54 protein-coding genes and 2 pseudogenes (2 of these 56 only partly in view) are annotated in these 55,528 nt (G+C 59.8%); 35 read left to right on the forward strand and 21 right to left on the reverse strand.

Features of this window, described 5'->3' with window-relative positions; genetic code table 11:
• From ACW9HX_RS00970 to ACW9HX_RS01000, 7 genes are all read left to right on the forward strand, one after another.
• On the forward strand, positions 1-343 hold the end of the coding sequence (locus tag ACW9HX_RS00970) for a carbohydrate ABC transporter permease (protein WP_457379113.1). Its footprint begins 584 nt before the window's first position; 343 of the gene's 927 nt are visible here — the last part of the coding sequence; its start codon lies off the left edge, out of view; its stop codon occupies positions 341-343.
• A gap of 8 nt (positions 344-351) precedes the next feature.
• Positions 352-1,182 (forward strand): carbohydrate ABC transporter permease, encoded by an 831-nt coding sequence (locus ACW9HX_RS00975; RefSeq protein ID WP_096820359.1) that lies wholly within the window; start codon positions 352-354, stop codon positions 1,180-1,182.
• 23 nt (positions 1,183-1,205) lie between these two features.
• On the forward strand, positions 1,206-2,309 hold the full coding sequence (locus tag ACW9HX_RS00980; RefSeq protein WP_457379114.1) for an ABC transporter ATP-binding protein: 1,104 nt from the start codon (positions 1,206-1,208) through the stop codon (positions 2,307-2,309).
• 16 nt (positions 2,310-2,325) lie between these two features.
• Positions 2,326-3,798, forward strand: a complete 1,473-nt coding sequence (locus tag ACW9HX_RS00985; RefSeq protein WP_457379115.1) for a mannitol dehydrogenase family protein — start codon at positions 2,326-2,328, stop codon at positions 3,796-3,798.
• A 233-nt stretch (positions 3,799-4,031) separates the two neighbouring features.
• On the forward strand, positions 4,032-5,528 hold the full coding sequence (xylB, locus tag ACW9HX_RS00990) for a xylulokinase (protein WP_457379116.1): 1,497 nt from the start codon (positions 4,032-4,034) through the stop codon (positions 5,526-5,528).
• 13 nt (positions 5,529-5,541) lie between these two features.
• On the forward strand, positions 5,542-6,480 hold the full coding sequence (locus ACW9HX_RS00995; RefSeq protein ID WP_457379117.1) for a carbohydrate kinase family protein: 939 nt from the start codon (positions 5,542-5,544) through the stop codon (positions 6,478-6,480).
• Between the two features lie 44 nt (positions 6,481-6,524).
• Complete coding sequence (locus ACW9HX_RS01000; protein WP_457379118.1) at positions 6,525-7,145, forward strand: transglycosylase SLT domain-containing protein; 621 nt, start codon at positions 6,525-6,527, stop codon at positions 7,143-7,145.
• A 144-nt stretch (positions 7,146-7,289) separates the two neighbouring features.
• On the opposite strand, the gene ACW9HX_RS01005 is transcribed toward ACW9HX_RS01000, so the two are convergent.
• Complete coding sequence (locus ACW9HX_RS01005; protein WP_457379119.1) at positions 7,290-8,591, reverse strand: OprD family porin; 1,302 nt, start codon at positions 8,589-8,591, stop codon at positions 7,290-7,292.
• A gap of 360 nt (positions 8,592-8,951) precedes the next feature.
• Here ACW9HX_RS01005 and ACW9HX_RS01010 point away from each other — a divergent pair, with 360 nt between their 5' ends.
• The 4 genes from ACW9HX_RS01010 (at position 8,952) to ACW9HX_RS01025 (ending at position 12,474) form a co-directional block, all read left to right on the forward strand.
• Positions 8,952-10,937 carry a type VI secretion system Vgr family protein gene (locus ACW9HX_RS01010; RefSeq protein ID WP_457379120.1) on the forward strand — a complete coding sequence of 662 codons (1,986 nt, stop codon included), beginning with the start codon at positions 8,952-8,954 and terminating at the stop codon, positions 10,935-10,937.
• A complete protein-coding gene (locus ACW9HX_RS01015) occupies positions 10,937-11,491 on the forward strand; it encodes a hypothetical protein (protein ID WP_457379121.1) in 555 nt (184 codons plus the stop codon). Before ACW9HX_RS01010 ends, ACW9HX_RS01015 begins: the two co-directional genes overlap by 1 nt.
• 226 nt (positions 11,492-11,717) lie before the next feature.
• Entirely contained in the window at positions 11,718-11,984 is a 267-nt protein-coding gene (locus tag ACW9HX_RS01020) for a DUF2790 domain-containing protein (RefSeq protein WP_134826763.1), read from the forward strand.
• A 91-nt stretch (positions 11,985-12,075) separates the two neighbouring features.
• Positions 12,076-12,474, forward strand: a complete 399-nt coding sequence (locus ACW9HX_RS01025) for a hypothetical protein (RefSeq protein ID WP_457379122.1) — start codon at positions 12,076-12,078, stop codon at positions 12,472-12,474.
• On the opposite strand, the gene ACW9HX_RS01030 is transcribed toward ACW9HX_RS01025, so the two are convergent.
• Positions 12,471-12,740, reverse strand: coding sequence for a DUF1652 domain-containing protein (locus ACW9HX_RS01030; RefSeq protein WP_457379123.1), 270 nt, complete (start codon positions 12,738-12,740; stop codon positions 12,471-12,473). The genes ACW9HX_RS01025 and ACW9HX_RS01030 overlap by 4 nt on opposite strands.
• A 371-nt stretch (positions 12,741-13,111) precedes the next feature.
• Here ACW9HX_RS01030 and eco point away from each other — a divergent pair, with 371 nt between their 5' ends.
• Both eco and ACW9HX_RS01040 read left to right on the forward strand, forming a co-directional pair.
• The gene (gene eco / locus ACW9HX_RS01035; RefSeq protein WP_457379124.1) at positions 13,112-13,597 is read left to right on the forward strand and encodes a serine protease inhibitor ecotin; all 486 of its coding nucleotides are present in this window, start codon (positions 13,112-13,114) and stop codon (positions 13,595-13,597) included.
• Positions 13,598-13,617: 20 nt separating this feature from the next.
• Positions 13,618-13,923: an NIPSNAP family protein gene (locus ACW9HX_RS01040; RefSeq protein ID WP_457379125.1), complete on the forward strand. Its 306-nt coding sequence runs from the start codon at positions 13,618-13,620 to the stop codon at positions 13,921-13,923.
• 30 nt (positions 13,924-13,953) lie between these two features.
• Here ACW9HX_RS01040 and ilvA read toward each other — a convergent pair.
• The 3 genes and pseudogenes from ilvA to ACW9HX_RS01055 form a co-directional block, all read right to left on the reverse strand.
• A pseudogene (ilvA, locus tag ACW9HX_RS01045) lies at positions 13,954-14,943 on the reverse strand (threonine ammonia-lyase, biosynthetic); the annotation flags it as partial.
• Positions 14,944-15,144: 201 nt separating this feature from the next.
• Positions 15,145-16,068, reverse strand: coding sequence for a magnesium transporter CorA family protein (locus tag ACW9HX_RS01050; RefSeq protein ID WP_457379126.1), 924 nt, complete (start codon positions 16,066-16,068; stop codon positions 15,145-15,147).
• A gap of 7 nt (positions 16,069-16,075) precedes the next feature.
• Positions 16,076-17,650, reverse strand: a complete 1,575-nt coding sequence (locus tag ACW9HX_RS01055) for a RimK family protein (RefSeq protein WP_457379127.1) — start codon at positions 17,648-17,650, stop codon at positions 16,076-16,078.
• A gap of 92 nt (positions 17,651-17,742) precedes the next feature.
• On the opposite strand from ACW9HX_RS01055, the gene rimI reads away from it, so the two are divergent.
• A complete protein-coding gene (rimI, locus tag ACW9HX_RS01060; protein WP_457379128.1) occupies positions 17,743-18,846 on the forward strand; it encodes a ribosomal protein S18-alanine N-acetyltransferase in 1,104 nt (367 codons plus the stop codon).
• Positions 18,847-18,851: 5 nt separating this feature from the next.
• Here rimI and ACW9HX_RS01065 read toward each other — a convergent pair whose 3' ends face one another.
• Entirely contained in the window at positions 18,852-19,994 is a 1,143-nt protein-coding gene (locus ACW9HX_RS01065) for a PQQ-dependent sugar dehydrogenase (protein WP_457379129.1), read from the reverse strand.
• A gap of 50 nt (positions 19,995-20,044) precedes the next feature.
• Positions 20,045-20,365 (reverse strand): hypothetical protein, encoded by a 321-nt coding sequence (locus ACW9HX_RS01070; RefSeq protein ID WP_457379130.1) that lies wholly within the window; start codon positions 20,363-20,365, stop codon positions 20,045-20,047.
• A gap of 191 nt (positions 20,366-20,556) precedes the next feature.
• Here ACW9HX_RS01070 and ku point away from each other — a divergent pair, with 191 nt between their 5' ends.
• Positions 20,557-21,417, forward strand: a complete 861-nt coding sequence (gene ku / locus ACW9HX_RS01075) for a non-homologous end joining protein Ku (protein WP_457379131.1) — start codon at positions 20,557-20,559, stop codon at positions 21,415-21,417.
• Between the two features lie 54 nt (positions 21,418-21,471).
• Here the strand turns inward: ku and lpxO are convergent, their stop codons facing one another.
• The gene (lpxO, locus tag ACW9HX_RS01080) at positions 21,472-22,371 is read right to left on the reverse strand and encodes a lipid A hydroxylase LpxO (RefSeq protein ID WP_457379132.1); all 900 of its coding nucleotides are present in this window, start codon (positions 22,369-22,371) and stop codon (positions 21,472-21,474) included.
• Positions 22,372-22,761: 390 nt separating this feature from the next.
• Here lpxO and ACW9HX_RS01085 point away from each other — a divergent pair, with 390 nt between their 5' ends.
• Together ACW9HX_RS01085 and ACW9HX_RS01090 are read left to right on the forward strand one after the other, a co-directional pair.
• Positions 22,762-24,348 (forward strand): ABC-F family ATPase, encoded by a 1,587-nt coding sequence (locus tag ACW9HX_RS01085; RefSeq protein WP_457379133.1) that lies wholly within the window; start codon positions 22,762-22,764, stop codon positions 24,346-24,348.
• A gap of 138 nt (positions 24,349-24,486) precedes the next feature.
• Positions 24,487-25,674 (forward strand): MFS transporter, encoded by a 1,188-nt coding sequence (locus tag ACW9HX_RS01090; protein ID WP_457379134.1) that lies wholly within the window; start codon positions 24,487-24,489, stop codon positions 25,672-25,674.
• Between the two features lie 3 nt (positions 25,675-25,677).
• On the opposite strand, the gene ACW9HX_RS01095 is transcribed toward ACW9HX_RS01090, so the two are convergent.
• Both ACW9HX_RS01095 and ACW9HX_RS01100 read right to left on the reverse strand, forming a co-directional pair.
• On the reverse strand, positions 25,678-26,715 hold the full coding sequence (locus tag ACW9HX_RS01095) for an alpha/beta hydrolase family protein (RefSeq protein WP_457379135.1): 1,038 nt from the start codon (positions 26,713-26,715) through the stop codon (positions 25,678-25,680).
• Positions 26,716-26,950: 235 nt separating this feature from the next.
• Positions 26,951-27,562: an FMN-dependent NADH-azoreductase gene (locus tag ACW9HX_RS01100; RefSeq protein ID WP_457379136.1), complete on the reverse strand. Its 612-nt coding sequence runs from the start codon at positions 27,560-27,562 to the stop codon at positions 26,951-26,953.
• A 129-nt stretch (positions 27,563-27,691) separates the two neighbouring features.
• On the opposite strand from ACW9HX_RS01100, the gene ACW9HX_RS01105 reads away from it, so the two are divergent.
• Positions 27,692-28,600, forward strand: coding sequence for a LysR substrate-binding domain-containing protein (locus tag ACW9HX_RS01105; protein ID WP_457379137.1), 909 nt, complete (start codon positions 27,692-27,694; stop codon positions 28,598-28,600).
• Positions 28,597-28,959, forward strand: a complete 363-nt coding sequence (locus tag ACW9HX_RS01110; RefSeq protein ID WP_457379138.1) for an MmcQ/YjbR family DNA-binding protein — start codon at positions 28,597-28,599, stop codon at positions 28,957-28,959. The genes ACW9HX_RS01105 and ACW9HX_RS01110 overlap by 4 nt, the downstream gene beginning before the upstream one ends.
• Here the strand turns inward: ACW9HX_RS01110 and ACW9HX_RS01115 are convergent.
• The gene (locus ACW9HX_RS01115; protein ID WP_457379139.1) at positions 28,956-29,384 is read right to left on the reverse strand and encodes a DUF1294 domain-containing protein; all 429 of its coding nucleotides are present in this window, start codon (positions 29,382-29,384) and stop codon (positions 28,956-28,958) included. The two genes, ACW9HX_RS01110 and ACW9HX_RS01115, sit on opposite strands and share 4 nt — an antisense overlap.
• Entirely contained in the window at positions 29,381-30,211 is an 831-nt protein-coding gene (locus ACW9HX_RS01120; RefSeq protein WP_457379140.1) for an undecaprenyl-diphosphate phosphatase, read from the reverse strand. The genes ACW9HX_RS01115 and ACW9HX_RS01120 overlap by 4 nt, the downstream gene beginning before the upstream one ends.
• Before the next feature lie 304 nt (positions 30,212-30,515).
• On the opposite strand from ACW9HX_RS01120, the gene ACW9HX_RS01125 reads away from it, so the two are divergent.
• From ACW9HX_RS01125 to ACW9HX_RS01165, 9 genes are all read left to right on the forward strand, one after another.
• A complete protein-coding gene (locus ACW9HX_RS01125) occupies positions 30,516-32,150 on the forward strand; it encodes a methyl-accepting chemotaxis protein (protein WP_457379141.1) in 1,635 nt (544 codons plus the stop codon).
• An 82-nt stretch (positions 32,151-32,232) separates the two neighbouring features.
• Positions 32,233-32,796, forward strand: coding sequence for a nicotinamide riboside transporter PnuC (pnuC, locus tag ACW9HX_RS01130; RefSeq protein ID WP_457379142.1), 564 nt, complete (start codon positions 32,233-32,235; stop codon positions 32,794-32,796).
• On the forward strand, positions 32,793-33,317 hold the full coding sequence (locus ACW9HX_RS01135) for an AAA family ATPase (RefSeq protein ID WP_457379143.1): 525 nt from the start codon (positions 32,793-32,795) through the stop codon (positions 33,315-33,317). The genes pnuC and ACW9HX_RS01135 overlap by 4 nt, the downstream gene beginning before the upstream one ends.
• 345 nt (positions 33,318-33,662) lie before the next feature.
• Complete coding sequence (locus ACW9HX_RS01140) at positions 33,663-34,112, forward strand: hypothetical protein (RefSeq protein ID WP_457379144.1); 450 nt, start codon at positions 33,663-33,665, stop codon at positions 34,110-34,112.
• Position 34,113: 1 nt separating this feature from the next.
• Positions 34,114-34,683 (forward strand): adhesin, encoded by a 570-nt coding sequence (locus ACW9HX_RS01145; protein ID WP_085708161.1) that lies wholly within the window; start codon positions 34,114-34,116, stop codon positions 34,681-34,683.
• 71 nt (positions 34,684-34,754) lie between these two features.
• Positions 34,755-35,753: a heme utilization protein gene (locus ACW9HX_RS01150; RefSeq protein ID WP_457379145.1), complete on the forward strand. Its 999-nt coding sequence runs from the start codon at positions 34,755-34,757 to the stop codon at positions 35,751-35,753.
• A gap of 63 nt (positions 35,754-35,816) precedes the next feature.
• Positions 35,817-36,497, forward strand: a complete 681-nt coding sequence (locus tag ACW9HX_RS01155) for a C39 family peptidase (protein WP_457379146.1) — start codon at positions 35,817-35,819, stop codon at positions 36,495-36,497.
• 44 nt (positions 36,498-36,541) lie between these two features.
• Complete coding sequence (locus ACW9HX_RS01160; RefSeq protein WP_457379147.1) at positions 36,542-37,288, forward strand: hypothetical protein; 747 nt, start codon at positions 36,542-36,544, stop codon at positions 37,286-37,288.
• Positions 37,289-37,333: 45 nt separating this feature from the next.
• Positions 37,334-38,641: a hypothetical protein gene (locus tag ACW9HX_RS01165; protein ID WP_457379148.1), complete on the forward strand. Its 1,308-nt coding sequence runs from the start codon at positions 37,334-37,336 to the stop codon at positions 38,639-38,641.
• A gap of 95 nt (positions 38,642-38,736) precedes the next feature.
• Here the strand turns inward: ACW9HX_RS01165 and ACW9HX_RS01170 are convergent, their stop codons facing one another.
• Complete coding sequence (locus tag ACW9HX_RS01170) at positions 38,737-40,062, reverse strand: sigma 54-interacting transcriptional regulator (protein WP_457379149.1); 1,326 nt, start codon at positions 40,060-40,062, stop codon at positions 38,737-38,739.
• A 344-nt stretch (positions 40,063-40,406) separates the two neighbouring features.
• Between ACW9HX_RS01170 and ACW9HX_RS01175 the strand changes: the two genes are divergently transcribed.
• The 3 genes from ACW9HX_RS01175 to nhaB all read left to right on the forward strand — a co-directional run bounded on the left by ACW9HX_RS01175 (position 40,407) and on the right by nhaB (position 43,822).
• Positions 40,407-40,673: a hypothetical protein gene (locus ACW9HX_RS01175; RefSeq protein WP_457379150.1), complete on the forward strand. Its 267-nt coding sequence runs from the start codon at positions 40,407-40,409 to the stop codon at positions 40,671-40,673.
• Positions 40,674-40,955: 282 nt separating this feature from the next.
• Positions 40,956-42,245, forward strand: coding sequence for a hypothetical protein (locus ACW9HX_RS01180; RefSeq protein WP_457379151.1), 1,290 nt, complete (start codon positions 40,956-40,958; stop codon positions 42,243-42,245).
• 74 nt (positions 42,246-42,319) lie between these two features.
• Positions 42,320-43,822, forward strand: a complete 1,503-nt coding sequence (nhaB, locus tag ACW9HX_RS01185; protein WP_457379152.1) for a sodium/proton antiporter NhaB — start codon at positions 42,320-42,322, stop codon at positions 43,820-43,822.
• A gap of 45 nt (positions 43,823-43,867) precedes the next feature.
• Here nhaB and ACW9HX_RS01190 read toward each other — a convergent pair whose 3' ends face one another.
• Genes ACW9HX_RS01190 through gnd form a run of 3 tightly spaced genes read right to left on the reverse strand, consistent with a single transcriptional unit; the run spans position 43,868 to position 47,174 of the window.
• Positions 43,868-44,677 (reverse strand): HAD family hydrolase, encoded by an 810-nt coding sequence (locus tag ACW9HX_RS01190; RefSeq protein WP_457379153.1) that lies wholly within the window; start codon positions 44,675-44,677, stop codon positions 43,868-43,870.
• Positions 44,674-46,197 carry a glucose-6-phosphate dehydrogenase gene (gene zwf, locus ACW9HX_RS01195; RefSeq protein WP_457379154.1) on the reverse strand — a complete coding sequence of 508 codons (1,524 nt, stop codon included), beginning with the start codon at positions 46,195-46,197 and terminating at the stop codon, positions 44,674-44,676. Before zwf ends, ACW9HX_RS01190 begins: the two co-directional genes overlap by 4 nt.
• On the reverse strand, positions 46,194-47,174 hold the full coding sequence (gene gnd, locus ACW9HX_RS01200; protein ID WP_457379155.1) for a phosphogluconate dehydrogenase (NAD(+)-dependent, decarboxylating): 981 nt from the start codon (positions 47,172-47,174) through the stop codon (positions 46,194-46,196). The genes zwf and gnd overlap by 4 nt, the downstream gene beginning before the upstream one ends.
• A 272-nt stretch (positions 47,175-47,446) precedes the next feature.
• Between gnd and ACW9HX_RS01205 the strand changes: the two genes are divergently transcribed.
• From ACW9HX_RS01205 to ACW9HX_RS01220, 4 genes and pseudogenes are all read left to right on the forward strand, one after another.
• Complete coding sequence (locus tag ACW9HX_RS01205) at positions 47,447-47,629, forward strand: DUF6026 family protein (protein ID WP_457379156.1); 183 nt, start codon at positions 47,447-47,449, stop codon at positions 47,627-47,629.
• A gap of 214 nt (positions 47,630-47,843) precedes the next feature.
• Complete coding sequence (locus ACW9HX_RS01210) at positions 47,844-49,592, forward strand: phosphoethanolamine transferase CptA (protein WP_457379157.1); 1,749 nt, start codon at positions 47,844-47,846, stop codon at positions 49,590-49,592.
• A 146-nt stretch (positions 49,593-49,738) separates the two neighbouring features.
• Positions 49,739-51,732, forward strand: a pseudogene (locus ACW9HX_RS01215) (TonB-dependent siderophore receptor).
• 164 nt (positions 51,733-51,896) lie between these two features.
• Positions 51,897-52,103, forward strand: coding sequence for a hypothetical protein (locus ACW9HX_RS01220; RefSeq protein ID WP_085731093.1), 207 nt, complete (start codon positions 51,897-51,899; stop codon positions 52,101-52,103).
• 85 nt (positions 52,104-52,188) lie between these two features.
• Here ACW9HX_RS01220 and ACW9HX_RS01225 read toward each other — a convergent pair whose 3' ends face one another.
• The 5 genes from ACW9HX_RS01225 to ACW9HX_RS01245 all read right to left on the reverse strand — a co-directional run.
• Positions 52,189-52,686 carry a GNAT family N-acetyltransferase gene (locus ACW9HX_RS01225; RefSeq protein WP_457379158.1) on the reverse strand — a complete coding sequence of 166 codons (498 nt, stop codon included), beginning with the start codon at positions 52,684-52,686 and terminating at the stop codon, positions 52,189-52,191.
• A 98-nt stretch (positions 52,687-52,784) separates the two neighbouring features.
• On the reverse strand, positions 52,785-53,366 hold the full coding sequence (locus tag ACW9HX_RS01230; protein WP_457379159.1) for a DinB family protein: 582 nt from the start codon (positions 53,364-53,366) through the stop codon (positions 52,785-52,787).
• A gap of 17 nt (positions 53,367-53,383) precedes the next feature.
• On the reverse strand, positions 53,384-54,502 hold the full coding sequence (gene zapE / locus ACW9HX_RS01235) for a cell division protein ZapE (RefSeq protein WP_457379160.1): 1,119 nt from the start codon (positions 54,500-54,502) through the stop codon (positions 53,384-53,386).
• Between the two features lie 22 nt (positions 54,503-54,524).
• Entirely contained in the window at positions 54,525-54,866 is a 342-nt protein-coding gene (locus ACW9HX_RS01240) for a nuclear transport factor 2 family protein (protein ID WP_457379161.1), read from the reverse strand.
• 52 nt (positions 54,867-54,918) lie between these two features.
• Positions 54,919-55,528: the 3' portion of a helix-turn-helix transcriptional regulator gene (locus tag ACW9HX_RS01245; protein WP_457379162.1), read on the reverse strand. It continues 107 nt past the right edge of the window; 610 of the gene's 717 nt are visible here — the last part of the coding sequence; its start codon lies off the right edge, out of view; its stop codon occupies positions 54,919-54,921.

Here is a 55,528-nt window from a genome sequence, read left to right on the forward strand (position 1 = left end):
GTCCCTCGACCAGGAACAGAAAGAAGCCGCCCGCCTGGACGGCGCCGGCCCCGTCGCGATTTTCTGGCACCTGACCCTGCCGCATCTGGCGCGACCGATTGCCGTGGTGGTGATGATTGAAACCATCTTCCTGCTGTCGGTGTTCGCCGAAATTTTCACCACCACCAACGGCGGTCCCGGCTATGCCTCGACCAACCTCGCCTACCTGATCTACAACCAGGCGCTGGTGCAGTTCGACGTCGGCATGGCCTCGGCCGGCGGCCTGATCGCCGTGGTCATCGCCAACATCGCCGCGATCATTCTGGTGCGGATGATCGGCAAAAACCTGACTGACAAAGCCTGAGGCCTGCCATGACTCTTCAACAATCCCGCCGGCTGCAAAGCCTGCTGCTCGGCACGCTGGCCTGGGCCATCGCGATCATCATTTTCTTCCCGATCTTCTGGATGGTGCTGACCAGTTTCAAGACCGAAATCGATGCCTTCGCCACGCCGCCGCAGTTCATCTTCACGCCGACGCTGGAGAACTACCTGCACATCAACGAGCGCAGTGATTACTTCAGTTTCGCCTGGAACTCGGTGGTGATTTCCTTCAGCGCCACGGCTCTTTGCCTGCTGATCGCGGTGCCGGCGGCCTACTCGATGGCGTTCTACGAAACCCAGCGCACCAAAGGCACGCTGCTGTGGATGCTCTCCACCAAGATGCTGCCGCCGGTGGGCGTGCTGATGCCGATCTACCTGCTGGCCAAGAGTTTCGGCCTGCTCGACACACGCATTGCGCTGATCGTGATCTACACGCTGATCAACCTGCCGATCGTGGTCTGGATGATTTACACCTACTTCAAGGACATCCCCAAAGACATCCTCGAAGCCGCCCGCCTCGACGGCGCCACGCTGATGCAGGAAATGCTCCGGGTGCTCCTGCCGATCGCCAAGGGCGGGCTGGCCTCGACGGTGCTGCTGTCGCTGATCCTGTGCTGGAACGAGGCGTTCTGGTCGCTGAACCTGACCTCGTCCAAAGCCGCACCACTGACCGCGTTGATCGCCTCCTACTCAAGCCCCGAAGGATTGTTCTGGGCCAAGTTGTCGGCCGTCTCGACCCTGGCCTGCGCGCCGATCCTGATCTTCGGCTGGATCAGTCAGAAACAACTGGTTCGCGGCCTGTCGTTCGGCGCCGTCAAATAAGAATTCGCATGAGGAGCGCCACCATGGCCAACCTGAAAATCAAGAATCTGCAGAAAGGCTTCGAAGGTTTTTCCATCATCAAGGGCATCGACCTTGAGGTGAACGACAAGGAATTCGTGGTGTTCGTCGGCCCGTCGGGCTGCGGCAAATCCACTCTGCTGCGACTGATCGCCGGCCTTGAAGAAGTCAGCGGCGGCACCATCGAACTGGACGGACGCGACATCACCGAAGTCAGCCCGGCCAAGCGTGATCTGGCGATGGTGTTCCAGACCTACGCGCTGTATCCGCACATGACCGTGAAAAAGAACATGTCGTTCGCCCTCGACCTGGCCGGTGTACCGAAAGCCGAAGTCGAGAAAAAAGTCGGCGAAGCGGCGCGCATCCTCGAACTGGGCCCGATGCTGGAACGCAAGCCGAAACAACTGTCCGGCGGCCAGCGTCAGCGTGTGGCCATCGGCCGGGCAATCGTGCGCAACCCGAAAATCTTCCTGTTCGACGAACCGCTGTCCAACCTCGACGCCGCCCTGCGCGTGCAGATGCGCCTGGAACTGCTGCGTCTGCACAAGGACCTCAAGGCGACGATGATCTACGTGACCCACGATCAGGTCGAAGCCATGACCATGGCCGACAAGGTCGTGGTGCTCAATGGCGGCAAGATCGAGCAGGTCGGCTCGCCGCTTGACCTGTATCACAACCCCGCCAACCTGTTCGTCGCCGGGTTCCTCGGCACGCCGAAAATGGGCTTCCTCAAGGGCCAGATCGCCCGGGTCGACGGCGCGAGCTGCGAAGTCTCACTGGACGCCGGCACCCGCATCACCCTGCCGTTCAACGCGGCAAACCTGAGCGTCGGCAGTGCCGTGACCCTGGGCATTCGCCCGGAACATCTGGAGCTGGCGCAACCGGGTGACTGCACCCTGCCAGTCACCGCCGACGTCAGCGAACGGCTGGGCAGCGACACCTTCTGCCACGTCAGGACCAACGCCGGCGAAGCCCTGACCATGCGCGTGCGCGGTGATCTGGCGAGCCGTTACGGCGAACAACTGAACCTGCACCTGGATGCTTCCCACTGCCATCTGTTCGATGCCGACGGCGTGGCGCTGACCCGCCCGTTGCGCGCCGCCGCCTGATTTCGAGACTGACCCGATGAAACTCAACAAACAAAACCTCAACCGCCTCGCCGCCGAAGTCGCGCTTCCGGCCTACAGCCTCAGCGACACACGCCAGGGCATCGCTCATATAGGCGTCGGCGGCTTCCATCGCGCGCATCAGGCGTATTACACCGATGCGCTGATGAACACCGGCGAAGCGCTGGACTGGGCCATCTGCGGCGTCGGTCTGCGCGCCGAAGACCGCCGCGCCCGTGACGATCTCAAGGAACAGGACTATCTGTTCACCCTGTTCGAACTCGGCGACAGCGACGACACCGAAGTCCGGGTTATCGGTTCGATCCGCGACATGCTGCTGGCCAGCGACAGCGCCCAGGTGCTGATCGACAAACTTGCCGACCCGCAGATCCGCATCGTCTCGTTGACCATCACCGAGGGCGGCTACTGTATCGACGACAGCAACGGCGAGTTCATGACGCACCTGCCGCAGATTCAGCACGACCTGACTTACCCGCAACAGCCGCAAACCGTGTTCGGTTTCCTCTGTGCGGCGCTGGCCAGGCGGCGTGCGGCGGGCACTCCGGCGTTTACCGTGATGTCCTGCGATAACCTGCCGCACAACGGCGCCGTCACCCGCAAGGCGCTATTGGCGTTTACCGCGCTGCTGGATCCGGATTTGCGTGACTGGATCGACGCCAACGTCAGCTTCCCCAACGCCATGGTCGACCGCATCACGCCGATGACCAGCACCGCGCATCGCCTGCAGCTGGCCGACAAACACGCGGTCGACGACGCCTGGCCGGTGGTCTGCGAGCCCTTCGTGCAATGGGTGCTTGAAGACAAGTTCGTCAACGGCCGCCCGGCCTGGGAAAAGGTCGGCGTACAGTTCACCGACGACGTTTCGCCCTACGAAGAGATGAAGATCAAACTGCTCAACGGCAGTCATCTGGCGCTGACCTATCTGGGCTTTTTGAAGGGTTACCGTTTCGTCCACGACACCATGAATGACCCGCTGTTCGTGCGCTACATGCGCGCCTACATGGACCTGGACGTGACCCCGCAACTGGCGCCGGTGCCGGGGATCGACCTGACCGAGTACAAGGACACGCTGGTGGCGCGGTTTTCCAATCAGGCGATTGCCGATCAACTGGAACGGGTTTGCTCGGATGGTTCGTCGAAGTTTCCCAAGTTCACTATTCCAACAATCAATCGGTTGATTGCTGATGGGCGGGAAACCAAGCGGGCGGCGTTGGTGGTGGCGGCGTGGGCGCTGTACTTGAAGGGCGTCGACGAGAATGGCGACACTTACTCGATTCCGGACCCTAGGGCGGCGTTTTGTCAGGCGTTGGTGGCGGAGGATTCGCTGATTACTGAGCGGTTGTTGGGGGTTGAGGAGATTTTCGGCGTGGCTATACCGCGTTCGCCAGAGTTTGTCGCAGCGTTTGAGTGGTGCCTGAATAGTTTGCGAGAAGATGGCGTGACGCGGACTCTGGAACGGGTTCTCGCCTGAAAGCCTCCCTCATCGGAACGCCGCCCGCCTAGCCCTCTCCCGGAGGGAGAGGGAGCCGACCGAGGTGCTCTTTTGAGCTACACCGACCTGAACGTTTTGAGTCGAACTCAGGATTTGAAACCTACACAAATCTGCTCCCTTTCCCCTCTCCCCTCTGGGGCGGTCCGACGTTTCGGGAGGGTTGGGGTGAGGGGTGGCTTTAGAAGTCGCCAAAAAAACAACAGGTTCACACCATGAACAACCAACAACTATTCCTAGGCATCGACTGCGGCACCCAAGGCACCAAAGCCATCATCCTCGACGCCACCAGCGGTCAGGTCCTCGGCCAGGGCGCCGCAGCGCACACGATGATCAGCGGTGCCAACGGTCGCCGCGAGCAGGACACCGCGCAATGGCTGGAAGCCTTCGCCCTCGCCACGCGCCGTGCCTTGCTGGCGGCGAATATCGACGGGCAGTCAATCCTCGGCATCGGCATCTCAGGCCAGCAACACGGCCTGGTGTTGCTCGACGACCAAGGCCAGGTCCTGCGCCCGGCCAAGCTTTGGTGCGACACCGAAACCACGGCCGAAAACGACCGCCTGCTCACTTATCTGGGCGGCGATAGAGGCTCGCTGGAACGCCTCGGCGTGGTCATCGCGCCGGGTTACACCGTCTCCAAACTGCTATGGACCAAAGAACAACACCCCGCCGTTTTCTCACGAATCGCAAAAATCCTGCTGCCCCACGACTACCTGAACTTCTGGCTAACCGGTCGTAGCTGCAGCGAATATGGCGACGCGTCCGGCACCGGTTACTTCAATGTGCGAACCCGCCAATGGGATCTGCAACTGCTGCGCGACATTGACGCCAGTGGCCGCCTGCAAGCGGCCCTGCCAGAGCTGATCGACGCCCATCAAGCAGTGGGCACGATCCTGCCCGCAATTGCCGAACACCTGGGCCTCAACCCCCATGCACTGGTGTCCAGCGGTGGCGGCGACAACATGATGGGCGCCATCGGCACCGGCAATATTCAGCCGGGGGCGATTACCATGAGCCTCGGTTCTTCCGGCACGGTCTACGCCTACGCCGAGGCGCCGAAGGTCAGCCCGGATGCGTCCGTCGCGACCTTCTGTTCGTCCAGCGGCGGCTGGTTGCCGTTGATCTGCACCATGAACCTGACCAACGCCACCGGCGCGATCCGCGAGTTGTTCGACCTCGATCTCGACACCTTCAACACCTTGGTAGCCCAGGCGCCGATCGGCGCTGAAGGCGTGAGCATGCTGCCGTTCCTCAACGGCGAACGCGTGCCTCCCCTGCCCCAGGCCACCGGCAGCCTGCATGGCCTGACCCTGAGCAACCTGACGCAAGCCAATCTGTGCCGCGCCGCCGTCGAGGGCACCACCTTCGGCTTGCGATTCGGACTGGATCTGCTGCGCCAGAATGGTTTACAAAGCCGCAGCATTTGCCTGATCGGCGGCGGCTCGAAAAGTGCGGTGTGGCGGCAGATCGTCGCCGACATCATGAACACCCCGGTGATCTGCACCGAGCAAAGCGAAGCCGCCGCCCTCGGCGCGGCGATTCAGGCGGCGTGGTGCAAATCATGGTCGAACGGCCACGAAGACACCCTGGCCGACCTGTGCGAGCGTTGCGTGAAGCTCGACCTGAACAGTGAAACCCTGCCGGTTGCCGCGAATGTCGCGGCGTTCCAGCAGGCCTATGAACGCTATCGACTGCATGTCGCAACCTTATAAAGAGCAAACAACTATGTACCTGGTGTGTGGCGAAGCGCTGTTCGATTTCTTCAGCGAAGACGATGCCGGCGGGCAGGCATCGAAAGTCAATTTCAAGGCGATTGCCGGTGGCTCGCCGTTCAACGTGGCGGTGGGTTTGCGCCGTTTGGGTGTGGACTCGGCGCTGTTTGCCGGGTTGTCCACCGACTACCTCGGCCGGCGCTTGCAGCAGGTGCTGCAGGACGAAGGCGTACGCCCGGATTATCTGGTGGATTTCGCTGCGCCGACCACGCTCGCGATGGTCGCCGTGGGCGCCAATGGTTCGCCGCATTACAGCTTCCGTGGCGAAGGCTGCGCCGACCGCCAGTTGAGCCTGGTGCATCTGCCGACGCTGGGTCCTGAAGTGCGCGGCCTGCACTTCGGTTCCTTCTCGCTGGTGGTGCAACCGGTTGCCGATACATTGCTTGCGCTGATACAGCGTGAAAGCGGCAAACGCCTGATCAGCCTCGACCCGAACGTGCGCCTCAATCCCGAGCCGAACATCGAGCTGTGGCGCGAGCGGATCGCCACGCTGGTGGAGCTGGCGGATCTGATCAAGGTCAGCGACGAAGACCTGAGCCTGCTGTACCCCGAGCAGGATCCGCAGCGCGTCATCGAAGGCTGGCTGCAGCATCGCTGCCAGGTGGTGTTCCTGACCCGTGGCGGTGAAGGCGCGACCGTATTCAGCCGTGCTCACGGTTCATGGTCGGTGCCGGCCTCTTCAGTGAAGATCGCCGATACCGTCGGCGCCGGCGATACTTTCCAGGCCGCGTTGATCACCTGGCTGACCGAGCATGAGCTGGATTCGGTGGAAGGCGTTCAGCATCTGCAACGCGAACAGATCGACGCCATGCTCAGGTTCGCCGTACAGGCGGCCGCCCTGACGTGCAGCAAGACAGGTCCGGATTTGCCTTATCGCCACCAGTTGACCTGACCGCGTAGACTGGCGCCCTTTTTTGCACGACGGGATGACGGCTTTTGAATTCGGGGCGCACGGTTGGACTTTTGATTTTGGCGGCACTGTTGAGCGGTTGCGGAACATCGCCGCCGCGTTCGCCGGAAAACCTCTGCGAGATTTTCCGGGAAAAAAGTGATTGGTACGACGCCGCGCAAGTCACGCAAAAGCGTTGGGGCGTACCGATCCAGGTGCCGTTCGCGATCATGTATCAGGAGTCCGGCTACCGCTACGACGCCAAGACCCCGCGCAAATACCTGCTGTGGGTGATCCCGTGGGGCCGCGTCACGACGGCGTCGGGTTATGCGCAGGCCAAGGATGAAGTCTGGTCCGACTACCAGAAAAGCACCGGCCGACACGGCGCCGACCGCGAAGATTTCGACGACGCCATCGACTTTGTCGGCTGGTACATGGACAAGACCACCTCGATCAACGGCGTGTACAAGTACGACGCCTACAACCAGTACCTCAATTACCACGAAGGCTGGGGCGGTTTTCGGCAGAAGACTTATGCCAGCAAGGCGTGGCTGCCGCCGGTGGCGCGCAAGGTGCAAAACCGCTCGGACATGTACGGCCAGCAATATGCAGCGTGCAAGGATGATTTGAATCGCGGGTTCTGGAGCCGGTTCTGGCATTGGCTCTAACCCTCAGTACCCTTTAGGACGCCATCGCGAGCAAGCTCGCTCCCACAGGTTCTACGTCGTTCACTAAATTCGTGGTTACCGTAGAACCCTGTGGGAGCTGGCTTGCCAGCGATGGCGTCAGTTCAGACACCGCCGGCCTATGGGTTACAACACCGAAAAGTTGTAACTCACAATCAACCGGGTCTCATCCACGTCCCGGGCGAACTTTTCGTAGTTCGTCCGATACGTCGCATTACGCAGACGCAGGCTGACGTCCTTGAACGTGCCGCTCTGGATCACGTACTTCAGCTCGCTGTCGCGTTCCCACTCTTTGCCTTCCTGATCGCTGCCCGGCACCTTGATGTGATCGCCGTTCACGTAACGGGTCAGGAAGCTCAGGCCGTTGATGCCGATGGCCTTGAAGTCGTAGTCATAACGCAGCTGCCAGGAACGTTCCTGGGCGGCGGCGAAGTCGTTGACCTGCACGTAGTTCACCAGGTACGGGTTGCTGCCATCGAGGTACGGCATCGAATTGTCGCCGTTCATGCGCTGCCAACCGGCGCTGAAGGTGTGGCCGCTGATGCCATAGGACAGCATGCCGCTCAACGCGCGGTTATCGATGGAGCCGGCTTTCGCATCACCGCTGTCAGCGCTCTTGAGCAGGCGCAGATCGGCTTTCAACACACCATCACCCAACGGCTGATTGCCCAGCAGACCGACGAAGTGCTGGCGATAGATGTCTTCCAGTTCGGCGTAGTGGTACTGCGCGGTCAGGCGATCGTTGATCTTGTAGTCGAAGCCGTACATGTCGAAATGATCGGCGGTGACGTTGCAGGCATATCGCTTGTTCTTGCAGTGCACGCGGATGTCTTGCGAGTCGGTCGAATCCCGGGCGGTGTACTTGTCCAGGCGCGCGGCCATGAAGGTCAGGTCCTTCACTTCTTTGGAGGTCAACATCGCACCGTTGAACATGGTCGGCAGCAGGCGGCCGTCGTTGTATTTGAGCAGGGGCAGATCCGGAAGCAGCGCGCCGTATTTCAGCACCGTGTCCGAGACTTTCACCTTGGCGGTCAGGCCCATTTTCGCGTACTGACCTTTCGAACCGCGCGGGCTCTCACCACTGGACGGCAGCAGGCCGCTGTTGCTGCGATCGGGGCTGGAATCGAGCTGAAAGCCCGCCATGCCCAGCGCATCGATACCAAAACCGACGGTGCCTTCGGTGTAGCCCGATTGCAGATTGAGAATGAAGCCTTGAGCCGACTCTTCGCGCTTGGATGCGCCCTGATCATTGGAGGTGTGCCCATCACGGAAATCACGGTTGAAGTACACCGTGCGCGATTCGATCTTCGCCGTGGTGTCTTCGAAAAAACCGCTGGCCTGGACCTGCGCGGTAAAACCGGCGCACAGCACAAAGGCTCCGAAGCCAAACGACTGGCGCGGGGTGATGAGGGGAAATGGGGGACGCATTGAAAACTCCAACAGAACATCGATTGCGCAGCGCGCAAACAACCAGAAATAGCTTCCGTCCCGGCACAGTGAAGAGCCAGGAGGAAGTGAACACGCGGGGGTGAACGGCAATGATGGCAGATGGCTTTGACGTTCTACAGGCGACTTTAGTCTGAAACTGACTGATTGTTCTTGAACGCCGAATGCGGCGAATGGCTAGACATCGCCAGCCGCAAGTGCCGGTTTTACTAGGTAAAACGATGCTTCTAAGGGTTTTCCCTATGCCGTCAGGCCTGTGCTTCTACGGCATTTGCGCCTTGAACGAGGCCGTTTAATCCTGCACCATCCGCCCACGCTAATCCAAAGGACGGAAATCAAGGCATGCTGGACGCCAACGCTACCCACATTACCCTCACGCTCGAAGGCGCTTCGGCCGACCTGCAAGTCCTCAGTTTCACCGGTCGCGAAGCCCTCAACGAACCGTTCCGTTTCGACATCGAACTGGTCAGCGCCCGCCCCGACCTCAAACTCGAAGAACTGCTGCACAAGCCCGGCTGCCTGACGTTCGGCGCCACCGGCGAGGGCAAGATTCATGGTCTGGTGTATCGCATCGAGCAAGGCGACTCCGGCAAGACCCTGACCCGCTACAGCCTCAGCCTGGTGCCGCAACTGGCCTACCTGCGGCACAACCATGACCAGCAGATTTTCCAGCAACTGACGGTGCCGAAGATCATCGCTCAGGTTCTGGAAGATCGCGGGATCCTGGCCAACGCTTACAGTTTCCAGCTCAGCGCCGAGTACCCGCAACGCGATTACTGCGTGCAGTACGACGAATCCGACCTGCATTTCATCCAGCGCCTGTGCGAAGAGGAAGGCATTCACTTCCACTTCCAGCACAGCAGCAGCGGCCACAAACTGGTGTTCGGCGACGACCAGACCGTGTTCCGCAAACTGAAACCGGTGAATTACCAGCAAGACTCCGGCATGACCGCCGACAAACCGGTGATCAAGCGTTTCAACCTGCGCCTGGAAACCCGCACCAGCCGTGTCAGCCGCCGCGACTACGATTTCGAAAAACCGAAAATCCTGCCCGAAGGTGCCGTCAAATCCGAGTTCATGCCGGACCTGGAAGACTACGACTACCCCGGCCGTTTCACGACGCGCGAGCGCGGCAAGTTCCTCTCGACCCGAGCGCTGGAGCGCCATCGCAGCGACTACAAACTCGCCGAAGGCAAAGGTGACGAACCGACCCTGACCAGCGGCCACTTCATGACCCTGGCCGAACACCCCCGCGCCGAATGGAACGACCTGTGGCTGCTGCTGGAAGTCTTCCACGAAGGCAAACAACCGCAAGTGCTGGGCGAAAACGTCACCAGCGACGTCACCGACAACAAGAGCGATTTCCACCAGGGCTACCGCAACAGCTTCGTGGCCACCCCGTGGGACGCGCACTACCGCCCTGCCCTCGAACACCCGAAACCGAAAGTCCTCGGCAGCCAGACCGCCATCGTCACCGGCCCCGCCGGCGAAGAGATCCACTGCGACCAGTACGGCCGCGTGAAGGTGCAATTCCACTGGGACCGCGAAGGCCAGGCCGACGACAAGACCACCTGCTGGTTGCGCGTCGCCAGCGGCTGGGCCGGCGCGGCCTACGGCGGCATCGCTATCCCGCGCATAGGCATGGAAGTGCTGGTGACCTTCCTTGAAGGTGATCCCGACCAGCCGCTGGTCACCGGTTGCCTGTACCACAAGGAGAACGTCGTCCCCTACGACCTGCCGGCGAACAAGACCCGCAGCACCTTCAAGACCCTCAGCTCCCCGGGCGGCAAGGGCTACAACGAGTTCCGCATCGAAGACAAGAAAGGCGTCGAGCAGATCTACATCCACGCCCAGCGCGACTGGGACGAAAACATCGAGCACGACCAGAAGATCCGCGTCGGCAACGAGCGACATGACACGGTCGAAGCCAATGTTTTAAGTGAATTCAAGGTCGAGGAACACCGCATCACCCACCTGGACCGCAAGAGCGAAATGCGTGCCAATGATCACCTGACCGTGGGCGTGACTCAGCATGTAAAGGTCGGCACCGGGCAGTTTGTCGAGGCAGGGACGGAGATTCACTACCACGCCGGCGACAAGGTCGTGATCGAGGGCGGAATGGAGCTGACGGCCAAGGCTGGCGGCAGTTTCGTCAAGGTTGATGCCGGTGGCGTGACCATCAGCGGCAGTGAGGTCAAGGCCAACACCGGCGGTGCGCCGGGTGCGGGCACCGGGATCGCGATTCTGCCGCCCGTCATTCCGGCCCCGGCCGACAACGACAAACCGGGCACCGTCGTGTCGCCGAAGCAGGTTGTGAAGTCTGCTTGATGCGCAACGCAGTCTTCGCGGCTGGATTCATCGCATCAAGCCTTCACGTCTTTGCCGCTGAGCCACCGTTCATGACGGTGGCTGAGTGTGATCTGGCAGGCTCCGACAGCAAACTATCCTTGCTGCGGGGCCGTCTCCTCTCCGACTCCCACGTTTACAAAATCCGTCAGGGACAAGAAACCCGATTCTTGTATGCGGATGCCGATACTTCTTTCGGCAGTCGTGTTGATTGGCAGTGCGTGCCCACTGGCAAAGGCGTGAGTGTCTTTCTGGTTACTGGCGAGTTCAGCTCCAACTACCTGCAAGGCATTTTGTTCTTTCGGGATACAAATGACAGGCGGGTACACCGTGTGGAATTTGCGGAAAGGAACCGCCCTCGTTGGGTTTTGAGCGGCTCGAAAGGCCCTCGGGTGATATTCGAGAACGTTGGACATGAAAGCGCCCGCAAATACCTGATTTACGGTCCGGCGGACGCCTATCTGGAAACGGATGAGCTGCCGGCTTGGGCTACCGAACAAGGTGAAGCACTCGTTGAGCTAAAACCTTATCCATAGGCTCCGAGAGTCTTTATTCAAAGAGGACCATCAAGTCGCCAACAGGTATCCCCCCAAGAGGCAATCCCCCGCCAGACAGCCGGCATTCAGCCGGGTTAACCCTCGCTTAACGCCGCGGTCAAAAACTCTACTGAACCGCACGCTCTCAGCCCGATGCTGACGCCCAGTGCGGCAGGCCTGGCGTGTCTCATGCCTCGCTTTCATTCCGTCGCACGGGAGTCCCTCCATGAACATTCGTCCGTTCCTGCTCACCACCGTCCTCGCCTGCACTGCGTTTGCCGGGCTGGCCCAGGCCAATGACACCACGACTACCAAAGCGGTGCCGTACACCTATGGCATGCCATTGAATGTGGCCAAAGTGGTGTCAATGACCGAGCAGCCAACCAAGGCTTGCAAAGTGATCGATGCCGACATGAAGTACATCGATACGTCAGGCAAACCCGAGGAAATCACTTACCGGAAAATGTCTGACGCCTGCAGCTTCCAGAACTGACAGAAAGCTCTGATTTGCGGCTTTGCGGTAGGCGAGCAAGGGGCTCGAAGGTTATGCTCGGGGCCCCTCCTCACTGCCGCAAGGATTCGCCATGCAGTTGTCGTTTCGCACGTTGTCGACCCTCACCTTTTGTCTGTGTTTTCTGCTGGCGTTGGCCTGGGGGCTGGTGCCTCAAGTGCTGCTGGCGATCTGGAGCATTGAGTATTCGGAAGCGGCAGGATTCGTCGCACGGCGCACGGCGGTACTGTTTGCGGCGTTGGGAGTGATGTTTTATCTGGTGCGCAATGCGCCGGTGTCGATCGCGCGCAATGCGCTGAGCAACGGCTTTATCGTCGGTTGTTTTGGCTTGGCGGTGCTGGGGTTTGCTGAATGGCTCAACGGCCACGCCGGCCCCGGGATTCTGCTCGCGGTGCTGGTGGAGTTCGCGCTGGGCCTTGGCTTCGTGCAGGCCCGGCGCGTGACGGTCGAACTGGGTGAAACGGTGCGTTAAACGACCCTGGATCGCGAAGTGTAGGGCTGACTGGTCGCGTTTTGCGCCAGATCAGAACGCAGCCCTGCGATCAGACCGTTGATTTCACGACAGCTGTTCAGGTGACTGGCATCGATGCCACTCACCAGCAAATCAACCTGATCGGTCTGGTGATCGCCATACACCTTGACGGTCATCGACAGATCCGGGGACAGCGTGCACTGGCAGCGTTTCGGCAGAAAGCTGCTTTCAATGATGTTGCGGAGTTCCAAGGCAGACAGAAACATGGCGAAACCTCTCCTTACTGTGAGACTGCCAATCAAGTATTCACGTCGACCGTTGCCACGGCTTCCCACGGGTGTATCCCCGCTGAATCCCTGGGTGTGACAAGCGGCAGTACTGCGAAATGCCCATTGGAGTGTAGGCGCCCAAACTCGGTGCGCCGCACCAAATCAACGCATAAAACGTGCCTTTCATCGGGTCGCTTTCACCTCCTTGCAAATCAATGGCTTGGCGAAAAGGCAGGCAACTGGCCAGTTGCAAAATGCAAGATTCGATCGTGCAGGCACTGCATTTTGCAAGCGACTGGCGGTTTGCATTCATTGCCCATGGCAGTGAGAATGCCCGTCAACCAACGTACACCCGCCAGGAGGCTTCAATGGGAAATTTCACTGTTTACGCGACCGCCGGCCTGATGCTCGCGAGCGTCTCCACCCTCACCCACGCCGCCAAACTTGAAGACACCGCGCCTTATCCGAAGGCCGAAGCGGGTTTCACTCGCCAGGTCATCCATTTGCCGCAGCAGGCTCAGGAAGACAACCTCAAAGTCGAAATCCTCGCTGGCAAAACCCTGGAAGTCGACTGCAACCGTCAGCGCCTGGGCGGCACTCTCGAAGAGAAAAATCTCGAAGGCTGGGGCTATCCGTTCTACCGCCTGGAAAAGGTCAGCGGCCCGATGAGCACGCTGATGGCCTGCCCGCCCGGCACCCAGAAAAAACGCGCCTTCGTACCAGTGATCGGTGACGGCTTCACCGTGCGCTACAACAGCAAGCTGCCAATCGTGGTTTACGCACCATCAGATGTCGAAGTGCGCTATCGCATCTGGTCGGCTTCGGACAAAGTCGGCACTGCCATTCCCGAGTAACTCGCCAAGGAGCAGCGGCATTGATTACCTGCCACGTCAGATACGTGATTGATCCCTACCAGCTCGACGCCTTCGAAGCCTATGCCAAAACCTGGCTAGGCATCGTCGAACGGCTGGGCGGTACACATCATGGCTATTTTCTGCCCTCGGAAGGCGCGAGCAACATCGCCTACTGCCTGTTCAGTTTTCCGTCCCTGGCGGATTACGAAAGCTATCGCCATATTGCACTGACCGACCCGGAAAGCACGGCATTGGTGACCGATCTGGTCGAAAAGAAGTTCATCGTCAGCTACGAGCGCACCTTCCTGCGCCCGTTGTTGCCCTGAATCCTTTCACGCGGAAACACCACACGCCGCCGCTCGCTCGGCGACGTGGCGCAAGCTGTCGAAGTTGATATTGGCGCCGGAATCGATGGCGATCAGCGTCTGATTCCGTGCGCCGGTCTGCGCCACGTACTTTTTGATGCCCGCAACCGCCAACGCGCCGGAAGGCTCGGTGATCGAGCGGGTGTCGTCGTAGATGTTCTTGATCGCCGCGCAGAGTTCGTCGTTGCTGACGGTGATGACTTCATCCACGCAGAAGCGACAGATCTCGAACCCATAGGCGCCGATCTGCGCCACTGCCACGCCGTCAGCGAAGGCGCCGACGCTGGGCAACACCACCCGCTCATCCGCTTGCAACGCAGCTTTCAGGCAGGCCGAGTGCTCCGACTCCACGCCGATGATCCGCACCTCCGGCCGCAGGTATTTCACATACGCCGCGATGCCGGCGATCAACCCGCCGCCGCCCACCGGGACAAAGATCGCATCAAGCGCGCCTTGGTGCTCGCGCAGGATTTCCATCGCTACCGTGCCTTGTCCGGCGATCACATCGGGATCGTCGAACGGCGAGACGAAGGTTCGGCCGGTCTGCTCGGCCAATTGCAGCGCGTGAGCCAGGGCAAACGGAAAGCTTTCGCCATGCAGCAATGCCTCGGCGCCGCGACTGCTGACGCCCAGCACTTTCAACTCGGGTGTTGTTGCCGGCATGACGATAGTCGCGGCAATGCCCAATTCGCGCGCCGCCAGCGCTACGCCTTGAGCGTGATTGCCCGCCGATGCCGTGATCACCCCGCGCGCCTTTTGCTCGTCGCTCAATTGCACCAGTTTGTTGTAGGCGCCACGAATCTTGAAGGAAAACGTCGGTTGCAGGTCTTCGCGCTTGAGCAGGATCCGGTTACCCAGCACTTCGGATAAGGCCGGCGCTGGCTGTAGCGGTGTGCGCACTGCCAGTTCATACACCGGCGCGGCGAGGATTTTTTTCACGTACTGCTCGAGCAGGGCTTGCTGGGCGGGGCAGTGGTGCATGGTCGTCTCCTGACGTTTGATTCAGAACCCCGGAGACAGAAAGTAAAAACCCGCCTCTAGGGCGGGTTGGGTGCTGCAGTCGTGAGCTAGCCCGCCAAATGAGGAATGGCGGTAATAATGCTTGGCTGGCAGCGCAGTACGGTGGAAGTCATGGGCTCGAAATTAGCCCGGGTGCTGCTGGCAAGTCAATGGCGAATTTTGTCATTTCGCCAGACGCCTGAGCCCGAACAGCATCCCGCCCGCCCCCAGCAGCATCGCCGCCAGGAACAACGGGTACGACACCCACCACGGCGTCCCGGCGGTCATCATGCTGAATTCCGACATGCCGCCAATGCTTGCAATCAGGTTGAGCGGCAGGAACACCACGTTGATCAGCGTCAGCTTGCGCAGCAGGTTGTTCATGCTGTTGTTCATCAGGTTGCCCCGGGCGTCGATCAGCCCGGAGAACACCGTGGAATAGATTTCCGCCTGCTTGTAGCACTGGTTGTTTTCGATGATCAGGTCGTCGATCAGGCCGATCGCCTCGCTGCCGAAATGTTGCTTTTCCGCGTGGTTGCGCAGCCGCGTGAGCACCGCGCCATTGCTGTGCAGGGCGTTGATGTAATAGATCAGACTTTCGCTGAGGTTGAACATCTGCACCAGATGCTGGTTTTGCATCGAGGCGTTGAATTTCTGCTGCAATTCCCGGGCGACCAGTTTGATCACCTTCAGGTGCCCGAGGTAGTGATGGATGTTGTTGAACAGCAGGTCCAGCAATACATCCAGCGGCGTATTGAGTGGCCGGCGCGTGCCGAGACCGTGCAGCGGTGTGTCGTCGGTGGCGATCACCAGCAACTGGCCCGGCGAAAACAGCAAACCGCAGGACGACACCTCGAACGCCAGGCTGCCGCCGCCGGAATAGTTCTCCGGGCGCTTCCAGATCAGGAACAAGTGATCGGGATGGAACTCGATCCGTGACACCTCATCCGGGTCGAGCGCCGAGGCCAAAGCGTGTTCATCCAGCTTGAAATGACTGTGTAGCAAATCCCGCTCGGCAGCGTCGGGGTTGCTGAACAGCATCACCTCGGCGTCCAGCCGCTCGACCCGCTGCAAGGCGCCGTGGCTCAGTGCAAAGCTGTTGATCATCGGCCGGTCACCAGGCCTGGCCGCGACGTTTGAGTTCCAGACGCCTCACGAACTCCTCCAGTACCAGCGAATACAGATCGTCCTGCAAATAAGCGTCTTCGATGCCGGCGTCGAGGTTCGGGTTGTCGTTGACCTCGATCACCACCACTTTGTCGCCGGCCTGTTTCAGGTCGACGCCGTACAGTCCATCGCCGATCAGGTTGGCGGTCTTCACCGCCAATTCCACCACCGCGCGCGGCGCTTCGTGGATCGCCAGCGTGCGGCATTCGCCGTTGACATCCTGGCCCTTGGCCTTGTGGTTGTAGATCTGCCAGTGCCCCTTGGACATGAAGTACTGGCAGGCGAAGATCGGTTTGCGGTTGAGCACGCCGATCCGCCAGTCGTACTCGGTGTAGAAAAACTCCTGGGCCAGCAACAGCACCGAATGTTCGAACAGCTCGGCGGTGGCCTCCAGCAATGCCTGTTGGCTCTCGACCTTGATTACGCCTCGGGAAAAGCAGCCATCAGGAATCTTCAGCACCAGCGGGAAACCCAGACGTTCGCCGACCCGTTCAAAGTCTTCCGGTCGTTCCTTGTAGAGAATTTCCGTGGCGGGCATGCCCAGTTGATGGCTGTTGAGCAGGTCGGTGAGATAGACCTTGTTGGTGCAGCGCAGGATCGACGTCGGGTCGTCCATCACCACCAGCCCTTCGCTTTCGGCTTTCTTGGCGAAGCGGTAAGTGTGGTTATCGACGCTGGTGGTCTCGCGGATCAGCAGGCCGTCGTATTCGGCCAGCCTTGCGTAGTCCTTGCGTTCGATCAATTCGACATCAATGCCCATGCCCTTGCCGACGCGCACGAAATTCTCCAGCGCCCGGGGGTTGGACGGCGGCAACGCTTCCTGCGGATCGTGCAGGATCGCCAAGTCATAACGTGCCACTTGCGGCGAACGCGGGACGCGCCAGATTTTGCGGCTGAATCCGTCCAGGGCATTGGCGAACTGGTCTTCCTGATCGTCGCGTAACTTGTGCAAGGCACCGGACTTTATGCCTTCGATATGCCAACCGTTAGTTCTACGAAATTCAACTAACAAAATCGGACATGGAAATACTTCAAACAATTGACGGGCCAGGTCCTGCAAAGGCTCGATGTGTGTTCTGCCGAAATAAAGTGTCAGCGTAAACCCTTCGGTATCACTATAGAGGTGATGACTGAGGGCTTTTTCCAGGGTTTTGTCCAGGTCATCCAGCGCCAGGCCGTAGAGGGATTTGCGGGTCAGTTCGCTGATGGTGCGTACCGACGGAATCACCTTGTGCCCCCTGGCCTCGGCCAGCAACGAGCAGTAGTAGCCGTGGCCCAGATACTTGTAGCTGCGGCACAGATTGATCACCTGCACCCGTTTTCCCGGCTCGCTGTCGGGAGGTTGTTCGAGGTACTCCTGCGCCGTCAGGATGTCTTCGCTGGGGAAGTACGAGGCCCAGTCTTCCTTGCGTTCGACGATGATCAACACTTGACTGGAAGTTCTGATTTGCGGTTTTAAAAAAGTTGCCGCCGGCAAACTTTGCTTGGATACTTCGCGCCAATGACCCTGTACCGCTGACATAGAAATTGATCCGTTGGAGAACAAGACCTTTTCTATTAAGCACGAACTTTTTCGAAAGTCCCGTTTCGTTACGCAACTTTTACGGCGGTCATATGAACACTGTTTTTCGCTTGGCGACAGTTGATGATTTAGCGGCGCTGCTGGCACTGGAAATGCACTGTTTCACCACGGACCGGCTCACACGCCGCAGCTTTCAGTGGATGATTACCCGAGCCCACGGCCAGTTGCTGGTGGCCGAACGCGAGGGCCAACTGCTGGGTTATGCGCTGGTGCTGTTCCATCGCGGCACCTCGCTTGCCCGGCTGTACTCCATCGCCATTTCCCCCGAGGCCCGGGGCGGTGGCCTGGGCAAACAATTGCTGCAACGCATCGAAGCATGCGCCCTTGAACACGACTGCGCTTACGTGCGGCTGGAGGTGCGCACTGACAACCCCGCCGCCATCGCGCTGTACGAACGCAGTGGCTACCGGCGCTTTGCGTTGATCCACGACTACTACGAAGACCACGCGGACGCCTTGCGCCTGGAAAAACGCATTCTTCAACACCACGATTCACGCAGCATCAAAGTGCCCTATTACCGGCAGACCACCGATTTCACCTGTGGTCCGGCGTGCCTGCTGATGGCCATGGGGGCGTTACAGGCCGATCGCTTACTGGAGCGCCGCGAAGAGTTGCAGCTCTGGCGTGAAGCGACGACCGTGTTCATGACTGCAGGTCATGGCGGTTGCAGCCCTCAAGGCCTGGCGTTGGCGGCATGGCGCCGAGGGTTTCGCGTGCGTTTGCAGCTGAGTATGACCGGGCCACTGTTTCTCGACGGCGTGCGCGACACGCATAAAAAAGACGTCATGCGCCTGGTGCATGACGAGTTCATGGCACAGCTGAACGACACCGACGTAGATCAAATCATCGGCACGACACTGGATCTACCTCGACTGCTCAGTGCTGGCGGACAGCCGTTGGTGCTGATCAGCAGCTATCGTCTGACCCGCTCCAAATCGCCGCACTGGGTGATCGTCACCGATTGCGACGAAGATTTCGTCTATCTGCATGACCCGGATGTCGACCACAGCCAGCACCGACAACCCATGGACTGCCAGCATGTGCCGGTCAGCCATGGGGAGTTCGAAAAAATGTGCCGGTTCGGGCGCGGCAAGCTGCGCGCGGCAGTGGTGCTCTACGCCCACTCACCCGCATGAAGCGCTCATTTGAGTCCGACCTTGTACAGCGAGCCGTCGGACTCATCCGTCAGCACATAAAGGTAACCATCCGGCCCCTGGCGTACATCGCGAATCCGCTGTTTCAAGTCGCCCAGCAAACGCTCTTCATGCACCACCTTGTCACCGTCGAATTGCAGGCGGATCAGCTCCTGAGTGGCCAGCGCGCCAATGAACACGTTGTGCTGCCAGGGTTTGAAGCGATCGGCATCGTAGAACGCCATGCCAGTGACACCCGGTGATTTTTCCCAGGCATGGTGCGGCGCAACCGTGCCTTCGACGGTTTTACCCTGGGCTTCCGGAATGGGCTGCATCGAGTAGTTGATGCCGTGGGTTGCCAGCGGCCAGCCGTAGTTCTTCCCGCGTTCGATGATGTTCACCTCGTCTCCGCCGCGCGGGCCGTGCTCGTTCTCCCACAAGGTGCCGGTCCATGGGTTGAGCGCTGCCCCTTGCGGGTTGCGATGGCCATAGGACCAGATCTCCGGCCGCACACCGGACTGACCGACAAACGGGTTGTCATCCGGCACCTTGCCGTCGGGGTAGATGCGCACGACTTTGCCCTGCAGCTTGTCCAGATCCTGGGCGGTCGGGCGGTCGTTGTTTTCGCCGAGGGTAATGAACAGGTAGCCGTCACGGTCGAACACCAGCCGCGATCCAAAGTGATTGCCGACCGACAGCTTCGGTTCCTGACGGAAAATAACGTTGAAGTCCTTGAGGGTTTTCAGATCATCCGACAGGCGCCCGCGCCCTACCGCCGTCCCGGCCTTGTCGCCGGCGCCACCTCCCTCGGCATAGGACAGATACACCAGCCGATCCTGTTTAAAGTCAGGCGACAGCACCACATCCAGCAACCCGCCCTGCCCCTTGGCCCAGACCTTGGGAACGCCATCGATCGGTGCCGACAGCTTGCCGTCAGCCCCCACCACTCGCAGCTTGCCCGGGCGCTCGGTCACCAGCATGCCCTGGCGATCCGGCAGGAACGCGAGCGCCCATGGATGTTCAAGCCCCTGGGTGATCGTCGTGACTTCAAGGGTACCCTGCTCGCTTTGCAGCTCTTTGGGGGCGGCGGATACCGGGCCGCAGATCACTGCACCGGCACACAGGCCGGATAAAAGGGTTTTACGCAACATGCACGATTCCTTTTGTTCGATTGAAGGGCTGACAGAAACGGTTCTGCCATTCAACGGTTGCTCTCGCCGTCACGGGCGGGTGGGTTGGGAATGAATTTCGGCGGCGTGCTCGGCACCGAACGTAGCGGCTGGCCATTGCCGATGCCGCCGTTTTCCAGGGTGGGCTGGCGAGGCGCGGGCACCGTACTCGGCCCGCGGATCACCGGATTGGCTGGCTGCGTGCCCTGCATGCTGTTTGGATTGGCCCGGTGAATCGGGCTGTTGTAAGGGTTGTTGCTGTTGCCGGTCGGACTTTGCGCCAGCAACAGGGCATCGGCGTGAACCAGCCCGCTGAGGGCCAGCAATGCGATGCCAGGCAGAATACGGTTCATGGACGGCCTCTCTCGATGCACGTGGAATAGAGCCTTCGAGTCCACGCTACGCCGAGGGTTCGGATTTGTTAACCCGTCATCGATAAACAAGGTGTAACACGGTTTGACCTGCCTCCCGCCTCTCCCGGCAATCAGCGGAAACTTTTACGCCGGGCCACAGGTCACCCGAACATCACTCGGAGAACGTCACCATGGCTCGGGCAATCTGGAAAGGCGCAATCAGTTTCGGTCTGGTGCACATCCCCGTGGCGCTGGTCTCGGCGACCTCATCCCAGGGCGTGGACTTCGACTGGCTGGACAGCCGCAGCATGGACCCGGTCGGCTATAAAAGGGTCAACAAGGTCACGGGTAAAGAGGTCACCAAGGAGCATATCGTCAAAGGCGTGCAGTTCGAGAAAGGCCGGTATGTGGTGCTCAGCGAGGAAGAAATCCGTTCGGCACACCCGGTCTCGACCCAGACCATCGATATCTTCGCTTTCGTCGACAGCGAGCAGATCCCGCTGCAGAACATCGACACGCCCTATTACCTGGCCCCGGACAAGCGTGGCGGCAAGGTCTACGCGTTGCTGCGCGAAACCCTGAGCAAGACGCAAAAAGTCGCACTCGCCCGCGTGGTTTTGCACACGCGTCAGTATCTGGCGGCGTTGATGCCGCTGGAATCGGCGCTCGTGCTGGTGAAGTTGCGCTGGCCGCAAGAGGTGCGCAGCCTCGATGAACTGGAACTGGGCAGCGAAGTGACCAAGCCTCAACTGGCGAAAGCCGAACTGGACATGGCCAAACGGCTTGTTGAAGACATGAGCGCCGACTGGAATCCCGAGGATTACCGCGACGAGTTTGAAGACAAGATCATGGCTCTGGTAGACAAGAAGGCCCATGAAGGCAAGATCGAAGACGTTGAGACCGTTGACGGCGAAGAAGAGCGCAAATCAGCTGATGTGATCGATCTGACAGAACTGCTCAAGCGCAGTCTCGGCGGGAAATCACCGGCCAAACCGGCGAAGAGGACCGCGAGCAAGACTACTGCTGCGAAAAAGACTAAAAAAGCGTCGTGAAAATAAAATCGGGCGACTGTCTTTCAACAGTCGCCCGATTTATCAGATCAGTTATCAGATCAGAATGAAGATCGCCAGCAGGCCGCCGAAGATCGCCCACTTTTCCAGGTAATAGCGCGCGCGATTGCGCTTTTTGAGTTCTTTGCCACGCAGGCGGATCTTGTAGATTTTGGTAAACAGGCGGTTGATACCACCTGTGCGGTCGCCCGCGTCGTTCGGTGCACCGGCAGCCGACATCACGGTCCGGCTGAACCAGCCATTGAACGCGGCCGCCCAGCGATACTTCATCGGACGCTCGATATCGCAGAACAGAATGATGCGGTTCTTGTCGGTGGTGTTTTCCGCGTAGTGGATGTAGGTCTCGTCGAACATCACTGCTTCGCCGTCGCGCCAGTGATAGTTCTCGCCATCGACGTTGATGTAGCAACCGGCGTCGTTCGGCGTTTCCAGCCCCAGGTGATAACGGTAGGAGCCGGCATACGGATCGCGGTGGCGCACCAGTTTCGAGCCGGGCGGCAGTTCAGCGAACATCGCGGCCTTGATCGAGCCGATGCTCTGCACCAGCTCAGTGGTGCGCGGGCACAGCTGCAACGCCGACGGGTGGCTGTCGCCGTACCACTTTAAGTAGAAGCGCTTCCAGCCGGTTTTGAAGAAGGAGTTGAAGCCGACATCGTCGTACTGGTTGGAACGCTTGATCTCGCCGGCACGCAGCAGTTTCTGCCCTTCCTCGCGGATTTCCTCCCAGTGGGCCTGCAACGGGCTCAGATCGGGAAAGTCTTTCGGATCGAGGTAGGGTTTGTTCGGATTCTTCGAGAACAGATAAAGGAAGCAGTTGATCGGGGCCAGGAACGTCGAGTGATCGCTCAACTGGCGGCCCAGTTTGTGGCGCACACGACCACGCAAGTGAACGTATGCAATGGAAATGACATAAATAGCAGCAATGATGAGTTTCACGGAAATCGTCACACGTCAAAAGTGAACAAACTGCGCGCCTTTCTGGCTGTGGCCAAAGGTCTGTGGCAGTGGTCTGAATACAAAACAGCGTCTCGGTGGCACATCCTTGAGCCCATGCCGGGCAAGGGCATTGGGTGAATGGATGGCATTTTAGCCACAGTTTGTAACCAATAGTGAACCTTCATCTGTGAAAAACTGTCCCGCGATTGCGCCAATTGGCATTCCGGGTGACACCGCCCTATCGCTTGAAGAGCCAGACCAGTACAATCGCCGCCAAACTTTAGCGCCCCCCTTGGTTGATGACGGGAAAACCCGCCTCAGCGCACTTCGACTCGGGCCATGCGCTCCGGCCGCACCCTCGCTACTCAGATTGCTTCGCAGGAAAAACCTTTGATTTCTACAGCTAACATCACCATGCAGTTCGGCGCCAAGCCGCTGTTTGAAAACGTTTCGGTCAAATTCAACGGCGGCAACCGCTACGGCCTGATTGGCGCCAACGGTTGCGGCAAGTCGACCTTCATGAAAATCCTCGGTGGCGATCTCGAGCCGTCCGGCGGTCAGGTCATGCTCGAGCCGAACATTCGCCTGGGTAAATTGCGTCAGGACCAGTTCGCCTACGAAGAATTCACCGTGATCGACACCGTGATCATGGGTCACGAAGAGCTGTGGAAGGTCAAGGCCGAGCGCGATCGCATCTATTCGCTGCCGGAAATGAGCGAAGAAGACGGCATGGCCGTGGCCGAGCTGGAAACCGAGTTCGCCGAGATGGACGGCTACACTGCCGAATCCCGTGCCGGTGAGCTGCTGCTGGGCCTTGGTATTCCGCTGGAACAGCATTTCGGTCCGATGTCTGAAGTGGCGCCGGGCTGGAAGCTGCGTGTTCTGTTGGCTCAGGCCCTGTTCTCCGATCCGGAAGTGCTGTTGCTCGACGAACCGACCAACCACCTGGACATCAACACCATTCGCTGGCTGGAATCGATTCTCACCGTGCGTAACAGCACCATGATCATCATTTCCCACGACCGTCACTTCCTGAACAGCGTCTGCACCCACATGGCCGACCTGGACTACGGTGAGCTGCGTCTGTTCCCGGGCAACTACGACGAGTACATGACTGCGGCGACCCAGTCCCGCGAGCAACTGCTGTCGGACAACGCCAAGAAGAAAGCGCAGATCGCCGAACTGCAAACGTTCGTCAGCCGCTTCTCGGCCAACGCCTCGAAAGCCAAGCAGGCCACTTCCCGTGCCAAGCAGATCGACAAGATCCAGCTGGCCGAGGTCAAGCCATCGAGCCGCGTGAGCCCGTTCATCCGTTTTGAACAGACCAAGAAGCTGCACCGCCAGGCCGTGACCATCGAGCAGATGTCCAAGGGCTTCGACGGCAAGACCCTGTTCAAGAACTTCAGCTTCACCGTTGAAGCCGGCGAGCGCGTCGCGATCATCGGTCCGAACGGTATCGGCAAGACAACCCTGCTGCGCACCCTGATGGGTGAACTGACCCCGGACGCCGGTTCCGTGAAGTGGACTGAAAGCGCGGAGCTGGGCTACTACGCTCAGGACCACGCCCACGACTTCGAAGACGACGTCAGCCTGTTCGACTGGATGGGTCAGTGGACTCAGGGCGAGCAAGTGATTCGTGGCACCCTGGGCCGCATGCTGTTCTCCAACGACGAGATCCTCAAGTCGGTGAAGGTCATCTCCGGTGGTGAGCAAGGTCGCATGCTGTTCGGCAAGCTGATCCTGCAAAAGCCGAACGTACTGGTGATGGACGAACCGACCAACCACTTGGACATGGAATCGATCGAGGCGCTGAACCTGGCGCTGGAAAACTACCCGGGCACGCTGATTTTCGTCAGCCACGACCGTGAGTTCGTATCGTCCCTGGCCACGCGCATCATCGAGCTGAGCCCGAACGGCGTGACCGACTTCAGCGGCACTTACGACGACTACCTGCGCAGTCAGGGCGTCGTGTTCTGATAGCGGCCTCGAGTCTAAAGCCCCGCCCCATGGCGGGGCTTTTTATTGCATCCGGGAAAGATAGTTAGCCTGCTTTCTTTTATTTCACCGCCAAGCCATGATGCGGACTCTCCCACCGCCGCCCGCGAACGAGCCCTCATGTCTGTGCAGCAACTGCCACCGCAAAGCTCCATGGCGATCACCCTGCAGATCGTCTCCATCGTTTTCTATACCTTTATTGCCTTCCTCTGCATCGGCCTGCCGATTGCGGTGTTGCCAGGCTATGTGCATGAGCAATTGGGCTTCAGCGCAATCGTGGCGGGGCTGGTCATTGGCTCGCAGTACCTGGCCACTCTGCTCAGCCGGCCGATGGCCGGGCGCATGTCGGATACCGTCGGGACCAAACGGGCGATCGTTTACGGCTTGTCGGGGATCGTGCTCAGCGGCCTGCTGACGTTTGTCTCCACATTGCTGCAGGACTTCCCGCTGACGAGCCTGATCATTCTGATCGCCGGACGTTTATTGCTCGGCATCGCACAGGGCTTGATCGGTGTCGGCACCATCAGTTGGTGCATGGGCCAGGTCGGTGCGGAACATACTGCACGGTCCATTGGCTGGAACGGCATAGCCTCTTACGGCGCCATTGCCATCGGCGCCCCGCTGGGCGTGCTGATGGTGGCTGATTACGGCTTTACCAGTCTCGGCATTGCGTTGTCGGTATTGGCGGCCGGTGCCCTGCTGTTGATTCGCAACAAGCCTTCGGTGCCGGTGGTGCGTGGCGAGCGCTTGCCGTTCTGGAATGTATTCGGACGGATTGCACCGTTCGGTGCCAGTCTGAGCCTGGCGTCGATTGGTTACGGCACACTGACCACCTTCATCACCCTTTATTACCTCAATCGCGGCTGGACCGGCGCGGCGTATTGCCTGACGGTGTTCGGCGTGTGCTTCATACTGTCGCGGCTGCTGTTCATCTCGGCCATCGGTCGTTTTGGCGGTTTTGCATCCGCCATCGCCTGCATGAGCATCGAAACCGTTGGCCTGTTGCTGCTGTGGCTCGCGCCCTCGACCGGCTACGCGCTGATCGGCGCCGGACTGGCCGGGTTTGGTCTGTCGCTGGTGTATCCGGCGCTGGGCGTTGAAGCAATCAAACAAGTGCCAAACTCCAGCCGAGGTGCTGGCCTGAGTGCTTACGCGGTGTTTTTCGATCTGGCGCTGGCGATTGCCGGGCCGTTGATGGGTGCGGTGGCGTTGAATCTGGGATATTCGTGGATTTTCCTGAGCGCAGCGCTGCTGTCCGTGACCGGACTGGCATTGACGGTATGGCTCAAACGTCGAGCGATGACCTGACGCTTACTGATCCGCTGTCTGCATCCCCGCCCGGGAAGGCTTGCCCAGCGCATGGGAGAAGAACCGCCCGGCCTCGGAAATCAGGTTGCGGTGGATGTCTTCACGGTCCACGCCATCGGCATCGGTGCACAGGGCCGGCATCGCACGGATCTGCTCTTCATTGCACGGCGCCATGAACACAAAGTGTCCTGCCCCGGCCAGTAACTTGAAGTCCGGCGCAGTCGGCAGTTTGCGCGCCAGGGCGGCAGCGTTCTTGTCGAAGGCCACCAGTTTGTCGCCATCGCCGCTGTACAGCAGCACCGGCACATGCACGTCGGCCAGAGTGTGACGACCAAACTTGAGGCTCAGCGGCGCCATCAGCAGCAACGCATGCACACGCGGGTCGGCCACCGGCTGCAGGTCATCCCGGTCGACGATCAATTCACCCTGGGTATTGCAGGCATCGCGATCGTCAGGACGCTCCTGGCAGTAACGGCGCAGGCGATCAAGGTCAGGCTGCGCGCCTGAAAGAATCAAGGCAGTCTCGCCCCCCGCCGAATAGCCGATCACGCCGACCTGATCGGCGTTCACAAACGGTGCGAGCATCCGGTCGCCAAGCGTGGCGGTGATGGCTTCGGAAATCTGGATCGGGCGCCCATAGAGGTTGCTCAAGGTGCCGAGGCGACTGTGATCCTTGGAGTTGTCACCGGGATGAATTACCGCCACCACCACGAAACCCTTGCGGGCCAGCGATGTGGCGAGGTCGTGCAGTGCCAGTGGCGTGCCGGTATTGCCGTGAGACAGCATCAGCATCGGAAAGCGACCGAGAGCGACCTTGGTGTCTTCGCCGGCTTCGACCGAGTAGCCTTCGAGCAGGCTCATGTGTTCACGGTCTGTGGAGGGATAGAACGCGATGGCGCGCATCGGTTGCAGGTCGAGCGGATCGAGGAACGTCATCTCGTGATAACCGACGCTCCAGCGCGGGTGCTGGCCGGGGGCTGCGTGCACTGAATTCAGGCTGCCGAGCAGGCAAATCAGTAACGTTGCACAAAGACGCATCATGGGATGCCCCACCCTGTTGTTACTCAATCGAAAGATCCGTTGTGTTCGACGCCCGAAACTCCGTGGTTCGGTGATCCGGCGCGGCGTTGCACTCAGACGTTGATCATCAGACTGCATAACCCGGGCCAGATTATGTAACAGTCGGAAACAAAAAACTCCGTATCTGGCCCTTGTAGAACCAGAATACAGAGTTTTTTGGGTGTTGCCTGAACGAGAGCTGTTCTTTACGAAAGCCTTACGCAGCCGCGAACAGTTGCTCGCTGATGCGGGTGTGCGCCGCGCTCATGGCGTTGTTGCGAACTTCTTCGCCGTAGGCCAGGCCTTCGGCACGGACGATTTCGATGTCGGTGATGCCGAGGAAGCCGAATACCAGTTTCAGGTAGTCTTCGTGAGCAACGCCCGACGCCTGACCGGCGTGGATGCCGCCCGAAGTCGATACGATGATCACTTTCTTGCCACCGCACAGGCCTTCAGGGCCGGCTTCGGTGTAGCGGAAAGTCTGGCCGGCAACGGCGATGCGGTCGATCCAGGCCTTGAGCTGGGTCGGCACGGTGAAGTTGTACATCGGTGCGGCAACCACAATAGCGTCGGCGGCGATGAACTCGGCCAGGGTGGTGGCGCTCAGCTCCGCTTCGTGCTGTTGTGCAGCGTCGCGCAGTTCAGCGGTGGTGCCGGCGGCTACCAGAGTGGTCGACGAGAAGTGGCTGATGGCGTCGGCAGCCAGGTCGCGGTAGGTCACGACAGCGGTTGGCTCGGCGGCTTGCCAGGCTTTGACGACTTCGGTGCTCAGCTGACGGGAAGCGGAGTTGTCGCCCAGAATGCTCGAATCGATGTGCAGCAGTTTCATTGTGGAATCTCCTGGAAAGAATCGCCGGTGGCGACGGAATGGAGACAATCCTACCTACGAAACCAATAGCTGATTAGACCGCAACAATGCGATAGTTTGTCCCACTGATAGAACAGTTGGATTTCCCACATGCAAGACCTCAACGATCTCTACTATTTCGCCAAAGTGATCGAGGCCGGCGGATTCGCCGCTGCCGGCCGTTTGCTGGGCATTCCCAAGTCGCGGTTGTCACGGCGGATTGCCGAACTGGAAGAACGCCTCGGCGCGCGTTTGCTGCAACGCACCACCCGCCAGCTGAAGCTGACTGCGGTTGGCGAACGCTATTTGCGTCACTGTCAGGCGATGCTGCTGGAAGCGGAAATGGCCGACGAGACAGTGGCCAGCATGTCCAGCGAGCCCCGTGGACGCCTGCGGGTATCGAGCCCGACGGGGCTTGCCCATGAAATGCTGCCAGTGGTGATCAGCAACTTCCTGGGCAAATATCCTCAGGTGCAACTGGAAGTCACTCTGATCAATCGCCGGGTCGATCTGATCACCGAAGGCATCGACGTGGCCCTGCGCGTACGCGAACACGGCGACGAAGAGCCGATGCTGGTGACCCGCCGTCTGCGCCAGGCACAGATGGTGGTAGTCGCGAGCCCTTCCTTTATACAGGGCGTGGAAATCAACCATCCGCAGGACTTGAAAACCCTGCCTGTGCTCGGCGCGCTGGAAGCCGATCGCATGGTGCATGTGCGCTTGCTCGATCAGCACGGCAAGAGTTGCGATCTGGCGCTGGAGGCCCGGCTGGGCATCGACGATTTCATCGTGCGCAAGGCTTGCGTGCTCGCGGGCCAGGGCTTCACCCTGCTGCCGATGATGTATTGCGAAACGGAGCTGAACAACGGCACGCTGGTGCAGTTGCTGCCGGATTGGTCATTGCCCGGCGGCTGGTTGCAGGCGGTGTATCCGCACCGGCGCGGGGTGATGCCGGCGGTGCGTGCGTGGATCGATCATCTGGTTGAATCGTTCAATGCCTGTGGAGAACGGCTGTTATGAAACAAGGAAAGATGAGCGAAGCGGACGTCGCGGAATTTTGCCTGGCATTGCCCGGTGCTCAAGAAGACTACAAGTGGGGCGGCGTGCGGGTGTTTTCGATTGCCGGCAACAAGATGTTCGCCTTGCAGGGGCTGCGGGGCGAGTCGCTGGCGTTCAAGGTCGACAAGGATCTGTTTCTCGGTCATTGCGACCGGCCGGGCATTCACCCGGCGCCGTATCTGGCGCGGGCGCAGTGGATCATCATGCACCCGCCCTACCCCTTGGGCGCCGAGGAACTGCGAGGGTTGCTGCAACGTTCTCACCAGTTGGTGGTGAGCAAGCTGCCGAAGAAAACCCAGGTGGGTTTGCTGCTGCCCTAACCCAACGCCAACAGGTTCGAACCGAGGAACAGCTGATCGATCCAGAACACCTGGTGCAGCGCGACGATCACCCAGAACAGAATCTGAAACGAGACCTTGCGCGTCTTGTGACGGAAGACTTGCTGGGCGATCAACGCGCCCGGCCAGCCTCCTGCCAGTTCCACAGCGTGCAGGACGTTCTCCGGAGTGCGCCAGGCCTCGGCGCGGGCCTTGCGCTTGTCGGCCCAGTACAGGAAAAACGCCAGCACGCTGACAACTCCGTAGGCCGCCAACGGCACCCGCGAGATCCCGCGCAGCCACATCGACAGCGAGCCGAACAGCGGCAACGCACAGACGATCAGCAACACGATCAGCTTCAATTTCAAATGCTGGATGCTGCCCCCGGAGTGACCGCGATCCGGGCGGCGTGCACGGGAATCACTCATGCCTTGGCCGCCGCCCAGTCCACCCAGCCAAACTGCCAGGTCGCCAGAATCAAAAGACCGAAAACGATCCGGTACCAGGCGAATGCCGCGTAGCTGTGGCTGGCGATGAACTTCAGCAAGCCGCGCACCGCGATCATGGCGAAAACGAATGCGGTGACAAAACCGATGGCAAACACCGGGAAGTCCGCTGGCACGAACAGAGCACGGTACTTGTAGCCTGAATAGACTGCTGCACCGACCATGGTCGGCATCGCCAGGAAAAACGAAAACTCGGTGGCGGTCTTGCGCGACAGACCGAACAACAGGCCGCCAATGATCGTCGAGCCGGAGCGCGAGGTGCCCGGAATCATCGCCAGACACTGGGCAAAACCGACCTTCAGCGCATCTTTCCAGGTGATTTCATCCACCGTCTCCGCATGCACCTCATGCTGCCGGCGCTCGGCCCACAACATGATGACGCCGCCCACCACCAGCGCCGTCGCCACGGTGATCGGGTTGAACAGGTACTTGTGAATCAGATCGGCAAAGATCACGCCCAGCACTACGGCGGGCAAGAAGGCGATCAGCAGATTGGCGGTAAAGCGTCGCGCACTCGGCTGGGTCGGCAAACCGATGACCACGTCGAGAATCTTGCGGCGAAACTCCCAGACCACCGCGAGGATCGCGCCGAGCTGAATGATGATGTTGAACGCCATGGCGCGTTCGCCGCCGAAATTGAGCAGGTCGGCGACAATGATCTGGTGTCCGGTACTGGAAATGGGCAAAAACTCCGTCAGCCCTTCTACAACTCCAAGAATCAGTGCCTGCAAGGCGGTCCAAAGATCCATCAATCCCCCAGAGAGCGATGCACGGCGGCATGCCCCGATAATATTTTTTTACGTTCACTGCGTTCAGCGTAGCGGGTTGTTGCTGTACCGATTCCGCGCGCAAAGGATCCACACAAAACGGTCAAAATTCCGTGAAATGACAACTTGGGTTCAGGTTTTCACGCGCGGGGCCGAAATCCTATCAGACAAGCCGTAATAGCGCTGCCGCGTTCTACGACTTGGGTCGCGTATGCCCGGCCACTGAAACGTGGTTGGATGCTGGCGGTGATTTATTACAAGAAAAAGAAACCGGAGTGACAGCGTTATGAACAGCTTGCGCAGTGTGTCGATCAGCCGACGCTTGTGGCTCATCTTGATTGTGGCGGTGGTCATGCTGCTGACCTTGGGTCTGTTGATGCTCAAGCAGATCCACGATGACCTGTATCACGCCAAGGCCCAGAAAACCCAGCATGTGGTGCAGACCGCCAGCGGCTTGCTGACCTATTACCAAGGCCTGGAAGCGGCCGGAACCCTGACCCGCGACGCCGCCCAGAAGCAGGCACTGACCGCCATTCGCGGCCTGCGTTACGATCAGAACGATTACTTCTGGATCAACGACCTCACGCCTGTGATGGTCATGCACCCGACCAATCCCAAGCTTGAAGGCCAGAACCTCTCGGCGATCCGCGACCCGGACGGTTTTGCGGTGTTCAACGAGATGGTAGCCATCGCCAAATCCAAGGGCGCCGGCATGGTCGACTACCGTTGGCCGAAACCCGGCGCCAGCGAGCCGGTGGCCAAGACCTCCTACGTGAAACTGTTCGAGCCATGGGGCTGGGTGCTGGGCTCCGGCGTATACGTCGACGATGTGCAGGCCGAGTTTCAGGGCCAGGTGATCAAGGCTTCCGTCGTAGGCCTGGCCATCGCGCTGATCATGGGCGTGCTGGTGATCCTGATTGCCCGCAGCATCGTCCGCCCCTTGCAGGAAACCGTGAACGCCATGGCCAACATCGCCAGCGGCGAAAGCGACCTGACCCGCAGCCTCGACACCCACGGCCAGGACGAAGTCACACAACTGGCCCATCACTTCAACGCCTTCACCGCCAAGCTGCGCCGGGTAATCGGCGATTTGCAGGTGTCGGCCAGTGCGCTGGGCCAGTCCTCGACTGAACTGGGCAACGACGCGAGCCAGGCTCAGCAGCGCAGCCAGCAGCAGTCGCAGCAGATGGAACTGGTGGCGACCGCCATCAACGAAGTCACTTACGGCGTGCAGGATGTGGCGAAGAACGCCGAGCATGCCGCTAATGAAATGCGCGATGCCGAGGCTCAGGCGCAACAGGGCCAGATCAATATCGACGGCAGCCTGCAACAGATCGACAAGTTGTCCGGCACCATCGATCAGGCCGTTGAGGTCATTCGCACCCTGGCGACCGAAAGCACGCAGATCGGCAGCGTCCTTGAGGTAATCCGCTCGATCGCCGAACAGACCAACCTGCTGGCACTTAACGCCGCCATCGAAGCCGCCCGCGCCGGCGAACAGGGGCGTGGTTTTGCGGTGGTGGCCGATGAAGTTCGTTTGCTGGCACAACGCACGCAGAAATCCACGGCGGAAATCCAGTCGATGATCGAGCGTCTGCAGAACCATTCCGAGGCCGCGGTGAAGGTTATCGGCGACAGCAGCAAAGCGTCGCAACTGACCATCGAGCAAGCCGGACTGGCCGGTGCAAGCCTCAATGCCATCGGCCAGGCGCTGCGTAACCTCAATGGCCTGAACGCTTCGATCGCCAGTGCGACCCTGCAACAGGCGCATGTGGTCGAGGACATCAACCAGAACGTCACCCAGGCGGCGGGCCTTTCACACAGCACGGCGCTGGCGGCTGAACAATCGAGCGCGGCCAGCGTACGACTGGGCCAACTGAGCGAACAGTTGAACGGACTGCTGCGCCAGTTCCGCGTCTGACGATGTTGCCCTGTGGGAGGCTCACTCCCACAGGTTTTTGGGTACAATCCGCCCCCTCTTTTACTCCCTCCAAGGATCTTGCATGTCCGGGCTTGAACTGTTTGCCGCCGCCCTCGGTGTGATCGCCGTCTGGCTGACGGTCAAACAGAATCCCTGGTGCTGGCCGATCGGGCTGGTCATGGTGCTGCTCTACAGTTGGGTCTTCTTCGAGGTGAAATTGTATTCGGACATGTTGCTGCAGGTGGTTTACGCCGCCCTGCAAGTCTACGGCTGGTGGCAATGGACCCGGGCCGGGACGATGCATGACGGCCGTCAGGTCAGCCGGCTCGACAACCTTTCGACTCTCAAAGGCTTGGCCATTGGTGCCGTCGGCAGTCTGCTGCTGGGTGCGGCCATGGCGCACTGGACCGATGCCGCGCAACCCTGGCTCGACGCCGCACTGACCGGTTTCAGCCTTGTCGCGCAGTTCTGGATGGCCCACAAGCGCCTGCAATGCTGGGCATTGTGGTTCGTGCTGGACGTGATCTTCGTCGGCCTGTTCCTTTATAAGGCGCTTTACCTCACCGCTGCGTTGTACACCTTGTTTACCCTGATCGCGGTGCTGGGCTGGCGGGAATGGCGCGCCGATCCGGCGTTGCGCACATGAAAGTCGTGGTCCTCACCGGCCCGGAGTCCAGCGGCAAGAGCTGGCTGGCGGCCGGGCTTCAGCAACAGTTCGGCGGCCTGCGCGTGGACGAATACGTGCGCTGGTTCATCGAACAGAATCCACGGGACACCTGCCTCGCCGATATTCCCGAGATTGCTCGTGGCCAATTGCAATGGGAAGACGAGGCGCGAGCGCAACTACCGGCTCTGCTGATCCTCGACACGCACCTGTTGAGCAACATGCTGTGGAGTCAGACGCTGTTCGGCGACTGCCCGGCCTGGCTGGAAACAGAGCTTTTGGCCCGTCATTACGACCTGCACCTGCTGCTCTCCCCGGAGCAGATCGACTGGACCGACGATGGCCAACGCTGCCAGCCGGAGCTGAGCCAACGGCGGGCGTTCTACCACGCCACCAAGGCCTGGCTGGAGCAACATCATCAACCGGTCCGGATCATTCAGGGCGACTGGGCCGCACGACAGACTCAAGCCTTCGACGCCGTTCGAACCTTGCTGGAGGGATGACCCGTTTCCCGGGGCGGTTTCCCCTGTTCCGGGGCTAAAGTGTCCGATCCTGAAACACTTCCATAGGTGCAAAGTGCCCGTCTCAAGGGCATTCATCGCTTTGTCACCCGACTTGTTACACCTGTGAAACACATGCTCGCAAACCCTTGTTCCAGAGCTTTGCAACGACTATAGCCAGCTGCATCGACAGGGGGCTGTTTCAATCGTGAAACAGCTTTTGTATCAAGGCTGCACGCCATCCGTCCAACTCATTGAAATCCATGAATATTTAAAAAGCGGCACAGCTTTCGCTCTCTCCTTCACAACGCTGACTAGGGCCAGCCCACTGAAGAAGGAATTGCCGCCGTGGGAAACATCAACAAAGCCTTCACTTGCCTTCTGCTGATCGGATCAGCAGCCAGCACATTCCTCAGTTTCAACGTTCAGGCCGAAGGCAATGGCGTGATCGTGCTCAATCGCGACGTCCAACCCATTCCCATCGGACGCAGCGCTCCCGGCAAAGACCCCTACCCGACCACAGTGAATGCCAACCCTTCCGGTCGCATCGACCAGGCCATGACCAGCACCGAACTCAGCGACGGTGAATTTGCAAGTGTAGCCAGTGGCGCATCCATCCGCGGAAACATGGCCGTAGGGTCCAGCCTGCCCGGCACCAACGTCTTGACCAATCCAAACGGTCTGCCCGGCATGGGAGCCGGTCATGGCGGCGGTAGCGGTGGCACGATTTCCAACACCATCAACCGCTCCCTCAGCACCGGTCTGGCTCCGCTGACCCGCATGGCCGGAGGCCAATAAGATGAATCGTTCCCTGCTCCTGCTTGCTCTGCTCGGCTGCACCAGCGTCATGGCCGACCCAAGCGCCGTGGACAGCGCCAACATTCAGAATTCCGGCGTGCAGTACAACGGCAACTTCAACGTCAACCAGGCCGCCGGCGATCAACAGCAACAGACCAACGTGAAGTCGATTGCCATCGGCACGTCGGCCAGCGCAACCACCACCATTCACCAGAAACTCGATACCCCCGCCGACCGCTCGATCAACGCGAGCTCCACCATCGGCGGTACCTCATTCAGTAACGGCAACGGTGCACTGGGCGTTAACCAGGGTTCCGGGGCCAACAACCAGATGGCCAACGCCATGCGCATCAGCATCAGTGCTGCGCCGCAGAGCGTTGACGATAGCGCCCTTTCGCAACAGAACGTGGCGTTGTTACCGAGCTCAGGAGCAACTGGTACCCCCGGCAGTCGCCAGGTCACGACAAGTGATCAGGCCTTCACCGGCAGTCGCGGGGTAATCCAGGTGAACCAGAGTGCCGGGGTGGGGAACCGAATGGCTAACACCCTGAGCATCCGGGTCGCTGACTGACCCAAACAAAAAGCAGTGCAATTAGAAAGTACCAACACTTAACCAACTAATAAGCACGACGGAGAAACACCATGAAACCTACAATGGCTCTCAAACCACTGGTTTTCGCACTCGCAGCAGTGATGGCAATCGCAGCACAGGCAGGCGGTCGTGATGAAAATCACGGTCATGGTCATGATCACGGTCCAAAAGGCCCAACCCTGGAAGAACTGCTGCAAATCGGCGCAGGCGCCGGTGCCGCAGTGCTTGATGTGCAAAACAACAGCGGCAACACCGTGTTGAACCAGGGCACTCAAAACAACGCCAACGTCAGTGGCTCGCTCAACGGCGCCAACGGCAATATCGGCGCCAACAACGTGGCTGGCGACGGCAACCAACAAGACAACGCCGCTGCTCTGGCAACCGCTGATGAAAGCTTCATCTTCGGCTCCGCTGTATCTGCCTCCAGCGCAACTCAAGTCAACACCAACAACGGTGTTGCCAACTACTCCAGCACTGCCAACGCCAGCCTGAACAACGTCGGCAACAGCGGCTCGGGTAACATCGGCGTGAACAACGCCGCCGGCAACTTCAACCAACAGAAAAACAACCTGGCAATCGCTGTGTCCGGTGGTCGTGTAGCGCAAGCCGCTGCCGCCGCCAACCAAAGCACCACCGGTCTGCAAGTCGGCAACAACGGCACCCAGACCTACAAAAAAGATACCCTTACTGGCACATTCACCGCAGGCGGCGCATTCGTGGCCGCAGGCACCGCAACCACCAAAGACGATGATCACGGCCATGGTGGTTATGGTGGTGGCTACGGCAACAATGACCGTGGCCACGGTGGTAACGGCGGCAAAGATCAGAAATCTGATTTCGTTGCCGTGGGTGTCTTCGGCCTGGCTGGTGTGACCACTCAACAAGTGATGACCCCAGACGGCTGGAAAAACCCTGTCACCAACAACGCCAACATGACCAACGTGGGCAACAACTGGTCCGGCAACGGTGGCTTCAACAACGCAGCCGGCGTTGGCAACCAACAAAGCAACTCGCTGTCCATCGCCGCAGGTTGCAAAGCCTGCATGTAATCGCGATCGAAACGAAAGCCCCGGAAACGGGGCTTTTCCTCAGTCCGCATAGGCGTATCGATCATGCGTAAGACGACCCTCCTCGCTCTGCTCTGCCTCTCTGGCCTGGCCCAGGCCGCCCAGATGCCCGTGGCTGCCCTGCCGGGTGGCACGCTCATCTACAAGAACGTGCAGAGCATTCGTGAGCGCAAGTTTTCCGACATCGTCGAACAAAAAACCGATTTCAGCTGCGGCGCCGCCGCACTGGCGACGGTACTGCGCCAGGCCTATTGGCTCGACGTCGATGAAGAGCACATCATCAAAGGCATGCTGGTCAATTCCGACCAGGACCTTGTCCGTACGCAAGGTTTCTCCATGCTGGACATGAAGCGCTACATAGAAAGCATCGGCATGCGTGCCAGGGGCTACAAGATCCCACCGGAAAAACTCGACGCGGTCACTATCCCGGTGGTGGTACTGATGGAAATTCGCGGCTACAAGCATTTCGTCGTGCTGCAGCGAGCGGACAAGGATTGGGTTTACATCGGAGACCCGGTTCTCGGCCATAAGCGCTACAAACATGATGACTTTGTCAAAGGTTGGAACGGCATTGTCTTTGCCATCGTCGGCCCCGGATACGACAAGACCAATGCATTACGCAGTCCTCCGGCACCGCTGACCGCCAAGAACAAGCTGGATAACTTCAACCCCGTCAAAGATGCTGAGTTGATGGACTTCGGGTTCATACAGAGCGACTTCTTTTAATCGCCGATTATAAAGAATGGGGCTGGATGTCCCGGGAGCAGCAGATGAAAACCTCATACTGGCTGGCCGCTGCCTGCCTGGCAGCGAGTGCGTCAGGCTATGCCAATGCAGGATTCAAACCCATCGAAATCCAGGATTCGGAGCTGTCACAGCTTCGCGGTCGCTACGTAATGCCGGGGCGAATCATCAGCTTCGGTATTGTCATGAGCAGTACCTGGCGCAACGCCAGCGGTGATCTGATCGGGGCCTCGACCTCGATGCAATTGCAGGCTGCAACGGTAAAACCTGAATTCTATGTCTCGACCATCAAGCAAACGGGCAACGGTACTACCCCCGAAACGGGCACCGGCTCAATCGTGGGTGGCGCGGGACTCAACAGTTCTCAAGGCGTGACGCAAAGCGTTCGCGCCGCCGGCGACGGCAATACGGCCTACAACAACGTTGCAGTCAACGTTTCGGAAGCCAACCAGGCCCCGGCGCTGGTACCGACCCAAGGGCAAGCCTTGATGGCCGGACAAACGATTTCCGGCAGTAACGCGGCCGGCAGCGTGGCGGTTTCGGCCACCAGCGGTGGCGTCCAGATGGCCATCCAGGCCGCAGGCAATCAGGGCACAGCCCTGCAACAAGTGGCTCAAGGAGGCCTGCTGCAGAACACCCGCTTGCTCGGTAACGCAAACGTCGTCAACAACCTGACAACACTCAACGTAGTCCTCAGCAACAACGGTATGAGCGCCGGCGCACTGGACTGCAATCTCTCTCAACTAAGAGCACTACGCAATATTGGATATTGAACTACGCTGAGTCTCGATCATTGGGCTTAAAGGGACGGCTTATTCATGTATCGATCAGTATCACTGCGTGCCGCTGTATGTTTGAGTACTCTTCTACCCGCGGCGATGCTGCAAGCAGCACCCGATGCGGACGTCGAGACCCTGAAACAGGAACTTCTGGAGCTGAAGCAACGATACGAAGTACAACAAAAAGCCCTGGCGGTCCTCGAACAACGAGTCCGCCAGGTCGAAGATCAACCCGCTTCACCACCACCAAAACGTCTGGCCAAGTCGCCAGCGGACATGAAAGGCAATCCAAAAGTGGCCACCGGAACCGGGGCCGCAGCAGCGTCGGGGGGCGCCGCCGGGGGGGCCGGGGCTTCCTACGGTCAGTCGCTTGCCGACGATTCGCAACCTGCACAGAGTGTGTCCAACCTGTACGACGAGGCCAGCGGCTTCTTCGGCGGGGGCAAGTTCAGCTTCGAAACCGGCATCACCTATTCGCGTTATGACACGCGCCAGCTGATTCTCAACGGTTTCCTGGCACTGGACTCGATCTTCCTGGGCAACATCAACCTCGACCGGATCAAGGCCGACACCTGGACCCTCGACCTGACGGGCCGCTATAACTTCGATAACCGCTGGCAGTTCGACGTGAACGTGCCGGTCGTGTATCGCGATTCGACTTATCAGTCGGGCGGCGGCAACCAGGGCGCGGCCAACGTGACCACCGAACAGGATGTCACCCGGGATCCAACCATTGGCGACGTCAACTTCGGTATCGCCTACAAGTTCCTGGACGAGTCGGTGAACACGCCGGATGCGGTGGTCACCCTGCGCGTCAAGGCACCAACCGGCAAAGACCCGTTCGGTATCAAACTGCGCCAGACCGATGCCAACACCAACCTGTTCGTGCCTGACACCCTGCCGACCGGCAACGGCGTCTGGTCGATCACCCCGGGCGTTTCGCTGGTCAAGACGTTTGATCCGGCCGTGCTGTTCGGCAGTTTGTCCTACACCCACAACCTGGAGGAATCGTTTGACGACATCAGCTCCACGGTCAACCAGAAAACACCGGGCAAGGTCCGTATCGGCGACAGCTTCCAGATCGGCGCAGGCATAGCCTTCGCACTGAACGAAAAAATGAGTATGTCGTTCTCGGTCTCTGACCTTGTACAACGCAAGAGCAAGCTGAAACAGGATGGCGGGGATTGGCAATCGGTGGTGTCCAGTGACGCCAACGCCGGTTACTTCAACGTCGGCATGACCATTGCGGCCACCGACAACCTGACCATCGTGCCCAACCTGTCCATCGGCATGACCGACGATGCCCCGGACTTTTCCTTCAGCCTGAAATTCCCGTACTACTTCTAACCCGCTCCACCATGAACGCAACATCATAAAAAGGCCCGCTGCGACTTGCATCGCAGCGGGCCTTTTCAGCTTCTTGCCAGAAGAAGCACCGCGCCCTAGCGGATCTGGTGTTTATGCAACAAGCGGTAAAAAGTCGGCCTCGAAACCCCCAGTACTTTGGCAGCAACGCTGAGGTTGTCGCTGTGCCGGTTCAACACATCGCACAACGCCTGGCGCTCGGCCCGGGTCTTGTAGTCTTCGAGTGTGCCCATGGGTGTGGCAATTGACTGCTGACTGATCAATCCCAGGTCTCGTGCCTCGATCTGCCGTCCCTCGGCCAGCACCAACCCCCGGCGAACACGGTTGGCCAGTTCACGGACATTGCCGGGCCAGTCGTGCTTACCCATGGCGATCAGCGCGTCCTCACTGAAGCTGCGAGGACGTCGGCCGGTTTCGTGACTGTAGAAATGGGAAAAATGGTTGGCCAGCATCGACAGATCGCCATGTCGCTCTCGCAATGGCGCGGTCACGACTTGCAGCACATTGAGCCGGTAGTACAAATCTTCGCGGAAGCGCTTCTTCTCGATCGCGGCTTCAAGGTCGACGTGGGTCGCCGCCAACACCCGGACATCCACCGGGATCGGTTGGCTGCCACCGACCCGTTCAATGTGCTTTTCCTGGAGGAAACGCAGCAGATTGGCTTGCAATTCCAGCGGCAGATCACCTATTTCGTCCAGAAACAGGGTGCCGCCGTTAGCCGCCTCGATGCGTCCGACCTTGCGTTGATGAGCACCGGTGAACGCACCTTTTTCGTGGCCGAACAGCTCGGACTGGATCAGATGCTCGGGAATCGCCCCGCAATTGATCGCCACGAACGGCTTGCTGTGCCGTTGCGATTGTCGATGCAGGGTGCGGGCGACCAGTTCTTTACCAGTACCGCTTTCGCCGCGAATCAGTACCGGCGACTCGGTGGGCGCCAGTTTGCTCAGCAGCTTGCGCAGTTCGCGGATCGGTTTGCTGTCACCGAGCAGCTCGTGCTCCGGCTGGTCCACATGGACATTGCCCTGGCCACGCAGGCGCGCCATGCCGAACGCCCGGCCGAGGGTGACCTGCACCCGCGACACGTCAAACGGCAAGGTATGAAAGTCGAAAAACCATTCGCAGACAAAGTCTCCGACGTTCTGCAGTCGCAACACTTCCTGATTCAGCACGGCGATCCACTCGGTGCCGCTACGGCTGATCAGCTCCTTGACCGCCTCGGGACGTTCCAGGTGAAAAGGTTGCAAGCGCAGCAGGCCGACATCGCAACTTCGATCTGCGGCATTTTCCAGGCTGCAACTGTCGACATCCCAGCCTACGGCGCGTAAACCGGGCAATAATCGATGGCAGTCGTCACAAGGGTCGACGACCAATAAACGTCGTAACGCAGGCGCTTCACTCATGACTGTTCCTTGGCGCCAAATTATAGGAAATGATTGTAAAAACAGTCATTTGGCAGACCTGGCTGTAACATTAGCAAGAATTTGACGGCGCCTTGTATCGATTGCTTATAGGTGTACCAGGGAAGTAGTTATAAGAACCTTCTTTATTAGTTAGCTATCGACTTGAATCTTTCACCAGGCTTTCAACATCTGCCGGAATACTGACTGTATGAAAGAAAGTCGAAATTTCTTCAAATCCGGTGTGACCTGCCAGCGGGTTGCGTGCATCAGTACAAGTAACTCGCCGAACGGTAAGCCCAACCGACGGCACATCACTTGATTGGGCACTATAGAGAGAAGACCCCATGACCGCCCCGCTCCGTATCAACGAAGCTCTTTTGATTGCCAACCGCGCATTTAAACCTTTCCAGTGCGTGGCCTGGGCCCCACAAGACGGCAATGGCGAACTCAGCCTGACCGTGATTGACCGTACCAACTCGCAGATTGGCCGCACCCGTATTCCAAGCAGCGCCTATTCCGATCCAGCTCAACTTGAATACCTGTTGCAACAGGCTCGCGCTGAACTGAGCGACGAAGGTTATGCACTGCAGTCCTGGTCGATGCCGCACTGATACGAGGGCGATGCGGATGGCTTTCGAGTCGTCCGCCCTTTTCTGTTAGTTGCTGAATCTTTTTAAACTTCAGCCTGTTTGCACAACTTCCCCAAATCCTTTCGCGCCTGAATGCTTGGCAGGCTTGCGACTGGTTCCAAAAGACACTGTTCTGGCACAGTACGACCCTCCACCTGTTAGTTCTGTCAGTTGTACTTGCGCGTATACAGGGATTGAATGTTTCGCTCATGCAGTTATCGACCCGGCTCCCGGATATCGGTCAACTTGCAAGGAGAAGCATGCATGTCAACCCAGACCGCTATTGCGCTCCCGACGCTAGCGAATGACGCCGGACAACTCGACAAGACGTTTGCCAACAACGGCGTGGCCCAGGTTTATTTTGCCGGCTGCACGTCCAGCCTGACCCAACATGTGGCAACCGATCCGCAAGGTCGCATCCTGATCGCAGCCAAGGTCGGCACGCCTCAAGGCAGCCGATTCGCCCTGGCCCGCCTGCTCAGGGACGGCTCGGCAGATCTTGGTTTCGGCTTTCAAGGCAGCGTGATCGGCCAGTTCTCCCCCGGTTTCGAGGCCACAGGCAGCAAGGTTCAGGTATTGCCTGACGGGCGAATCCTGCTCGCAGGGCTGCATTACGAATCCGAACATCGCACCCTGCCCGCCCTGGCGCTGTTCGATGCGCACGGTCAGCCGGCCCCGGAGTTCGGCGAAAACGGCCGAAAAATCGTGCGTTTGCCCGGCGAGCTGTCCATGGGCACCCGCGATACCTGGCTCCCGCCAGGCGTTCCGGGGGCAGAAGCCTGCGATTTCGCCGTCCAGAATGATGGACATATTCTGTTGATTGCCAACCACCACTGCTCATTGGCCGATCACGTCGGCATGCTGATCCGTGTCACACCCGATGGTGACCTGGACAAAACCTTCAATGGCCGAGGTTTTGTGATGGTCCGGCACCTGCTGCTCAACACCTGGCTGGGTGGTTTGTTGCTGCAAGAGGACGGAAGAATTGTGGTGGCCGGCGCGATCGGCTTTCCCCAGGAAGGCCTGCTCGCACGTTACCTGCCGGACGGACAGCTCGACGAACGCTTTGCACTGGACGGTTTCCTGGCCTTCAACGCTCAGGGGCACAGCGCGCTGGTCAGTCAGGTCATCGAATCCTCGGAGCGTTTGCACTGCTTCGGCAGCAGCCGCGACCCGATCAGGGGCATGGCACTGTCAATCCACAGCAATGGTCGCCCCGACCTGCACTGCAATAACGGTCAGCCCACCCTATTGGACATCGGCCCCAGTGGCTGCCAGTGGAGCGCCGCGCAACGCATGTCGGACGGCCGGCTGATTGCGGCGGGCGCGACGATTGGCGGGGTCGAGGCCGATTTCATCGTCGCCCGCTATCTGGTCGACGGTCGTCTCGACCCAGTCTTCGGCGCAGGTCGCGGCTGGTTGCGTACGCGCCTGGGCCGCAGCCTCGACACTGCCACCTCGCTGGCGGTGGAACCGGAAGGCGGAATCCTGGTCGGCGGTTATTCACTGGATGGTAACTACCGTGCAGTGGTGGTGCGCTATCTGAATCCATAAACAGAAACTTCCCACACTTGATCTTGCTCGACGCTTACGGCAACTTGCGCGCTTCTTAAAGCAAGGAGCAACCGATGTCCGGTTCGATGGTCCAGGCGTTCGCGCACAACTTTCTAGGGCATTCGCCCCGCTGGTACAAGGCGTGCATCGTCGGGTTCCTGATTCTCAATGCCCTGGTGCTGTGGTCCGCAGGCCCTGTCGCCGCCGGCTGGCTGTTGGTGATCGAATTCATTTTCACCCTGGCGATGGCGCTCAAGTGCTACCCGCTGATGCCCGGCGGTCTGCTGCTGATCGAAGCCCTGTTGTTGAAGATGACCACACCCCAGGCGCTGTACGAAGAGTTGCAGCACAACTTCCCGGTGATTCTGCTGTTGATGTTCATGGTCGCCGGCATCTATTTCATGAAGGACCTGCTGCTGTTCCTGTTCTCGCGCCTGCTGCTGGGCGTGCGTTCGAAGATGCTGTTGGCGCTGATGTTCTGCTTTTTGTCGGCGTTTCTTTCGGCCTTTCTCGACGCACTGACCGTAACCGCCGTGATCATCAGTGCAGCTGTCGGCTTCTATTCGGTCTACCACCGGGTCGCCTCCGGCAACGATCCACGCCAGGACAGCGAATTCAGCGACGACCAGCACTTGCCCAAGCTGCATCACGAAGATCTGGAACTGTTCCGCGCCTTCCTGCGCAGCCTGCTGATGCATGGCGCCGTCGGAACCGCGCTGGGTGGCGTCTGTACGCTGGTCGGCGAGCCGCAGAACCTGCTGATCGGCCATGAGATGGGCTGGCACTTCGCCGAGTTTTTCCTCAAGGTCGCGCCGGTTTCCCTGCCTGTGCTGATGGCCGGTCTGTTGACCTGCATGCTGCTGGAGAAGCTGCGCTGGTTCGGCTACGGCACCTTGCTGCCGGACAACGTCCGCGCCGTACTCGCCAATTACGCCGCCGAGGACAACGCCGAACGCACCCCGCGTCAACGTGCTGCGCTGTTGGTACAGGGTGCTGCCGCATTGATCCTGATTGCCGGGCTCGCATTTCACATCGCCGAAGTGGGCCTGATCGGCCTGATGGTCATTGTCCTGATCACCGCTTTTACCGGCATCACCGACGAGCATCGTCTGGGCAACGCCTTCAAGGACGCCATGCCGTTCACCGCATTGCTGGTGGTGTTTTTTGCCGTGGTCGCGGTGATCCATGACCAGCAACTGTTCGCGCCGTTGATCCAGTGGGTGCTGGCACTGCCCGCCGAGCAGCAACCGGGGATGCTGTTCATCGCCAACGGCCTGTTGTCGGCCATCAGTGACAACGTGTTCGTGGCAACGATCTACATCACTGAAGTGAAACAGGCGTTCCTGTCCGGGCACATGACTCGTGAACACTTCGAGACGCTGGCGATTGCGATCAACACCGGCACCAACCTGCCGAGCGTGGCGACGCCCAATGGCCAGGCTGCGTTCCTGTTTCTGCTGACTTCGGCGATTGCGCCACTGGTGCGGTTGTCATACGGTCGGATGGTGTGGATGGCATTGCCCTACACCGTAGTGATGGGTTTGCTGGGCTGGTATGCCGTGAGTTACTGGCTGTAGAAACAACAACGGGAGCCCTTGGGCTCCCGTTGTTTTATGCGTAGATCAGCGCGGCAAAATGTATTTGTCGATGGCTTGCGCCACACCGTCCTCGGTGTTCGGCCCGGTCACCACGTCTGCCTGACGCTTCACCGCATCCTCGGCCTGCCCCATGGCAATCGACAGACCGGCGACATGAAACATCGCCGGATCGTTGCCGCCATCGCCAATCGCTACAGTCTGCGCCAACGGCACGCCCAGATGCTCGGCCAGTGTGGCCAGTGCTGCGCCCTTGTTGGCCTCCAGCGCCGTCACGTCCAGATACACCGGCTGCGAACGCGACACCTGTGCCATGCCCTCGACCTTCGCCAGCAACCGCGCCTCCAGTTCGATCAACAGCTCGGTGTTGTTGCTGGTCGCCACGATCTTGTCGATGCGCTCCAGGTACGGCTCGAAACTCTCGACGACCACCGGCGGATAACCGAGGCCATGCTGCTCGCGCGGGACCATCGGCCCGTGCGGATCCTTGAGCAGCCAGTCACCGCCGCTGAACACCCAGATTTCGACATCCGGCTGATCGGCGAACAGCGCCAGTGCCGTCAACGCTGCCGTGGCCGGCAGGTAATGAGCGACCAGAATGCTGCCGTTCGGATTGACGATGGTGCCGCCGTTGAACGCAGCGGTCGGCAGATCGACACCCAGGGCTTCGATCTGTTGCAGCATGGCTTTGGGCGGACGCCCGGTGGCGAGGCTGAACAGAATGCCAGCTTCGCGCAGCGCTCGGACGGCATCGATAGTGCGCTGGCTCAGGCTGTGATCGGGCAGCAACAACGTGCCGTCCATGTCGCTCAGCAGAAAACGGATTGGCTCACTCATCCGAGACCATGCCAGACGCGACCATCGCGAGTCAGCAGATCATCGGCAGCCTGAGGCCCGTCTTCGCCGGCGGCATAACTCTGCACGCTCGCGTCCTGTTGCCAGGCGTCGAGGAACGGCTGCACCGCACGCCAGCCATTCTCGATGTTGTCGGCGCGCTGGAACAGCGTCTGGTCACCGGTCAGGCAGTCGTAGATCAGGGTTTCGTAGCCGGTGGACGGCTGCATTTCGAAGAAATCCTTGTAAGCGAAACCCAGCTCGATATTGGCCATGTTCAGGGCCGGCCCCGGTCGCTTGGCCAGCAGGTCGAACCACATGCCTTCGTTAGGCTGGATCTGGATGCGCAGGTAGGTCGGCTGCAATTCATCGACTTCGGTGTCACGGAACTGCGCATACGGCGCCGGTTTGAAGCAGATGACGATCTCGGTGTCGCGCACGCTCATGCGCTTGCCGGTGCGCAGGTAAAACGGCACGCCAACCCAGCGCCAGTTGTCGATCATCACCTTGAGCGCCACGTAGGTTTCGGTGGTGCTGTCGGGCGAGACGTTGGCTTCTTCGCGATAGCCGGCCAGCGGCTTGCCATCGATTTCGCCAGCGCTGTACTGACCGCGCACCGAGTTGGCCCGCGCCTCTTCGGTGGTCCACGGACGGATCGCGCCGACCACCTTGGCCTTCTCGCCGCGCACCGCATCGGCGCCGAACGCGGCCGGCGGCTCCATCGCCACCATCGCCAGCAACTGGAACAGGTGATTGGGCACCATGTCCCGCAAGGCGCCGGTGTGTTCGTAAAAGCTGCCACGGGTCTCGACGCCGACGGTCTCGGCGGCGGTGATTTGTACGTGGTCGATGTAGTGATTGTTCCAGAACGCTTCAAACAGGCTGTTGGAGAACCGGCTGACCAGAATGTTCTGCACGGTTTCCTTGCCCAGGTAGTGATCGATCCGGTAGATCTGCTTTTCCGACATGACCTTGAGCAGGCAGGCGTTCAACGCCTCGGCGGTCTGCAGGTCGGAGCCGAACGGTTTTTCGATCACCACCCTTCTGAAAGCTTCGGGTGTTTCCTCCAGCAAACCGGCGCTGCCGAGACGGCGCACCACTTCGCTGAAGAAACGCGGTGCGGTGGCCAGGTAGAACACCGCATTGCCGGTGCCGCTGTCGGCGATTTTCGCCGCCAGCGCGGAATAAGTGCTGTCGTCCAGGAAGTCGCCCTGAACGTAGCTGATACCTTTGGCGAGCTTGGCCCACAAGGCCGGATCAAGTATCTGATCGCCCTTGCCGACCTTCGCCGCCACTTCGGTGCGGATGAAGTCCTCGAGCTTTTTGGCGAAGGCTTCATCCGTGATCGCGTTGTGGTCAACGCCGACGATCCGCAGGCCATCATCCAGCAGGCCGTCGCGACTCAGGTTGTACAGCGCCGGCATGAGCAGGCGCTTGACCAGATCACCGTGGGCGCCGAACAGAAACAGCGTGGTCGGTGGCGCGGGTTCTGCCTTGGATTTCCTGCGGATCGTATGGGTCATTTCTTCGCAGTCTCCACGTGGCCGCCGAAGCCGAAGCGCTGGGCCGAGAGGATCTTGTCACCGAAGGTGCCCTGACCACGGGAGCGGTAGCGCGAGAACAGCGAGTTGGACAGCACCGGTACCGGCACCTTTTGTTCCATGGCCGCTTCGATGGTCCATTGACCTTCGCCGCTGTCGGCCACGGAGCCGGAGAAACCGTCGAGTTTCGGGTCGACCGCCAGAGCATCGGCGGTCAGGTCGAGCAGCCAGGACGACACCACGCTGCCACGACGCCAGACTTCGGCGATGTCGGCCACGTTCAGGTCGAAACGCTGGTCCTCCGGCAGAAGCTCGCTGGACTTGGTCTTGAGGATGTCAAAGCCTTCGGCGAAGGCCGCCATCATGCCGTACTCGATACCGTTGTGGATCATCTTGACGAAGTGACCGGCACCGGCGGGACCGGCGTGGATATAGCCGTGCTCGGCGCGGTGGTCATCGGATTTGCGGTCCTTGGTGCGCGGGATGTCGCCCATGCCCGGCGCCAGAGCGGCGAACAGCGGGTCCAGACGCTTAACGGTCTCGGCATCGCCGCCGATCATCATGCAGTAGCCGCGCTCCAGGCCCCACACGCCGCCGGAAGTGCCGACGTCGATGTAGTGCAGGCCTCTCTCTGCCAGCGTTTTCGCCCGGCGGATGTCGTCCTTATAGTTGGTGTTGCCGCCATCGATGATGGTGTCGCCCGCCTCAAGCAGAGTGCTCAGGGTTTCGATGGTGTCTTCGGTCGGTGCGCCGGCCGGCAGCATGACCCACACGGCACGCGGCTTGGCCAGGCCTGCGACCAGGGCAGGAAGATCGGCGACTCCGGTAGAGCCCTCGGCGGCCAGGGTGTCGACAAAGGCGGTATTGCGGTCGTAAACAACGGTGGTGTGACCGTTGAGCATCAGACGCCGTGCAATATTGCCGCCCATGCGGCCCAGTCCAATAATCCCGAGTTGCATGTGCTGATGCTCCTTACTACAAATAAAAGTGTGTCAAAGGTTATAGCCCAACGCTGTCATGGAGGTTAGTCCAGAGCGTCGGTGTGAAGTTTCCGGGCATTGTGCCCGATCCAGACTGATAACGTCGGGAAACGTGCCGAAGACACAACGACCATGAAAAATAAAAAAGTTCCATTCACGAGCAAAAGAAACCAAAATCGGCGCCGATAGCAGGTCAAGGCTCGAAACCGGAGCTGATCTGCAGTTGAGACACGCCATTTGCGAGGTGAGCAATGGGCACAGTACACACAGCAATGCCGCCACAAACCCTGTATGTCACGATCCGTCGCGATGAACTGCGTCAGTTGAAAGACGAACGCGACCAGCTGAAACAGGAACTCGCGCAACTGCGCCTGATGACCCAGAGCCTCCAGCCGCAGCCTCTGCCGGTCGTACAGCGTTCCCCGCACGCCTGATTGCCCGCCTGTTCCGGGAACGGCTGCCCTGCCGTTCCCGACATGATTCGCCCTCCGCCACTTGCCGCAACTCACAAAGTTTTCACATTCGCTTGTTGATACTCCGGCCGATTCTGCCGTGCGTGTCTGCGCGCGGCTTCCGTTCGTCGGTTTTCATGCTCTCGTTTCATGAAGTGCCCCGACGGTGGCAATGGTGACTGAGTTGGAGTGCTGAATGGCATTGTTCAAACGCAGCAAGACTGCTGCGGCAGGTTTTGACTGGGCCGGGCTCATCTGGCTGTTTGTTTTCTTCTGGTACTTCTCCGGTATCACTCAACTGTTGATTCAGCTGACCGGCACTTCCGGCTTCACCGGCTTCCGCCAGGCGTTCGTGATGAGCGCGGTGTGGCTGGCGCCGATGCTGCTGTTCCCCAAACGCACCCGTTTGCTTGCCGCCGTGATCGGCGTGGTGCTGTGGGCCTGCTCGATGGCCAGCCTGGGCTACTTCTTCATTTATCAGCAGGAATTCTCCCAGAGCGTCATCTTCATCATGTTCGAATCGAACGTGTCGGAAGCTGGCGAGTACATGACCCAGTACTTTGCCTGGTGGATGATCCCCGCGTTCCTCGCTCACACCGCGTTCGCCTACTTCCTGTGGACCCGTCTGCGTCCGGTCTACATGCCTCGTGGCCGAGCCTTCGTGGCGGCCATGGCGATTCTGATCGCGGTAGTCGGTTACCCGCTGATCAAACAGACCCAGCGCACCGGCAGCTTCGCCGGCGGTTTCGAGAAGTTCGAAACCCGCATCGAACCGGCCGTGCCTTGGCAGATGGCCGTGGCCTATCACCGCTACCTCGAAACCCTGGGCGAAATGCAGGGCATGCTCGACAGCGCGAGCAAGATCCCGCCGCTGCACAACCTCAAGGACGCCGGCGCCAATCAGCCTGCGACCCTGGTGCTGGTGATCGGCGAGTCGACCAACCGTCAGCGCATGAGCCTCTATGGCTATCAGCGCAAGACCACGCCGGAACTGGACAAGCTCAAGGATCAACTCTCGATCTTCGATAACGTCGTCACCCCGCGCCCGTACACCATCGAGGCGCTGCAACAGGTGTTGACCTTCGCTGACGAAGAGAACCCGGATCTTTACCTGTCCACGCCGTCGCTGGTCAGCATGATGAAACAGGCCGGCTACAAGACGTTCTGGATCACCAACCAACAGACCATGACCAAACGCAATACCATGCTCACGACCTTCTCCGAACAGGCCGACGAGCAGGTGTACCTGAACAACAACCGCAATCAGAACGCCGCGCAATACGACGGCGACGTGATCGAACCGTTCAACAAGGCCCTGACCGATCCGGCACCGCGCAAGCTGATCGTCGTGCATCTGCTCGGTACGCACATGAGCTACCAGTATCGTTATCCGCCGACCTTCGACAAGTTCCAGGATCGCGATGGCGTGCCGGCCGGTGTGCGTGACGACCAGGTACCCACCTACAACAGCTATGACAACGCGGTGCTCTACAACGACTTCGTGGTCTCGAGCCTGATCAAGGACTACGCCAAGTCCGATCCGAACGGCTTTTTGCTGTACCTCTCCGACCACGGTGAAGACGTGTTCGATTCGGCGGGCCACACCACCCTGGGCCGTAACGAAAACAAACCGACCGCGCCGATGTACACCATTCCGTTCATGGCGTGGGCGTCGCCGAAGTGGCGTGAAAACCACGACTGGAGTTTCGCCGCAGACTTGAGCCGGCCTTACAGCAGCGCGCACCTGATCCATACCTGGGCGGACCTGGCCGGCTTGAGCTTCGATGAGCTGGACCGCAGCAAAAGCATCGTCAGCGACAGCTTCAAGCCGCGTCCGTTGTTGATCGGCAACCCTTACGAACGCGAACAACGGGCACTGATCGACTTCAGTCTGATGAAGCCGAAAAAGCCCGACGAAGCGCCTAAGGAAGTCGTCAAGCAGTAACCTGGAAAGGGCCGGAAACGGCCCTTTTTTCATGCTGTCGCAACACCTAGAAATGACAATATTTCTCGTTTGTCACTAAATCGCACTCCCCCTCTTCGTCTTTGAACCAAAGGAATTTTTCCCTCGAAGACAAGGAGTCGGCTGCGATGTTCGCGCCCATCACCCGTTCCATGACCCTCACCCTGGGCCTGTGCAGTGCTGCATTGAGCCCTGATCTGCTGGCTGAAACCGACAGTGAAAAGCAGCCTGAGCCCGGCGTTCCGGCACTTGAACTGGCCTCAACCAACGTCACTGCCCAAGGCCTGGGTTCCACGACCGAAGACACGGCGTCCTACACCACCGGCGCCATGAGCACAGCGACGCGGTTGAACCTGTCGATCAAGGAAACCCCGCAATCGGTGTCCGTGGTGACCCGCCGGCAGATGGATGATTTCAAGCTCGGTACATTGTCCGAGGCCATGAGCCAGACCACGGGCGTTGTGGTCCAGCATTACGACTCCGACCGGGTCAACTATTCGTCTCGCGGCTACTCGATCAACAACTTCCAGATCGACGGGATGCTCAACACTTTCAGCCGGATGAAATCCGATTCCGACACGATCATCTATGACCGCATCGAAGTGGTACGGGGCGCCACCGGCCTGACTACCGGCGCGGGCGATCCCTCGGCCACCATCAACATGGTCCGCAAGCGCCCCACTGCGCAGTTGCAGGCGCTGGCCGGGGTCAGCGGCGGCAGCTACGACGATTACTACAGCTACGTGGACGTGGGCGGCCCGCTTGCTTTCGACGGCCGTTTGCGCGGACGCAGCGTGCTGGCGTATCGCGACAGCCAGTCGTTTCGTGACCACTACGCGCTGCAACGGGAAGTCGGTTACGGCATCCTCGAAGGCGACCTGACGGACTCGACCGTGCTGGCGGTCGGCTACGACTATCAGGACAAACAAGTGCAGGGGAGCTCCTGGGGTACCGTGCCGTACTGGAACGCCGACGGTGGCAAGGCAGGCCTGGGCCGCTCGACCAACATGGCGACGTCGTGGAGTTCCTGGCCGATCAAGGACAAGACCGCCTTCGCCACCCTCGACCAGGCACTGGCGGGCGGCTGGCACTTGAAAGCGGCCTACACCCATCGCCAAAGCGGAAATACATGGGCGATATCGCCAAATTCCCCGACACCGTCACCGGCTTGACCGGCTCCACCTCCAGCACCCGGCAGAAAGCCGGATACCTTGCCACTCGCCTGAGCTTCACCGACGACTTGCATGCGGTGCTTGGCAGCCGCTACGGCAGCTGGAAGGCGTCGAAAGCCGACAATACGTATGACGACAATCGTCAAGTGAGCGCGGTCGACGCCAGCCGCCAGCAACACAACGACATGTGGACGCCGTACGCGGGGCTGCTCTACGACTTGACGCCGGAATACACGGTGTATGCCAGCTACACCGACATCTTCAATCCTCAGGATTACCGCGACGCCAATCGCAAATTCCTTGAGCCGGTGGTCGGCAGCAACTATGAAATAGGCCTCAAGGGCAGCCTGCTGAACGAACGCCTGAACCTGGCCACGGCGGTGTTCTGGAGCAAGCAGGACAACGTCGCCGAGCTCGACGACTCGGTACCACCGGATCCGGTCACTGGCGAGGAGTTCTACAAGAGCGGCGGCAAAGGCAACAAGGTCAACGGCTTCGAAGCCGAGCTCTCGGGCGAAATCCATGACGGCTGGAACATGACCGCCGGCTACACCTACACCCACGCACTCAACGGCGAGAAAAACCGCACCAACACCAACCAGCCGCTGAACATGCTTCGCCTCTCCACCGCTTATCGCTTGCCGGGCGACTGGAGCGCCCTGACCGTGGGCGGCGCGGTGAACTGGCAGAGTGACGTCTACGGCAATTCCAACCGCCCGGTCGGACGCGGTGCCAATGGCCGGGTCATCACCGAACGGACACGGATCAGCCAGGGCGCCTATTCGGTGGTCAAGCTGATGTCACGCTATGAATTCGACAAACACCTGTCGGCGTCGCTGAACGTCGACAACCTGTTCGACAAGAAGTACTACGACAACGTCGGCTTCTACAACGGCGTGTTCTGGGGCGATCCACGAACGGTGACGCTGAGCCTCGACTGGAAACTCTGACGCCCTTCCCTGCGATCTGCACGCGTCACCGGCGCGTGCAGCATTCGCCCGCCCCTTGGAAACAATCACGCGCGTTAACCCGTGGTTAATACCCTCGCCGGACACTGCGCCCCGAGGTTCTGATTCATGGATGAACGGCTCCGATTTTTTTAGTAGGAGGCACCATGAAAACCACGACTGCAATCCTTGCCGGTCTACTCGCCATTGCATCCGCCAGCGCTTTCGCCGAGGGCGGTGCCGAGCGGATGAGATACCACTGGGAGAACTTCCCGGTCCACACCGAACAAAGCCAGCAGACAGACACGAAAGCCAATGAGCTTCGCGTCCCGGACGACCAGACCGCGCAGGTCACCGAGCACTACCGTCCCTGATGCAGACCGGTTTACCGATGGACCTGCGATAGTTCCGCTCTGGCTTCGCAGATGACAGTTGGGCGCCCTTTTCGGGCGCCTTTTTTTATGCCTGCAGTTCCTTGATCCAGAACAGCATGCGGCCGTGACTCGGGTCGAACATGCCCGGCGCAAAGCCGAATTTGGCGTAGGAACCCTGGGCCACGGCATTGCCTTCGAGCACTTCCAGGGTGATCTTGCAGCAGCCACGCTGACGGGCGATTTCCTCGACCTTGCGCAGCATTTTCTGGCTCAGACCCAGGCCTCGAAACTTCGAAACCACCGACACGTCATGGACGTTGACCAGTGGCTTGCAGGCAAAGGTCGAAAACCCTTCGAAGCAGTTGACCAGCCCTGCCGGTTCACCGCCGACAAACGCCAGGACGCTGAACGCGTGAGGTCGCTTGGCCAGTTCTGCGGGCAGTTGCTGCAACAGTTCAGGGGCAATCGGCTGGCCGCCGCCCATCGGGTCTTCGGCGTAATGATTGAGCACCACACCGATGGCCTCGGCATGCAGCGGGTTGGTATAACTGGCTTGAAGTACAAGAATCTCTGCGGAATCCATTTCCATCCTCGATCGCACGGGGCCCCGGCACGTTTGATACGCACTGATAGGCTGTCCGACCTTAGCGCGAGGCAGCCCCCGGCCACAACCCGGCCGTTTCAGTGGCCCCAGATCAGTTCTTCCGTCCAGCCCAGTTCGGCGAAATCCTCGGCCCGCAAACCTGATTCGCCGGCACAGAAAAACTCATCCAGTTGCGGCGGCTTCACCGGCGTGCCGCTGAGCATGGCGTGGACCTGGCCACGATGGTGGATCTGATGTTCGAACAGATGAGAAATCATCCGCAAACGGCTGTCGTGCTGCGGCGTGTCGCGGGCAATGGTGACGATGCGGCTCAGTTCGGCATCGCGCAGTTGCTCGCAATAAGCGATCAAGCGGCGGTCGACGTGCGCCTGCTCACGGCGCAGGGCCTGCGCCTCGGTGAAGGGTTCGTCTGCGTTGAAAAACACGTAGCAATCGGGATGCGGCTCATCACCACGCAACTCGCGCTCCAGCGCATCGACGTAGAACCAGTCGCAGGTGAGGATGTGATTGAGGGTCAGGCGAATGCTCGGGAAAAAACTGACTCGAGGCGCCGCCAATTGCACGTCGTCGAGTTGCAGCCAGGCCTTGGCCAGTCGATGGTTGGCCCAGGCGTTCTGATAGGCCATGGTCAGCAAGTGATGGGACAGTGGCTGAGTCATGTCGCGCCCTCCGCGCATCAAGTGTCGGCAAAGCGTTGCAGCTGCATCTCCAGCAAGCGGCTGAGGGTCCGGCGGAACGGGAACTCCAGATAACCCTCGGTGTACAGCGATTCCATCGGCACCTGAGCCTCGATGTACAGCGGCACCTTGCGGTCGTAGCACTCGTCGACCAGGGCAATGAAGCGCCGCACACCGTCATCGTGCACCGACAGTTGCGGCAACTCGCGATCGCCGGCCACCACGCGTTCGGCGCCGTCTTCGGTGCCACGGGCGATCCGCCCTTCGCGCTTTTGTGCGCTCAGGTTCGGCACCTCGCTCAACAGGATAGCCCGGTAGGTGTCGCACAGCGCGATAAAGTCCATGGCGGCGAACGGCTGCTCGCACAGATCAGCGTAACGGCACCACAGCACCGACTCGCTGGCCTTCACCACATTCAAGGCCCGGTAGCCCACCGGCACTGGCTCAGAGCTGGCGCTCTGCCCGACCGTCAATGTTTCGAATACTTTGAGCAATTCGCAATCCTGATCCGGCGTCGCCACCCAGTAACGTTGTTCGAGGGTTCCTGGATGCAAGCGGTGATCTTCAGCGCCGTTCACCGCGACCACCTGCATGTGTTGCTTGATCGCGGTGATCGCCGGCAGGAAGCGGTCGCGGTTGAAGCCGTCGGCATACAACTGATCCGGCGGCAGGTTGGAGGTGCAGACCACCACCACGCCTTCGTCGAACATCACCTGGAACAACCGGCCAAGGATAATCGCATCGCCGATGTCATTGACGAACAACTCATCGAAGCACAGCACCCGCACTTCGGCCGCCAGTTCCCGAGCCAGGGCCCGCAATGGATCGGCGATCCCGGTCAACTGAAAGGAACGCTGATGGACCCAGCCCATGAAGTGATGAAAGTGCTGACGTCGGGCCGGCACCCGCAGGCTTTGATGAAACTGGTCCATCAGCCAGGTCTTGCCGCGCCCGACCGGTCCCCACAGATAAACGCCAGTGACCGAACGGGCACCGGCGTGCAGGGCTTCATGGCATTTTTGCAACGCCCAAACCGCGTGCTCCTGGGCTTCATCCTGGATGAAGCCCTTGTGCTCGACGGCATGTTGCCAGGCGCTTAACGGAGAGTCGAAAGTCATGCGCGGCAGTATGCCACGATGGCTACACGGAAATATCCAGCCGTGCGATTTTGCCCTGCTCGTTGAGGCGGAAGGTGTAGCGCAACTCCAGCGGACTACCGGGAAACGTCCCGGAAATCAGCCCTTGCACCAGCACTTTGCCGGTCCGCTGCTGCACGCCCAGCACTTCGACCCGTGGCTGATAGCGTCGGGCGGTGTCTTGCATCCAGTCGGCGATGGCTTGCGGGCCGACCTGATGATGGCCTTCATCGAACACATGGGCATCCTCGGCAAAAAAACTGCCGACCCGGGACGTATCGCGAGCATTCGCGGCGTTGATGTACTCAACGATGGCCGGGGCGAGTATCGAGGTAGGATGGAACATGAGTGCAGCTCCTTGTTTTCGGGTTCTGTCGCCATCCTAGAACAGCCCTGCGTCAGTTTTTGTCAGGAGTGAAACGCCCGTTTTCGTCCAGTTGCATCTGCCGTTGCCAGGTGCGCAACAGGTCACTGCGACGCCCAGGATAGCGCTCGCCCTGCAGGCTGGCCGCCGAGATCCGGTCGGTTCGGAACGTGCGATACGCGCTGCGCAACTCGCACCACGCAACAATGATCCGCACCTCATTGAGAAACCCCAGCGCCAGCGGCCAGATCAACCGCTGGCTCGGCACCTGCTGTGCGTCGGCGTAATCGATGTGCAGCTTGGACTGATCGCGGATCGCCTGACGGAACACATTCAACGGCACCGCGTTCTGCGGGAAACCGTAACCGGGCGGTCCGGGCATCACCGTCGGATTGCGCATAGCCTCCTGAGCCTGCGGATCCAGCACGGCGGCGATTTTTGCCAGGGCATCCGCCGCCGCTTTGCTCAGGACCTCGTCGCCACGCTGATCGACATAGCGCAGGCCCAGGACGATGGCTTCGGTTTCGTCTGCATTGAGCATCAAGGGCGGCAGAAACAGACCGCTGCGCAACACATAACCGATGCCCGCCTCGCCGTGGATCGGTGCACCGAGCGCCGTCAATTCGGCGATGTCGCGATAGAGG

The sequence above is a fragment of the Pseudomonas sp. SDO52101_S400 genome, from assembly GCF_054071635.1.

What these genes read in the sequence shown, in the direction of transcription:
- ACW9HX_RS01165 (WP_457379148.1), top strand. Translation starts at nt 37,334, where the DNA reads ATGTATCGATCAGTATCACTGCGTGCCGCTGTATGTTTGAGTACTCTT.
- ACW9HX_RS01005 (WP_457379119.1), bottom strand. Translation starts at nt 8,591, where the DNA reads ATGCGTCCCCCATTTCCCCTCATCACCCCGCGCCAGTCGTTTGGCTTC.
- ACW9HX_RS01120 (WP_457379140.1), bottom strand. Translation starts at nt 30,211, where the DNA reads ATGGATCTTTGGACCGCCTTGCAGGCACTGATTCTTGGAGTTGTAGAA.
- ACW9HX_RS01220 (WP_085731093.1), top strand. Translation starts at nt 51,897, where the DNA reads ATGAAAACCACGACTGCAATCCTTGCCGGTCTACTCGCCATTGCATCC.
- ACW9HX_RS01070 (WP_457379130.1), bottom strand. Translation starts at nt 20,365, where the DNA reads ATGAACCGTATTCTGCCTGGCATCGCATTGCTGGCCCTCAGCGGGCTG.
- ACW9HX_RS01175 (WP_457379150.1), top strand. Translation starts at nt 40,407, where the DNA reads ATGACCGCCCCGCTCCGTATCAACGAAGCTCTTTTGATTGCCAACCGC.
- ACW9HX_RS01205 (WP_457379156.1), top strand. Translation starts at nt 47,447, where the DNA reads ATGGGCACAGTACACACAGCAATGCCGCCACAAACCCTGTATGTCACG.
- ACW9HX_RS01020 (WP_134826763.1), top strand. Translation starts at nt 11,718, where the DNA reads ATGAACATTCGTCCGTTCCTGCTCACCACCGTCCTCGCCTGCACTGCG.
- zapE (WP_457379160.1), bottom strand. Translation starts at nt 54,502, where the DNA reads ATGACTTTCGACTCTCCGTTAAGCGCCTGGCAACATGCCGTCGAGCAC.
- ACW9HX_RS01030 (WP_457379123.1), bottom strand. Translation starts at nt 12,740, where the DNA reads ATGTTTCTGTCTGCCTTGGAACTCCGCAACATCATTGAAAGCAGCTTT.
- ACW9HX_RS01170 (WP_457379149.1), bottom strand. Translation starts at nt 40,062, where the DNA reads ATGAGTGAAGCGCCTGCGTTACGACGTTTATTGGTCGTCGACCCTTGT.
- ACW9HX_RS01115 (WP_457379139.1), bottom strand. Translation starts at nt 29,384, where the DNA reads ATGAGTGATTCCCGTGCACGCCGCCCGGATCGCGGTCACTCCGGGGGC.
- ACW9HX_RS01100 (WP_457379136.1), bottom strand. Translation starts at nt 27,562, where the DNA reads ATGAAACTGCTGCACATCGATTCGAGCATTCTGGGCGACAACTCCGCT.
- ACW9HX_RS00995 (WP_457379117.1), top strand. Translation starts at nt 5,542, where the DNA reads ATGTACCTGGTGTGTGGCGAAGCGCTGTTCGATTTCTTCAGCGAAGAC.
- ACW9HX_RS01135 (WP_457379143.1), top strand. Translation starts at nt 32,793, where the DNA reads ATGAAAGTCGTGGTCCTCACCGGCCCGGAGTCCAGCGGCAAGAGCTGG.
- ACW9HX_RS01110 (WP_457379138.1), top strand. Translation starts at nt 28,597, where the DNA reads ATGAAACAAGGAAAGATGAGCGAAGCGGACGTCGCGGAATTTTGCCTG.
- ACW9HX_RS01095 (WP_457379135.1), bottom strand. Translation starts at nt 26,715, where the DNA reads ATGATGCGTCTTTGTGCAACGTTACTGATTTGCCTGCTCGGCAGCCTG.
- ACW9HX_RS00975 (WP_096820359.1), top strand. Translation starts at nt 352, where the DNA reads ATGACTCTTCAACAATCCCGCCGGCTGCAAAGCCTGCTGCTCGGCACG.
- ACW9HX_RS01150 (WP_457379145.1), top strand. Translation starts at nt 34,755, where the DNA reads ATGAAACCTACAATGGCTCTCAAACCACTGGTTTTCGCACTCGCAGCA.
- ACW9HX_RS01105 (WP_457379137.1), top strand. Translation starts at nt 27,692, where the DNA reads ATGCAAGACCTCAACGATCTCTACTATTTCGCCAAAGTGATCGAGGCC.
- ACW9HX_RS00985 (WP_457379115.1), top strand. Translation starts at nt 2,326, where the DNA reads ATGAAACTCAACAAACAAAACCTCAACCGCCTCGCCGCCGAAGTCGCG.
- xylB (WP_457379116.1), top strand. Translation starts at nt 4,032, where the DNA reads ATGAACAACCAACAACTATTCCTAGGCATCGACTGCGGCACCCAAGGC.
- ACW9HX_RS00980 (WP_457379114.1), top strand. Translation starts at nt 1,206, where the DNA reads ATGGCCAACCTGAAAATCAAGAATCTGCAGAAAGGCTTCGAAGGTTTT.
- ACW9HX_RS01225 (WP_457379158.1), bottom strand. Translation starts at nt 52,686, where the DNA reads ATGGATTCCGCAGAGATTCTTGTACTTCAAGCCAGTTATACCAACCCG.
- nhaB (WP_457379152.1), top strand. Translation starts at nt 42,320, where the DNA reads ATGTCCGGTTCGATGGTCCAGGCGTTCGCGCACAACTTTCTAGGGCAT.
- ACW9HX_RS01230 (WP_457379159.1), bottom strand. Translation starts at nt 53,366, where the DNA reads ATGACTCAGCCACTGTCCCATCACTTGCTGACCATGGCCTATCAGAAC.
- eco (WP_457379124.1), top strand. Translation starts at nt 13,112, where the DNA reads ATGGGAAATTTCACTGTTTACGCGACCGCCGGCCTGATGCTCGCGAGC.
- ACW9HX_RS01160 (WP_457379147.1), top strand. Translation starts at nt 36,542, where the DNA reads ATGAAAACCTCATACTGGCTGGCCGCTGCCTGCCTGGCAGCGAGTGCG.
- zwf (WP_457379154.1), bottom strand. Translation starts at nt 46,197, where the DNA reads ATGACCCATACGATCCGCAGGAAATCCAAGGCAGAACCCGCGCCACCG.
- ACW9HX_RS01180 (WP_457379151.1), top strand. Translation starts at nt 40,956, where the DNA reads ATGTCAACCCAGACCGCTATTGCGCTCCCGACGCTAGCGAATGACGCC.
- pnuC (WP_457379142.1), top strand. Translation starts at nt 32,233, where the DNA reads ATGTCCGGGCTTGAACTGTTTGCCGCCGCCCTCGGTGTGATCGCCGTC.
- rimI (WP_457379128.1), top strand. Translation starts at nt 17,743, where the DNA reads ATGAACACTGTTTTTCGCTTGGCGACAGTTGATGATTTAGCGGCGCTG.
- ACW9HX_RS01210 (WP_457379157.1), top strand. Translation starts at nt 47,844, where the DNA reads ATGGCATTGTTCAAACGCAGCAAGACTGCTGCGGCAGGTTTTGACTGG.
- gnd (WP_457379155.1), bottom strand. Translation starts at nt 47,174, where the DNA reads ATGCAACTCGGGATTATTGGACTGGGCCGCATGGGCGGCAATATTGCA.
- ACW9HX_RS01145 (WP_085708161.1), top strand. Translation starts at nt 34,114, where the DNA reads ATGAATCGTTCCCTGCTCCTGCTTGCTCTGCTCGGCTGCACCAGCGTC.
- ACW9HX_RS01240 (WP_457379161.1), bottom strand. Translation starts at nt 54,866, where the DNA reads ATGTTCCATCCTACCTCGATACTCGCCCCGGCCATCGTTGAGTACATC.
- ACW9HX_RS01055 (WP_457379127.1), bottom strand. Translation starts at nt 17,650, where the DNA reads ATGTCAGCGGTACAGGGTCATTGGCGCGAAGTATCCAAGCAAAGTTTG.
- ACW9HX_RS01090 (WP_457379134.1), top strand. Translation starts at nt 24,487, where the DNA reads ATGTCTGTGCAGCAACTGCCACCGCAAAGCTCCATGGCGATCACCCTG.
- ACW9HX_RS01015 (WP_457379121.1), top strand. Translation starts at nt 10,937, where the DNA reads ATGCGCAACGCAGTCTTCGCGGCTGGATTCATCGCATCAAGCCTTCAC.
- ACW9HX_RS01155 (WP_457379146.1), top strand. Translation starts at nt 35,817, where the DNA reads ATGCGTAAGACGACCCTCCTCGCTCTGCTCTGCCTCTCTGGCCTGGCC.
- ACW9HX_RS01190 (WP_457379153.1), bottom strand. Translation starts at nt 44,677, where the DNA reads ATGAGTGAGCCAATCCGTTTTCTGCTGAGCGACATGGACGGCACGTTG.
- ACW9HX_RS01025 (WP_457379122.1), top strand. Translation starts at nt 12,076, where the DNA reads ATGCAGTTGTCGTTTCGCACGTTGTCGACCCTCACCTTTTGTCTGTGT.
- ACW9HX_RS01065 (WP_457379129.1), bottom strand. Translation starts at nt 19,994, where the DNA reads ATGTTGCGTAAAACCCTTTTATCCGGCCTGTGTGCCGGTGCAGTGATC.
- ACW9HX_RS01050 (WP_457379126.1), bottom strand. Translation starts at nt 16,068, where the DNA reads ATGATCAACAGCTTTGCACTGAGCCACGGCGCCTTGCAGCGGGTCGAG.
- ACW9HX_RS01125 (WP_457379141.1), top strand. Translation starts at nt 30,516, where the DNA reads ATGAACAGCTTGCGCAGTGTGTCGATCAGCCGACGCTTGTGGCTCATC.
- ACW9HX_RS01010 (WP_457379120.1), top strand. Translation starts at nt 8,952, where the DNA reads ATGCTGGACGCCAACGCTACCCACATTACCCTCACGCTCGAAGGCGCT.
- ku (WP_457379131.1), top strand. Translation starts at nt 20,557, where the DNA reads ATGGCTCGGGCAATCTGGAAAGGCGCAATCAGTTTCGGTCTGGTGCAC.